At 60.4% G+C, this 56,091-nt stretch carries 61 protein-coding genes (2 of these 61 cut by a window edge); 16 read left to right on the forward strand and 45 right to left on the reverse strand.

Annotation, left to right across the window (positions count from 1 at the left end):
- Positions 1 to 356, forward strand: the end of a protein-coding gene (locus A4A58_RS03645; protein WP_068729849.1) for a response regulator transcription factor. 358 nt of this gene lie to the left of the window's left edge; the window shows 356 of its 714 coding nt (coding positions 359-714); its start codon lies off the left edge, out of view; its stop codon occupies positions 354 to 356.
- 169 nt (positions 357 to 525) lie between these two features.
- Here the strand turns inward: A4A58_RS03645 and A4A58_RS03650 are convergent, their stop codons facing one another.
- The 36 genes from A4A58_RS03650 to motA form a co-directional block, all read right to left on the reverse strand.
- Entirely contained in the window at positions 526 to 978 is a 453-nt protein-coding gene (locus A4A58_RS03650) for a hypothetical protein (RefSeq protein ID WP_068729851.1), read from the reverse strand.
- Positions 975 to 1,484: a hypothetical protein gene (locus tag A4A58_RS03655; RefSeq protein ID WP_244499651.1), complete on the reverse strand. Its 510-nt coding sequence runs from the start codon at positions 1,482 to 1,484 to the stop codon at positions 975 to 977. The genes A4A58_RS03650 and A4A58_RS03655 overlap by 4 nt, the downstream gene beginning before the upstream one ends.
- A 15-nt stretch (positions 1,485 to 1,499) precedes the next feature.
- Positions 1,500 to 1,964, reverse strand: a complete 465-nt coding sequence (locus A4A58_RS03660; RefSeq protein WP_068729855.1) for a rod-binding protein — start codon at positions 1,962 to 1,964, stop codon at positions 1,500 to 1,502.
- A 36-nt stretch (positions 1,965 to 2,000) separates the two neighbouring features.
- Complete coding sequence (locus A4A58_RS03665; protein ID WP_068729857.1) at positions 2,001 to 2,396, reverse strand: hypothetical protein; 396 nt, start codon at positions 2,394 to 2,396, stop codon at positions 2,001 to 2,003.
- A 6-nt stretch (positions 2,397 to 2,402) separates the two neighbouring features.
- Entirely contained in the window at positions 2,403 to 3,149 is a 747-nt protein-coding gene (gene fliR, locus A4A58_RS03670) for a flagellar biosynthesis protein FliR (protein ID WP_068729859.1), read from the reverse strand.
- A complete protein-coding gene (gene flhA, locus A4A58_RS03675; RefSeq protein WP_068729860.1) occupies positions 3,146 to 5,233 on the reverse strand; it encodes a flagellar biosynthesis protein FlhA in 2,088 nt (695 codons plus the stop codon). The genes fliR and flhA overlap by 4 nt, the downstream gene beginning before the upstream one ends.
- Before the next feature lie 75 nt (positions 5,234 to 5,308).
- Positions 5,309 to 5,575: a flagellar biosynthesis protein FliQ gene (gene fliQ / locus A4A58_RS03680; RefSeq protein WP_068729862.1), complete on the reverse strand. Its 267-nt coding sequence runs from the start codon at positions 5,573 to 5,575 to the stop codon at positions 5,309 to 5,311.
- 3 nt (positions 5,576 to 5,578) lie between these two features.
- On the reverse strand, positions 5,579 to 5,986 hold the full coding sequence (gene flgD, locus A4A58_RS03685; RefSeq protein ID WP_068729864.1) for a flagellar hook assembly protein FlgD: 408 nt from the start codon (positions 5,984 to 5,986) through the stop codon (positions 5,579 to 5,581).
- 16 nt (positions 5,987 to 6,002) lie between these two features.
- Positions 6,003 to 6,410 carry a flagellar biosynthesis repressor FlbT gene (gene flbT, locus A4A58_RS03690; protein ID WP_068730432.1) on the reverse strand — a complete coding sequence of 136 codons (408 nt, stop codon included), beginning with the start codon at positions 6,408 to 6,410 and terminating at the stop codon, positions 6,003 to 6,005.
- A gap of 8 nt (positions 6,411 to 6,418) precedes the next feature.
- Positions 6,419 to 6,766: a flagellar biosynthesis regulator FlaF gene (gene flaF, locus A4A58_RS03695; RefSeq protein ID WP_068729866.1), complete on the reverse strand. Its 348-nt coding sequence runs from the start codon at positions 6,764 to 6,766 to the stop codon at positions 6,419 to 6,421.
- 40 nt (positions 6,767 to 6,806) lie between these two features.
- Entirely contained in the window at positions 6,807 to 7,850 is a 1,044-nt protein-coding gene (locus tag A4A58_RS03700; RefSeq protein WP_068729868.1) for a flagellar hook-associated family protein, read from the reverse strand.
- A gap of 5 nt (positions 7,851 to 7,855) precedes the next feature.
- Positions 7,856 to 9,325, reverse strand: coding sequence for a flagellar hook-associated protein FlgK (gene flgK / locus A4A58_RS03705; RefSeq protein ID WP_068729871.1), 1,470 nt, complete (start codon positions 9,323 to 9,325; stop codon positions 7,856 to 7,858).
- A 32-nt stretch (positions 9,326 to 9,357) separates the two neighbouring features.
- Positions 9,358 to 10,608: a flagellar hook protein FlgE gene (locus tag A4A58_RS03710; protein WP_068729872.1), complete on the reverse strand. Its 1,251-nt coding sequence runs from the start codon at positions 10,606 to 10,608 to the stop codon at positions 9,358 to 9,360.
- 74 nt (positions 10,609 to 10,682) lie between these two features.
- Entirely contained in the window at positions 10,683 to 11,168 is a 486-nt protein-coding gene (locus tag A4A58_RS03715; RefSeq protein WP_081421685.1) for a transglycosylase SLT domain-containing protein, read from the reverse strand.
- A gap of 43 nt (positions 11,169 to 11,211) precedes the next feature.
- Positions 11,212 to 12,441, reverse strand: a complete 1,230-nt coding sequence (locus tag A4A58_RS03720; RefSeq protein WP_068729874.1) for a flagellar hook-length control protein FliK — start codon at positions 12,439 to 12,441, stop codon at positions 11,212 to 11,214.
- Positions 12,438 to 13,625, reverse strand: a complete 1,188-nt coding sequence (locus A4A58_RS03725) for a chemotaxis protein (protein ID WP_068729875.1) — start codon at positions 13,623 to 13,625, stop codon at positions 12,438 to 12,440. The genes A4A58_RS03720 and A4A58_RS03725 overlap by 4 nt, the downstream gene beginning before the upstream one ends.
- On the reverse strand, positions 13,622 to 14,959 hold the full coding sequence (locus A4A58_RS03730) for a MotB family protein (RefSeq protein WP_068729876.1): 1,338 nt from the start codon (positions 14,957 to 14,959) through the stop codon (positions 13,622 to 13,624). The genes A4A58_RS03725 and A4A58_RS03730 overlap by 4 nt, the downstream gene beginning before the upstream one ends.
- A gap of 1 nt (position 14,960) precedes the next feature.
- Positions 14,961 to 15,656: a hypothetical protein gene (locus A4A58_RS03735; protein WP_068729877.1), complete on the reverse strand. Its 696-nt coding sequence runs from the start codon at positions 15,654 to 15,656 to the stop codon at positions 14,961 to 14,963.
- Positions 15,653 to 17,296, reverse strand: coding sequence for a flagellar basal-body MS-ring/collar protein FliF (fliF, locus tag A4A58_RS03740; protein ID WP_068729879.1), 1,644 nt, complete (start codon positions 17,294 to 17,296; stop codon positions 15,653 to 15,655). The genes A4A58_RS03735 and fliF overlap by 4 nt, the downstream gene beginning before the upstream one ends.
- A 129-nt stretch (positions 17,297 to 17,425) precedes the next feature.
- Positions 17,426 to 18,679, reverse strand: coding sequence for a flagellin (locus A4A58_RS03745; protein WP_081421686.1), 1,254 nt, complete (start codon positions 18,677 to 18,679; stop codon positions 17,426 to 17,428).
- Positions 18,680 to 18,901: 222 nt separating this feature from the next.
- The gene (gene fliP / locus A4A58_RS03750; RefSeq protein WP_068729883.1) at positions 18,902 to 19,636 is read right to left on the reverse strand and encodes a flagellar type III secretion system pore protein FliP; all 735 of its coding nucleotides are present in this window, start codon (positions 19,634 to 19,636) and stop codon (positions 18,902 to 18,904) included.
- Positions 19,633 to 20,118: a flagellar basal body-associated FliL family protein gene (locus A4A58_RS03755; protein ID WP_086936952.1), complete on the reverse strand. Its 486-nt coding sequence runs from the start codon at positions 20,116 to 20,118 to the stop codon at positions 19,633 to 19,635. Before A4A58_RS03755 ends, fliP begins: the two co-directional genes overlap by 4 nt.
- A gap of 12 nt (positions 20,119 to 20,130) precedes the next feature.
- A complete protein-coding gene (gene flgH, locus A4A58_RS03760; protein WP_068730435.1) occupies positions 20,131 to 20,826 on the reverse strand; it encodes a flagellar basal body L-ring protein FlgH in 696 nt (231 codons plus the stop codon).
- A gap of 5 nt (positions 20,827 to 20,831) precedes the next feature.
- Positions 20,832 to 21,488: a MotE family protein gene (locus A4A58_RS03765; RefSeq protein ID WP_068729885.1), complete on the reverse strand. Its 657-nt coding sequence runs from the start codon at positions 21,486 to 21,488 to the stop codon at positions 20,832 to 20,834.
- Between the two features lie 65 nt (positions 21,489 to 21,553).
- Complete coding sequence (gene flgI / locus A4A58_RS03770; RefSeq protein ID WP_068730436.1) at positions 21,554 to 22,651, reverse strand: flagellar basal body P-ring protein FlgI; 1,098 nt, start codon at positions 22,649 to 22,651, stop codon at positions 21,554 to 21,556.
- Positions 22,651 to 23,127 carry a flagellar basal body P-ring formation chaperone FlgA gene (gene flgA, locus A4A58_RS03775; protein ID WP_068729887.1) on the reverse strand — a complete coding sequence of 159 codons (477 nt, stop codon included), beginning with the start codon at positions 23,125 to 23,127 and terminating at the stop codon, positions 22,651 to 22,653. Before flgA ends, flgI begins: the two co-directional genes overlap by 1 nt.
- 25 nt (positions 23,128 to 23,152) lie before the next feature.
- Complete coding sequence (gene flgG, locus A4A58_RS03780; protein WP_068729889.1) at positions 23,153 to 23,941, reverse strand: flagellar basal-body rod protein FlgG; 789 nt, start codon at positions 23,939 to 23,941, stop codon at positions 23,153 to 23,155.
- A gap of 9 nt (positions 23,942 to 23,950) precedes the next feature.
- The gene (locus A4A58_RS03785) at positions 23,951 to 24,271 is read right to left on the reverse strand and encodes a flagellar hook-basal body complex protein FliE (protein WP_068729891.1); all 321 of its coding nucleotides are present in this window, start codon (positions 24,269 to 24,271) and stop codon (positions 23,951 to 23,953) included.
- A gap of 2 nt (positions 24,272 to 24,273) precedes the next feature.
- Positions 24,274 to 24,690, reverse strand: coding sequence for a flagellar basal body rod protein FlgC (gene flgC / locus A4A58_RS03790; protein ID WP_068730437.1), 417 nt, complete (start codon positions 24,688 to 24,690; stop codon positions 24,274 to 24,276).
- A gap of 11 nt (positions 24,691 to 24,701) precedes the next feature.
- Positions 24,702 to 25,079: a flagellar basal body rod protein FlgB gene (gene flgB, locus A4A58_RS03795; RefSeq protein WP_068729893.1), complete on the reverse strand. Its 378-nt coding sequence runs from the start codon at positions 25,077 to 25,079 to the stop codon at positions 24,702 to 24,704.
- A gap of 92 nt (positions 25,080 to 25,171) precedes the next feature.
- A complete protein-coding gene (gene flhB, locus A4A58_RS03800) occupies positions 25,172 to 26,248 on the reverse strand; it encodes a flagellar biosynthesis protein FlhB (protein ID WP_068729895.1) in 1,077 nt (358 codons plus the stop codon).
- 12 nt (positions 26,249 to 26,260) lie between these two features.
- On the reverse strand, positions 26,261 to 27,298 hold the full coding sequence (locus A4A58_RS03805) for a flagellar motor switch protein FliG (protein ID WP_068729897.1): 1,038 nt from the start codon (positions 27,296 to 27,298) through the stop codon (positions 26,261 to 26,263).
- Positions 27,299 to 27,310: 12 nt separating this feature from the next.
- The gene (fliN, locus tag A4A58_RS03810; protein ID WP_068729899.1) at positions 27,311 to 27,703 is read right to left on the reverse strand and encodes a flagellar motor switch protein FliN; all 393 of its coding nucleotides are present in this window, start codon (positions 27,701 to 27,703) and stop codon (positions 27,311 to 27,313) included.
- A gap of 33 nt (positions 27,704 to 27,736) precedes the next feature.
- Positions 27,737 to 28,021 carry a hypothetical protein gene (locus A4A58_RS03815; protein ID WP_068729900.1) on the reverse strand — a complete coding sequence of 95 codons (285 nt, stop codon included), beginning with the start codon at positions 28,019 to 28,021 and terminating at the stop codon, positions 27,737 to 27,739.
- On the reverse strand, positions 28,002 to 28,937 hold the full coding sequence (locus tag A4A58_RS03820) for a FliM/FliN family flagellar motor switch protein (RefSeq protein ID WP_068729903.1): 936 nt from the start codon (positions 28,935 to 28,937) through the stop codon (positions 28,002 to 28,004). Before A4A58_RS03820 ends, A4A58_RS03815 begins: the two co-directional genes overlap by 20 nt.
- Positions 28,937 to 29,842: a flagellar motor stator protein MotA gene (gene motA / locus A4A58_RS03825; protein WP_283804887.1), complete on the reverse strand. Its 906-nt coding sequence runs from the start codon at positions 29,840 to 29,842 to the stop codon at positions 28,937 to 28,939. Before motA ends, A4A58_RS03820 begins: the two co-directional genes overlap by 1 nt.
- A 154-nt stretch (positions 29,843 to 29,996) precedes the next feature.
- Between motA and A4A58_RS03830 the strand changes: the two genes are divergently transcribed.
- From A4A58_RS03830 to fliI, 3 genes are read left to right on the forward strand one after another with little or no spacing between them, the layout of a single operon-like run.
- A complete protein-coding gene (locus A4A58_RS03830) occupies positions 29,997 to 30,779 on the forward strand; it encodes a DUF1217 domain-containing protein (protein ID WP_068729905.1) in 783 nt (260 codons plus the stop codon).
- A gap of 1 nt (position 30,780) precedes the next feature.
- On the forward strand, positions 30,781 to 31,551 hold the full coding sequence (gene flgF, locus A4A58_RS03835; protein ID WP_068729907.1) for a flagellar basal-body rod protein FlgF: 771 nt from the start codon (positions 30,781 to 30,783) through the stop codon (positions 31,549 to 31,551).
- Positions 31,552 to 31,579: 28 nt separating this feature from the next.
- Positions 31,580 to 32,911, forward strand: a complete 1,332-nt coding sequence (gene fliI / locus A4A58_RS03840; protein ID WP_068729909.1) for a flagellar protein export ATPase FliI — start codon at positions 31,580 to 31,582, stop codon at positions 32,909 to 32,911.
- A 15-nt stretch (positions 32,912 to 32,926) separates the two neighbouring features.
- On the opposite strand, the gene hutH is transcribed toward fliI, so the two are convergent.
- The gene (gene hutH / locus A4A58_RS03845; RefSeq protein WP_068729910.1) at positions 32,927 to 34,453 is read right to left on the reverse strand and encodes a histidine ammonia-lyase; all 1,527 of its coding nucleotides are present in this window, start codon (positions 34,451 to 34,453) and stop codon (positions 32,927 to 32,929) included.
- A gap of 161 nt (positions 34,454 to 34,614) precedes the next feature.
- On the reverse strand, positions 34,615 to 34,944 hold the full coding sequence (locus tag A4A58_RS03850; protein ID WP_244499652.1) for a GCG_CRPN prefix-to-repeats domain-containing protein: 330 nt from the start codon (positions 34,942 to 34,944) through the stop codon (positions 34,615 to 34,617).
- A 427-nt stretch (positions 34,945 to 35,371) separates the two neighbouring features.
- Between A4A58_RS03850 and A4A58_RS03855 the strand changes: the two genes are divergently transcribed.
- Positions 35,372 to 36,052 (forward strand): spermidine synthase, encoded by a 681-nt coding sequence (locus A4A58_RS03855; protein ID WP_068729912.1) that lies wholly within the window; start codon positions 35,372 to 35,374, stop codon positions 36,050 to 36,052.
- 24 nt (positions 36,053 to 36,076) lie between these two features.
- Here A4A58_RS03855 and A4A58_RS03860 read toward each other — a convergent pair whose 3' ends face one another.
- Both A4A58_RS03860 and A4A58_RS03865 read right to left on the reverse strand, forming a co-directional pair.
- Positions 36,077 to 36,334 carry a DUF3551 domain-containing protein gene (locus A4A58_RS03860; RefSeq protein ID WP_068729914.1) on the reverse strand — a complete coding sequence of 86 codons (258 nt, stop codon included), beginning with the start codon at positions 36,332 to 36,334 and terminating at the stop codon, positions 36,077 to 36,079.
- A 158-nt stretch (positions 36,335 to 36,492) separates the two neighbouring features.
- The gene (locus A4A58_RS03865; protein ID WP_068729916.1) at positions 36,493 to 37,482 is read right to left on the reverse strand and encodes a Bug family tripartite tricarboxylate transporter substrate binding protein; all 990 of its coding nucleotides are present in this window, start codon (positions 37,480 to 37,482) and stop codon (positions 36,493 to 36,495) included.
- Between the two features lie 154 nt (positions 37,483 to 37,636).
- Between A4A58_RS03865 and A4A58_RS03870 the strand changes: the two genes are divergently transcribed.
- Positions 37,637 to 38,050 carry a VOC family protein gene (locus tag A4A58_RS03870; RefSeq protein ID WP_068729918.1) on the forward strand — a complete coding sequence of 138 codons (414 nt, stop codon included), beginning with the start codon at positions 37,637 to 37,639 and terminating at the stop codon, positions 38,048 to 38,050.
- Positions 38,051 to 38,173: 123 nt separating this feature from the next.
- The gene (locus A4A58_RS03875; RefSeq protein ID WP_068729920.1) at positions 38,174 to 39,766 is read left to right on the forward strand and encodes an AMP-binding protein; all 1,593 of its coding nucleotides are present in this window, start codon (positions 38,174 to 38,176) and stop codon (positions 39,764 to 39,766) included.
- A 12-nt stretch (positions 39,767 to 39,778) separates the two neighbouring features.
- On the opposite strand, the gene A4A58_RS03880 is transcribed toward A4A58_RS03875, so the two are convergent.
- Complete coding sequence (locus tag A4A58_RS03880; protein WP_068729922.1) at positions 39,779 to 40,873, reverse strand: HD-GYP domain-containing protein; 1,095 nt, start codon at positions 40,871 to 40,873, stop codon at positions 39,779 to 39,781.
- A gap of 214 nt (positions 40,874 to 41,087) precedes the next feature.
- Here A4A58_RS03880 and A4A58_RS03885 point away from each other — a divergent pair, with 214 nt between their 5' ends.
- Both A4A58_RS03885 and A4A58_RS03890 read left to right on the forward strand, forming a co-directional pair.
- Positions 41,088 to 41,429 carry a hypothetical protein gene (locus A4A58_RS03885; protein WP_068729924.1) on the forward strand — a complete coding sequence of 114 codons (342 nt, stop codon included), beginning with the start codon at positions 41,088 to 41,090 and terminating at the stop codon, positions 41,427 to 41,429.
- A gap of 75 nt (positions 41,430 to 41,504) precedes the next feature.
- Entirely contained in the window at positions 41,505 to 42,176 is a 672-nt protein-coding gene (locus A4A58_RS03890) for a dienelactone hydrolase family protein (RefSeq protein ID WP_068730440.1), read from the forward strand.
- Between the two features lie 162 nt (positions 42,177 to 42,338).
- Here A4A58_RS03890 and A4A58_RS03895 read toward each other — a convergent pair whose 3' ends face one another.
- From A4A58_RS03895 to A4A58_RS03910, 4 genes are all read right to left on the reverse strand, one after another.
- The gene (locus A4A58_RS03895) at positions 42,339 to 43,340 is read right to left on the reverse strand and encodes a Bug family tripartite tricarboxylate transporter substrate binding protein (protein ID WP_081421734.1); all 1,002 of its coding nucleotides are present in this window, start codon (positions 43,338 to 43,340) and stop codon (positions 42,339 to 42,341) included.
- 228 nt (positions 43,341 to 43,568) lie between these two features.
- Positions 43,569 to 44,195 (reverse strand): polysaccharide biosynthesis/export family protein, encoded by a 627-nt coding sequence (locus tag A4A58_RS03900; protein ID WP_068729928.1) that lies wholly within the window; start codon positions 44,193 to 44,195, stop codon positions 43,569 to 43,571.
- Between the two features lie 183 nt (positions 44,196 to 44,378).
- Positions 44,379 to 45,035, reverse strand: a complete 657-nt coding sequence (gene msrA / locus A4A58_RS03905; RefSeq protein WP_068729930.1) for a peptide-methionine (S)-S-oxide reductase MsrA — start codon at positions 45,033 to 45,035, stop codon at positions 44,379 to 44,381.
- A gap of 184 nt (positions 45,036 to 45,219) precedes the next feature.
- Positions 45,220 to 45,534, reverse strand: a complete 315-nt coding sequence (locus A4A58_RS03910; protein WP_068729932.1) for a hypothetical protein — start codon at positions 45,532 to 45,534, stop codon at positions 45,220 to 45,222.
- Between the two features lie 355 nt (positions 45,535 to 45,889).
- Here A4A58_RS03910 and rpsT point away from each other — a divergent pair, with 355 nt between their 5' ends.
- The 7 genes from rpsT to gyrB all read left to right on the forward strand — a co-directional run.
- Positions 45,890 to 46,156, forward strand: coding sequence for a 30S ribosomal protein S20 (rpsT, locus tag A4A58_RS03915; RefSeq protein WP_068729934.1), 267 nt, complete (start codon positions 45,890 to 45,892; stop codon positions 46,154 to 46,156).
- Positions 46,157 to 47,382: 1,226 nt separating this feature from the next.
- On the forward strand, positions 47,383 to 48,816 hold the full coding sequence (dnaA, locus tag A4A58_RS03920) for a chromosomal replication initiator protein DnaA (protein ID WP_068729936.1): 1,434 nt from the start codon (positions 47,383 to 47,385) through the stop codon (positions 48,814 to 48,816).
- A 244-nt stretch (positions 48,817 to 49,060) separates the two neighbouring features.
- A complete protein-coding gene (gene dnaN, locus A4A58_RS03925) occupies positions 49,061 to 50,179 on the forward strand; it encodes a DNA polymerase III subunit beta (RefSeq protein WP_068729938.1) in 1,119 nt (372 codons plus the stop codon).
- A 210-nt stretch (positions 50,180 to 50,389) separates the two neighbouring features.
- Positions 50,390 to 51,538: a DNA replication/repair protein RecF gene (gene recF, locus A4A58_RS03930; RefSeq protein WP_068729940.1), complete on the forward strand. Its 1,149-nt coding sequence runs from the start codon at positions 50,390 to 50,392 to the stop codon at positions 51,536 to 51,538.
- A gap of 160 nt (positions 51,539 to 51,698) precedes the next feature.
- Positions 51,699 to 53,819 (forward strand): hypothetical protein, encoded by a 2,121-nt coding sequence (locus tag A4A58_RS03935; protein ID WP_068729942.1) that lies wholly within the window; start codon positions 51,699 to 51,701, stop codon positions 53,817 to 53,819.
- A 101-nt stretch (positions 53,820 to 53,920) separates the two neighbouring features.
- Positions 53,921 to 55,072, forward strand: a complete 1,152-nt coding sequence (locus A4A58_RS03940) for an FUSC family protein (RefSeq protein ID WP_068729944.1) — start codon at positions 53,921 to 53,923, stop codon at positions 55,070 to 55,072.
- A gap of 227 nt (positions 55,073 to 55,299) precedes the next feature.
- Positions 55,300 to 56,091, forward strand: the 5' portion of a protein-coding gene (gene gyrB, locus A4A58_RS03945) for a DNA topoisomerase (ATP-hydrolyzing) subunit B (protein WP_068729946.1). It continues 1,650 nt past the right edge of the window; the window shows 792 of its 2,442 coding nt (coding positions 1-792); the start codon lies at positions 55,300 to 55,302; its stop codon lies off the right edge, out of view.

A 56,091-nucleotide genomic window follows, 5' to 3' on the forward strand; every position in this document is an offset into this window, starting at 1 on the left:
TCGATCAGCATGAACCGGCACAAACGAGCGTGATTCGTGTCTTTCTCGATGGCCGCGACCCGGAGGTCGCCGGTCGCACTTTGATTCTGCCACGACGCGAACTACGCATTCTCGAACACCTGGTCGGGCATCAGGGCAAATGGCTGACGAAGACCCAGCTCTTCAACGCCATCTACGGTCTTTTCGATGCCAGCTTCGATGAGAATGTGATCGAAAGCCATGTGAGCAAGCTGCGCAAGAAGCTACGCGATCATCTCGGCTTCGACCCGATCGAATCGAAGCGTTATATGGGTTACCGACTGGACGATCTGAAGTCTCGTCCCACTAACGAAGCGCCTGTTTCAAAGGCGAACTAAGGCTCACGCCTTACGCGCAAGAGGACGCCGACTACGGCGTTGGCGTCCACCGCCTCCTCGAACTGCTGTGCAAGGCACAGAGATTCTCGCGTAACACGAAGTACCACACATCCACCACGCTAGATCATCGAGTATCACCGTACCACAGCGATGACCACTCACTGTAGCCTCAGCGGCGAATCTGATCCTTCGACACATAATTGAAATCCTGCACCAGGACTTCCTGCAGCGCCTCCGTCTGCAGACGCTTGTTGACCTGCGCGCGCACGGCCTGTGCGAATTGTGTGAGGTCGTAACGACCGAGATTCTTGAAATCGAGCTTCTGGTCGCCATAGATCATACGGAACGCTTCATCGACGACGAACGGCTCCGGCGGCACCGGAAGCTGACGTAAGACTTTGGCGTTAGCAGTGAAGACGAGCTGGGTGATGATATAACCCTGAACGCTGCCGTCGGCGATCATCGGCACATTGATCACCTTGACCTTTTCATAAACCAGACCTTCAGGTTGGTCCTGCTTCGCGGGCAATGCGGCCGCAGTCTCCTTCCAGTAGGAGATCCCGAAACTGGTACCCACAGTGACGAGGCAGGCCCAAATGCCTGTGATCAGCAGCCTCATCATTTGCGCTTGCCTGCGATCGCCAGTGAATAGGTGCCATCCGATTCAACCTCCTGGATCGAACGCGCGATGATCGCCGAGACCTCACGCACCGCATCGAGATGGATCTGTAACGCCGCTTGATTGCGGATCAGGCTGGCGCGCAACAGTGTGAGTTGCGGCGCGACGCGCGGATCGCTCTTGATGTCCTGAGTCAGCCGCATTGCCCGAGTCAGTTCGAGCAGGCCACGGTTCTTGCGCTGGCTGAAGCCGTCGAAATCCACTACGGCGCGAACCTCAAGCTTCTCCGTCTCCTCGTCGATGGTCGCCTTCAACCGATCGATCGCGGTCAACGCACTGCTTTGGGTGCCGAGCCATTGGCCAGGCGTATCGCCCGCCTCGCCAAAAACCGGGGCTTCCTGCGCAGCCGATTCAGGAAGGTCGGTCCCAGGCAAGGCCAGAGCCTGCGCCTCGACGAGGATGACTGAGGTCTGCTGTTCGATCTGTTCCATGTCGATCTCTACTGTCATGGCCGGAATCGGCCGTTAGCCTTCGGAAGTTGGAGCCGATGTCGGGCGCGATTTGGCCAGTTGCTTGGCGATGCCGACGCCATTGCCCTTGGCCATTTCATTGCCGATCTGCTCGGCGAGCATCGAACGCCAGATATTGCCGGCGGTACCCTTGCCGAACACGTCCTCGGCGTCCTTCGGCAGCATCGTTTCCACGAACATCTGCAGCACAAAGGCTTCGAATTTGCGGTAGACCGGATTGCTTCCCTCAGCCTTCCGGATGATCGGCGTTGACGCTATCTCTCCGCCGCTGACGGGGGCAGACTTCGCGCTCTGGGCCGTCTGACCCGCGGCGAATTCGTCCGCGATCGCGGATGCGAAATTCGCCTCGCCTGCCGGCGCCATACGCTCGAGCCTGGTTGCCGCCACGCGCTGGGCAGCCGGATCGGCCGCTTTCATGACATCCGCAATTAGATCGTTCGATACCGGGGCGACTGTCATGTCACGCCCTGCGTAGTTGTGAGAGCTTTCATCGGCCTATCCTCCCTCGATCGAGCGCCGCACGGCCTTGTCGACTTCATCTTCCAGAACCCGCTTTTCATCAGCCCGAACCGTGCGCCCGACCGCCGACTTCACCATCTTGAGCGCATGTTTCAGCTTGCGGCCTTCATCGCGTGCATGCGCCGCCAGTCTTTCCCTGGTCTTGGCCACGACGCCTTGCTCGATGCTGGCGGCGCGCAAACTCTGGCTCGCCGTCTGCACGGCGAGGTCCGGAAGCTTGCTCTCATCATTGAACCCTTCAAGAATGAGGCGCTGCTTCTCCTCAAGCTGGTTTTCCCGTGCCTGGCATTCCATCAGCTGCCACTCGGCAATCCGGTGCAGCCTGGCCTGCACGGCGGCGATACGGCGGATTTTGCGGTCGCGCTTCTGCATGGCTCGTCACCCGGACAGCCAGGACGCGAAGGCGATGCTGAATTGCAGCACCATTTCGCGGCCCGTGAGATAGAGCAGCAACAGACCGCCAGTGAGTACAAAGGGAATCGAGATAAAGTAGACGGGAATGCTTGGCGTCAGTTTATTGGCGAGACCGACCGCGAAATTGACGATGACAGCATAGATAACGAAAGGACTGGCGACCCGGAGCGCCAGCGTAAAGGCCATGGAGAGATGATCTACGAGTTGCGTTAACCCGCCCTCGGCACTGATTCCGGTCGCCGGCAGCCAGATCTGATAGGACCCGACCAGGCCGCGCAACAATTCCCAATGCTGGTCGGTTACAAAGAAGACCACCGTCGCAGTCAGCGTGATCAGCGGCACCAGCGCCGGCACATGCTCGCCATCGTCGGCGACACCGGGGAGGGTCAGCCCGATCCCCGACGCGACGAATGTGGCCATCGTTTCCAGCGCAGCGAAGAACATGCGTGCAGTGAGTCCAATGACCAGGCCCACCATCAGCTCGGACATGATCAGGCGGAGGAGATCCGGCGCCGTCGCCGCTTCTACAGCCGGGCGGACCGTGGACTCCAGCAGGGGGGTGAGCATCAAGGTGACGCTGATAGCGAGGAACAACCGGATCTGCGTCGGGATATTGACGCGGGAATAGCCCGGCGCCACCATCATGCAAGTCCCGATGCGGCAAAAGATCAGGAACGTAGCCAGGATGGAGACGGAGCTGCTTGCGATCAAGACACAGCTCCGAGCGACATTACCTCGGCTCCACGTGCGATCTCGACATGCGACAGCACCGGCAGCGTGGGGAACATGCGCTCGGTGATCATGCGAACATAAGGACGGACGTCAGGCGGCGCGACCAGCACCGCAGTGTCGCCATTGGCAGCCGCCTTGCGGACCGCAACCGACACGTCATCCGCAAATTGTTCGACCAACCGGGGATCGGCGTCGAATTCCACGATCTCACCCTTGCCGTCGCGCTTGATGCTCTGATGGAAGGCGAGGTCCCAGCGATTACCGAGGCGGAGCACCTTGAGCACGCCGTTGTCGGCGAAATCGCCGCAGATCTGCTGCGCAATGCGCATCCGCACATGCTCGGCCACATGCTCGGAACGACGCACATGCGGCGCGATCTCAGCGATGGCTTCCAGAATGAGATGCAGATTGCGGATCGAGATACGCTCGGCGAGCAGTAGCTTGAACACCGCCTGCAGCCCGGAATAGGAAATCTGCGATGGCACCATATCCTCGATCAGCCGCTTGTATTCGGGATCGAGCCGATCGATCAGTGCGCGGGTGTCCTTATAGGTAAGGAGCTGGGCCAGATTGTTGCGGACGACCTCGCTGAGATGTGTGAGCAGCACCGAGATATTGTCAGCAATCTTGAAGCCATCCTGTTTAACTTCGTCGATGAAAGTCTCCGGAACCCACATCGCCTTCATGCCGAAAGCGGGTTCGATTGTCTCGTCGCCCGGCACATCCGGCTTCCGGTCACCATCAAACAGCACCAGGGCTTCCCCGATGCGCAATTCGTGATGGGCCACAACCGTGCCGTAAATCTTGATGCGATATGATTTCGGGCCGATCGACAGATCGTCGGTCAGCTTGATCTCAGGAATGACGAAGCCGTATTGGGCGGCAAAACGCCGTCGAACCTTGGCAACACGATGCGCCAGTTCGCCATGGGCATTGAGCATCTGGATCGCAAGCTGACTGCCGACGCAGAGCTCGACATCGGAGGTCTTGAGCAATTCCTTGACGGAATCCCTGTTCTCGATCTGCGCCTTTTCCTGAACCTGCGCGATACGTGCCTGTTCCAGCTTGGCGCGGGCCGCCTGCTGACGTGGCAGCGAGAAGCTCATAAAGGTCATCGCGCTACCCAGCAGCGCGAATGGCAGGAACGGCAGGCCGGGGAGCAAGCCAAGCGCGAACATCATCATTGCAGCGACCGACTGGGCACGCGGATATTTTCCGAGCTGCTTCAGCACCATCTGCTCGGCAGAGCCGCGGGTACCGCCCTTGGAGACGAGCAGGCCAGCCGAGAGCGACACGATCAGCGCCGGGATCTGCGACACCAGACCGTCACCGACCGAGAGCTTGGTGAAGACGTCAGCGGCGCGTGACAGCTCCATACCATGATGGGTAACGCCGATGATGATGCCGCCAAAGATGTTGATGGCGGTGATAATCAGGCCGGCAATGGCGTCGCCGCGCACGAATTTCGAGGCGCCGTCCATGGCACCGAAGAACGAACTCTCCTCCTCCAGCTCGTGGCGCCGACGCTGCGCTTCCTTGTCATCGATCAGACCAGCTGACAGGTCGGCGTCGATCGCCATCTGCTTGCCCGGAATGGCGTCAAGCGAAAAACGAGCGCCAACTTCGGCGATACGCGTCGCACCCTTGGTGATCACCACGAAATTCACGGTAACGAGAATTGCAAAGATGATCAGGCCGATGACGAAATCACCGCCCATCACGAATTTGGCGAAGCCGGCGACGACATAGCCGGCGGCGTGTTCTCCCTCACCGCCATGCGACAGGATCACGCGTGTGGTCGCCACGTTGAGCGCCAAACGCAGGATGGTGGCGATCAGCAGCACGGTGGGAAATGCCGAGAAATCCAGCGGCCGCTGAATCCACAGCGACACCATCAGGATCAGCGCGGACAACGCGATCGAGAAGGCCAGGCCGAGGTCGATGAGGATCGTCGGAACCGGCAGCACCAGCATCACCAGAATGGTGACGATGCCGAATGCAAAGGCGACGTCCGTGCCGGCCCGCCGCTCGGCCGGCAGGGCTGAAATCATTACGTCGGCCATGGCAATTCTCGCACGAATATCATGGCCGCACTGTGCAGCGCCGACCTTGCGTGAAGATGGTGGAGACGACGGCGGCTAGAAGCCGCGTTCAATCCGGCCGTAGAGCACTTCGGTGAAGGCAAAGATGTGGGCTCCCATGAAGGAGCCGGTGACGGCGACCACTATCAACATCACCACGATCTTGGGGATGAAGGTCAACGTCATTTCCTGCACCTGGGTCAGCGCTTGCAGGAGGGCAATGACAATGCCCACGAACATCGCGGCGCCGACCGCCGGGCCGGCGGCAACGATGATGGTCCAGATCGCCTGCTGGGCGATATCAAGGGCGTCGCGCTCGTTCATGGTTCAGCTGATCGTGATGCCAGGTCCAAGGGAAACCTTAACCCCGCTCTCGAGCGTCGCGACCGCGCCGCCCTGGATGATATAGACTTCCTTGATCTTGCCGGTCGTGCTCGTGCCGGATTCGTCCGTGAAAGACGCAGTGCGGCCGATCAGCCCTTCAGCCTGAGACATCGCGCTGGTCGACAGCAGCGTATCGAGCTTTGCATTGGTCTGAACCGCCTGCTCGACGGACGACAACTGTGCAAGCTGGCTCATATATTCGGTTGAATCGGTCGGATTGGTGGGATCCTGGTTGCGCATCTGTGCGATCAGAAGCTGCAGGAAGCCGTTGTAGTCGATCATGTTGGTCGACGATGTCGTCGACGTCGTGTTGGTCGCGGATTTCGCGGCATCTACGCCATTGACGATCATCTTGCTCTCCTTGGGTTCAGGCCACGACCGGAAGCAGCATGTCGGCGCTGCTCAGAATCGCCTGCTCGATCTCAAACAGGCCACGGATTTTCCGTAGCGCCTCGTAATAGCGTTTCGCTTCGACAAGCTCCTCAATCGCATCGAGGCCTTGCAGCAGCTCCTTATTGTCGGCTGCAGCGTAGATCGCACAGCGCTGATGCCCGAAGACCGCACGCGCCTGTTCGATATCGCCCGGACTCATCAACATCAGCTGCACGACGAAATAGAGCTGCCGGAGCGGCGTTGTCGCGTCGGCGACCTGCATAACCTGACTTTCCAGCATGAAAGTCACGTCATTGATCAGTTCCAGCGTCACCTTGCGGTCGACCCGCAAAACTGCGCCGTTAATGTAGATTTTCTCGCCCGATCGCAGCGATATGCACATTGGCTTCTTCATGCCAGCGAATCCCGGATGACGATATTGATCGCAACGAGATCGCTCACGTCCGACAACTGCCCTTCCCGGAGGCGCTCGGCTTCCTTGATGACCCAGAGACCAATCGAAATCAGCTGCGCTCGCAACTGCTCCGGCAGACCGTTTCGTGGATTCGACAGATCTTGTATGAAGAAGGTCCAGAGATTACGAATATAGAGTAAGGCATCTGTTTCTTCGGATGAAGCAAGCGCTCCGCTCTGGATTTTCTGAAGTAGTTTAATTCCGTGATTGAGCGCTTGTTGTTCCCTGGATCGCGCCTCGCGGCCGCTATCCTCGATTTCCGCGTCGTAACCTGCCAGTGTCATTTCAATCGATAACCTGTTGCTTCATAGATCAGCCCACCTATCAGAGATAATTGAGGATGCTGAGGTTCTGAATTTGCGCGGTCAGCGCATGCGACATCTCCAACTGATTTTTCAGAGAGTTGACCCGGACGGATGCCTCTTCCGGATCGACCACTTCCATCGCGTTGATCTGCCTGTTGACGATGTCGGTCTGCACCTTGAGACGACTGGTAGCATTTGTTGTCTGTTCTTGCGCGGTTCCGAGGCGTGCACCGACACTCGCAAGGTCGGACACCGAACCGCCGACCAGCAGCAGCGCCTTGTCCGTAACGGCCTGGAACGCGCTCTGATTCAGAGCTTCCAGACCAAGCCCGCTGAGCATCGTGTAGGCCATCGCCAGATTGCGGAATGCCTTATCATTGGCGCTGGCGGAGGAATCGACGGTTTGTGTCGTAGAGATGCGACTGCGCATGACCTGATCGGATGCCGAAGACCAGTTCGTTCCCCAAGCCGGATCGTCGAATTCGGTCGCAAACGCATTGTCGAGGAAGTTATTCATGGCGGCGGGGGTTATATTTACGGCAGCCACGTCACCGGGCGGAAAGCCAAAAGCGGCATTAAAAGCCGCATCGATCGCCGTCTTGCTGGCCGAACCGGTCTGATAAGGCGTCATCGGCTGTTGCGCCGTGTTGATGCCGGCGAACAGATACTGTCCGTCCATCGAAACATTGAGCGTCGTGAGAAGCGACTGGAGGTTCGACGCTGCCGGCTGGGCGATGATGACGCCGCCATTTGCCGAATTGCGTGCCGCCAGCAGATCCTTCTGGAAGGACTGTGCCGTCTCGATCAATTGCGAAACACGCTCCTGCGTGACGTCCAGGCGGGCACTCACGAGTGCATTGGTATCGACGATTTTCTCCATATCGAGAAGCTCCGCACGCAGGGTCACGTCGCGACCTGTGAGTGCACCAAGACTCCCCCCGACGTCAGCGAGCCTTCCTGTCGTCGCCTCCTTGGTGGCCTTTGAGATCGCCACCTGGCTTTTCGACGCGGAGATGCGCAGGGTGGTCGAGATCGAGTTCGATGAAATGAAATTTGTAGCCATATCGATTATCCCACCGCCATCAGAAGTTCTTTCAGCATGTCGTCAATCGTTGAGATCAGCTTCGACGATGCCGAGAAAGTGCGTTCGACCTGCAACATGAAGGTCATCTCATCATCCATGTTGACGCCATTGACGTTCGACAACGCATCGGCGCTGCGCTCCAGGAGCGTCTGGCTATAGGTGGCGTCGTCGCCGACGCTCTTGCGTTGCGATTCCAGCCAGCTCACCGAGGAGCCGGCAAAATCGACGAGGCTGCCGCTAGGCTTGCCGAGCGCGGCCGGATCATAGGTTCGGGATGCCGCCATGCCATCGACTAAGCCTTGAATGCGGGCGAAGAAACCCGCCTCACCGCCGGCATTGTAGACGTAATTAACGCCATTGATCCCACCATCGCGGATCAGGCTCGGATTGCCGCCAAGGGCCTGATCGACCAGGGCCGTCACCTTGATCGTGCCGGCGAGTCCGGTATTGATCACGCCCGTGGCCGGCATTCCGGGTCCACCGGCATAGGTGAAGAGGCCGGCTTGGTCTGGTCCAGCGGCAGCACTCTGATCCTTCTCGGCAAAAATCTCGATCACGGCGCGCGCAACTTCGTCGAGCTGATTCTGATAGGTCACCATCTTGTCGTCGCGAAGCGTCGCCAGGCCAGCGAGCTTGCCGGAGCCGATCGGCATGATCGCATTAGCGCCGGTAACGGGAACGCCATCGATGACCACAGCGTTACCCGTTGTGGCGGCCGTGTAGGAATTTGTCGGAGCGAAGGTTACGGAGCGAGCGGTACGCTCGAACAACGTGACCCCGGAATCCGTATAGACAACCATGTCATTGTTCGCGCGGGTGGCAAACGTGATTCCAACCTCTTGGGACAGCTTCGACAGGATACTGTCGCGCGTATCAAGGTAGTCGGTGACGTCGGAGCCGGAGATCGTTCCCTTGATGATCGCCGTATTGACCGTCTCGAATTGCGCCAGAAGCTGATTGATATTCCCGACCGACGTCGCCATTTCGGCGTCGGCATCCGCGCGAACAGTCTGCACGGTGTTGGTCGAATCGTTCAGCGATGCGGCAACATTTTTGGCCGCCGTGACGGCGGAATTCGCGAACGTTACGTTATCCGGCGCCGATGCATATTGCTGCAGGGCGCTTTTCAGCTTGGCCAGTTGCGCCGCGGCAGACTGATCGAGCTCGGGGTCGTCGATGGTGACAGCCGCAACCTTCTGCAGACCGTTATAAAGGGCATCCTGCTGTGCGGTGTTCGATACCGCCTTGACGACATTGTTGAACAAGCCGGCGCTGGCGGCCCGCTGAATACCACTGACATAGACACCGCTGCCCGGCTGGGAAACGATCAGAGCATTCTTGCGGGAGTAGCCGTCCTGATGCAGGCCGGCGACGTTGCGCGAGATGACGGAAGACTGGACACCCGACGCCATAAGCGACGAGCGGGCCGAATTGAGTGCGACCGTAAGTGACATTAGAGACTCCCGTCAGTGATCCGCGCTGTGCGCTAGCGCTTCAGGTTGACGAGTACGTCGAGCAAGTCCGCACCGGTCTGAAACACCTTGGAATTCGCGGTGTAGCCACGCTGCGACTCGATCATCGCTGTGAGCTCGTTGGCCAGATCGACGTTAGATGCTTCGAGCGCTTCCGGCTTGATGGTACCGAGACCGCTATTGCCCGCGAAATCGACCTGGATGTTGCCGGAGTTGGTGCTGATCGAATAGACATTCCCGACTTCGGGCGAGAGATTGTCGGGACTCGGTACCGTCGCCAGCGGGATCTTGTAGCTCGCGATTCGCGTGCCGTCGTCGAAGATCGAATACATGGTGCCGTCTGAGCTCACCTCCACACGGTCGAGCGCGCTCGGCGCGTTGCCGTTGGTCGTGGCCTTGAACTGGAACTCGTCCGCGACCTGCGTCATACTCGACATATCGAAAGTGACGGGCGAGCCGCCCGGGATTGTGAAGGCCATCGAGGTCGGGCTCGCGGCAGCGAGGCGGCCCTTGCCGGTGGCGCTGACGTCGAAGGTAAATGTCTGGGTGGTGCCCAGCTGCGACCCGGCCGCATAGGGGAAGCCGCCGCCTGCTGCCGCGCCTGCGCTGTTGTAGATCTGCACATCCCATGTATTGGCGGCTGTCTTGAACATGTACATGTCAAGTTTCACCGCATTTCCAATATTATCGTAGGTGATGACCGACGTTTTCGACGTAAAATTCGGCGGTCCGGCGCTGATCGCAGCATTGGAATCCAGGTTGGCGCTACTGATGCCTGCCTGGGTCGTCGGATTTCCCAACAAGGACTGCTGCGCGATGTTTACGACCTCGAGATTGCCGAGGCCGTTGGCAACGACGTTCGGCTGGGCGCCATTCTTGATGTTGTAGCCCATCAGATAGTAGCCACCGGTATTGTAGAGATTCCCCTGGCCATCCGGAACGAAAGAGCCAGCGCGCGTCAGGTAAGGCGTGCCTCCTGCGTCGCTGACAACGAAGAATCCGTTGCCCTGGATCGCCAAATCGGTCGCGGACGTCGTATAATTCATCGTACCGGGATCAGAGATCGCGTAACGAACCTGCGTCTCGACACTACCGGAATTGTAGTTTCCGGTTCCGCTGCGAAGGATAAGGGAGGAGAATTCCGTCGAGGCGCGCTTGTAGCCCGTGGTATTCACGTTCGCGATATTGTCAGCGACCGTCGCCAGTTTGTTCGACTGCGCGTTCATGCCGGAGCCGCCTGTGCGCATCACCCCATACAGACTCATCGATTATCCTCCGTTTCACGTGTGAAGTATTAGAATTGAAGTTGCTTGTGCGAGGCTGGTGGTTATCCACAGGGTCATCGTGACGCAGTGCGTTCCGCGCAGAAGTCGCGCGCCTTGCTCGTCCATGACCCGAATCCGCTCGCGACAAGACTGCCGATAACACTGCAGATGTAGCGTTTTTGGCCGACGATATTGGTCGGCCCGGCATTGTAGCGCGCGACAGCCATCGTCCAGTTTCCCTCGCGCTCACGCAGATCTTTCAGAAATCGCGCGGCATAATCGACATTGCGCGCGGGATCGAACATCGCTTCCACGCTGGGAAACTTCTCGCCGTGATAGCGATGATTGATCTGCATGCAGCCGAGATCGACCAGCTTGGCGCCCTTGTTTTTTTCTTCTGCGAAGCGCGTAACGGCATTGCGCAGATCGGTGGCCAGCACCGTCTTGCCGTCGACGTTGAGCGCATAGGGATTCAGCACACCCTTGCGCCCGGTCTCGCTGAGACCGACCGCAAAGAGAACGCCGAGTGGCACATTGTGGCGGCGTGCCGCGCGCGCCATCTCCCGTTCGCACGGCCCCTCGGCTCGAGCGTCCGTTACAGCGCTAGATATAAACAGTGCTGCTGCGAACCCGACTGCTATTCTGATCCTGCTGCCGTTCTGACGGCCTTGGCGATTGCTCATGATCCTGCCTGTTATGCCGTGCGCCGCTCTGTGCATCGCCGGACGACCGGCCCGAAGAACCACCGTCCGCCTGCGATCCGCCTGACGAGGGCAGCGAAGAACGTTGGTCCGACGGGGCTTGTTGTTGCTGTTGCTGCTGACCGTTGTTCAGATTTGCGTCAGGGGTGCGGGTATGATCGATCGCCGCGATATCGAAGGTATAGCCAGCCGACTGCATGGCGTCGGTAAGCGCACCGCGCTCCTGCCGCAGCATCTGCGTGGTTTCGTAGCGATCCGCAGTGAGATGAATCTCCACGGAATCGCCGGCAAGCCGCATCTTCACCGTGACAGAGCCGAGATTGGGCGGATCGAGTTCGAGCGTCATCATGCGCACCGGCCGGCTATCCGCAGCTTTGTTCGTTTCGAGCCCCGGCGCGTCAGCCGCGCGAGCCCCTTCAGGTGATGCGACGGTCACCAGATCAGTAGCCATCCGATCGACGATCTTCTGCAGCGTCGTCACCTGTTGCACGGGTTCGAAATGCGTCTCTTGCTCACGGACGACCGCCTTCGCAACCGGAAGCGGCTTGGTATCCGTCGTCTCGACCGCCAACGTAAATCGTTGCGTGGCAGCCGCATCGGCGTCAGGCACGTCGGCTGTTGCGGCTTGAATGAGCTTGGCGGGATCGCGCGGAGCATCATCTGTCTTCACGTCCGGTACCGAGATGCGAGCCACCGCCTTGTCATCGCTTGGCAAAGGTGAGTGTGCGTGATCGAGTTTGGCCATTACCGCGCTGAGCGCGGGATCCGGTCCGCGCCAGGGTGCAGATTTTGTCGCGCTCTCGTCGCCCTTCGTGGCCTTTGAATCGTCATCATCGGCTTGATCGTCGCTGACGTTTGGCTTTTGCGCGACTTCACCCGTCAATTCCGCAAGAACGGATGCCGCGTCGAGCATCGGCTTTGCGTCGACGATTTTCGCGTCATCGACTGTCTTGGCAACATGCGGCGTGACTGTTTTGGTCTCCTTTGAGACCAGGCGGAGCTGCTCGCGAAAATGATCGGCCTTCTCCTTGCCGTCCTTGGCATGGGCACCGCCGTTCAATCCGCCTTTCGTCCCAGTCTTTCCGGCCGCTGTCTGGCGAAGCGCTGCCATCAGGAGATCGGCATTGTTCATCGGGTTTTCTCCTTTAATTGCTCCTGCGACGCATCGAGCAGCTTTTGCGCGCGGTCGACGGCGGCGAGAGAGCGGCTGAAATCAATGCGCGGCCGCATGGCCGTCTTCGCTTCGCTGCTTCCGTCGCTCTTGGCTTTTGCCTCCGGCAGCGCCTTTCGAACATTCAGTCCAATGGCAAGCGCCGCGGTTTGCAGTTCGACATCACGTTCGGACAGTTTTGCCTTGTCGATCTGCTCAAGCTCGGCGATTGCCGTACTGTGTGCAGATGTGGCAACGCGTGCCGCGGCACGATACAGGCGCGCGCGTACACGCTCGGCGCTGTCGTCATCGGACAATGCAAATACACGGTCGGCGGCTAGCACCGTCATTTCAGTCTTGCCGCGAACCAATGCCGTTCTTGCAATCAGAAGATAGAGTGCCCGCTGGCTTGCCCGATCGAGATGATCGAGCACGGCGACAAGACGCGGGAAACGATCGGGGCGTTGAACGAAGCTGAAGCGTGCAACAGAGAGCGCAAAGCGCTGACGGAAATTGCCCGCATAGATAGAATGCCGATATCGGCGAAAGTAACGCACCGCGAGGGCTTCGAATTTGTCGAAGTCGTCGTCCTGTCCAACGATGAAAATCTCCCGACGCAGTGCCGCTTCCTCGACCAGCGTGCCCGGCATCATCAACCGCACCTCGTCGAGCAATGCGATCGCCACCTTCAGGTCGTCCTGCGCAACCAGTGCCGATTGCACCAGCGCAATCTCCGCACCGAGTGCTGCAGGTAGACTACGTGGCTTGATATTGGCGAGCTTCGATTTCGCTTCGTCCGTGCGCCCTTCGACATAGGCGATGGCGCCATCGACAATGGCCTCGTCAATGTTCAGCACGTTGCGGGAGCGCAGGCTCGCGACCACTTGCGGAGACCCGCCACTCAAGAGGAAGGTGACAGCTGCGCGCGAATTGCGCGGCTCCTTCCAGACGGCGGCATCGGCCTTCAGGAAGCTCTCACCCAGGCGCTTCAGCAGGGCAGGTTGGGAATTGTGAGCGTCGAGATCGCCGCGCGCAATCTGATCTTGCAACATCTGCAATGAACGAACCATCTGATACGGCTCGCGCATCTGGTCATCGGCCGGTTGCGCATGTGCGCTGCCAAGACAGGCTAGAAGCGTTGCTGCAATGATCCTGGCGCTGGTCATAGCACGGGAGCACGGATCAGAAGCTCGATCCGTCGGTTCTGCGCGGCAAGCGGGTCGTTCTGAATTTTCGGCCGGCGGTCCGCATAGCCCTCGATGCGCTCGACCCGCCCGGCGTCGAGGCCGCCGCGCACCAGCATGTGATACGCCATATGCGCACGTGCGGTCGAAAGCCGCCAATTGTCGTATTCCGATGTGCGATAGACGCGGCTATCGGTGTGACCACGCACGATGACCTGGCCGCGGTTCTGCGCGATCATCGGCGTGATCTTATCGAGCGCACGGACGAGACCGGGCGTGGGCTCGGCGGAGCCGTTGGCAAACATTCCGTAATTCACGTCATCCGTCAGATTGATCAGGAGGCCTTCGGGGGTTTCCCTCACTTCGGCCACCGGACGCGCCGGCCCAATGGCGGCCAGCGCCGCCGAGATTGCGGCCTGGAGTTTGGCGGCATCCATCGGTTGGGCTTTTTCTGCCTGGGCGGGCGCCTTGTCAGGCTGCGTTTGGGATTTGTCAGCCGGCGCCGTTGCCTTGTCTGCCTGCGCCGGTTGCGGACGACCCGCTGCCGGATTGGACTTGTCGCCATCGTCAGCAAACAACCCGGCGGGCTTCGGTGCCTCCTGCTTGTCGGATTTCGCGGGAGTTGAATTCGATCCGGACATTTCCTGCCCCGGGGTGCCGGTGGCGTCAGGCTTGGCATCGAGCGGGCGCGGCTCCTGGCCCTCACTAGCTGCAGCAGCAATATCCTCGCCGAACGGAAGGCTGCCCGCGTCCTTGCGTCCCGACAGCTTCTTCTCGAGCGACGAGATCGACGCCATCGGCCAGTTGATCGGATCGAAGGGGTCTCGATAGGCCTCTCCGCCTTTCAGCCCTTCTTTGCGATTTGGATCGAGCGCCGCGCTGGTCTGCCCCGGACGCGGTGGACCGCCGGCAATCTCCGACAGCACCGCATAAGGATCGCGAAACAACGTCGCCTCGCCATAGCGTGGCTGCGGAGGCTGCGGACGCGCGAGCGAATCCGTCGGCTGACCTGGCTCCGGATGCGGCCACTTGCTCTCGCCTTCCACGGCCTTTCCGGGGTCCACCCGTCGGGCATCGTTGATGCCTTTCCGATCCGGCGTCGAGTCCGTCAGCTTGATCGGATTGAAATAGGTGGCAACGCTCTCACGCGTTTCCTGATTGGTGGCATTGATCAGCCACATCACCAGGAAGAATGCCATCATCGCCGTCATGAAGTCGGCGTAAGCGATTTTCCAGACACTGTTCTTCGTCTCGCCGCTCTCAAGCGAACTGCGGCGGCGGATGATCACTATTTCTGGCGGAAGCGGATCGGCCATCTCAGCTTTGGACCGCCATTTTCAAGCGCTCGGTCCATATCTTGAGCTGGGTCTCAAGCACGATCTGGTCGACGACAATCGACGCTTCTGTTTCGGGGCCGGCACGCAACTCCGATGCAATGGCGCGGACGCCGAGCTTGCTGCGGATCAATTCGAGCAAGTCCGATGGACCGGTGATGCGCAGGACCGGACGGCGGCTATCGGTTGTGATTGACGACAAATGCTCGATGAACGCAGTGACGGCCTGCTTCTGTACGGCGTTACTGATGAGCGGCTCGAGAAGTCGAGCGGCTACGCCAGCGATTCTTCCCTGCAACTGGTCGCCCATTTCGGCGATATCGCCGGCGAGCTTGGCCGCCGTCTCGTTGAGCAATTGCTGCCGTTCTTCGGCGACCTGCACCGCAAGTGCCTGCTTCTCCTGCTCCAGGCGCTGTTCGAACTCGGCGAGTGCACTCGCATAGCCTTCGGCGCGACCGCGCTCATAGCCATCATCCTCCTGCACGAGAGGCGGCTTTGGCTGCATCTGCGGCTGCGGTTGAAACGACGGTTGCTGCTTTGCCTTTTGCAGAAGCGGCTGATGTTGCGGCTGCACGCTGGAGTGATGCAGATGGTCGAACGGAACGACGCGGCTGCGTGTTTTTGGCGGCTCCGGTCGATCGAAATCGGCGATCAGACGTGCGACTTGCTCTGCGCTCATACCGCTTCCTCTTGTCTGATCCATTGTTTCAGAATCGCTGCCGCCTGCTTCTCATCAAGCTGGATGATCTGTTCCAGCCGCTTCTGTGGCGTATTCTGCATACTGCTCGAGACATCCTGGATAAGATTGGGCGGAGCCTCGCCTCCTGACAGAGCCGCGGCCGCCATCGTGCTGCCGCCACTGAGCAGCGCATTCGTCTCCGCTTGGAACTGCGTTGTCTCGTCCGTCTTCGCGCTGGCCAGGATCGTATTGATCGCGGGGCGCAGACCGAACCAGATCAGCATGCCGGCCACGGCTAGAATGGTGATGGCACTCACGAGACTGCCCGCTTGGCGCATCATCACCTCTGTGAAGGTGATCGACGGCACCGGCGCGAGATCGCGCGCACCTTCCATGAATTCGACCGCCGAAACCTGAATCTGGTCGCCGCGGGGGCGATCGATGCCAGCTGCGGTCGCAGCAATCTGCGAGATCTCCGCGACCTTGGCTTCGATCGCAGCATCGCTCACCTTGTCGCCAAGGCTCGCAATGAGACGCGGCCGATTGACCAGAACGGCAAGGAACATCTTGTTCACCACGAAACCATCGCTCGTGGTCGTCACCGTCTTCGACGACACTTCGTAGTTGGTGATGTCTTCACGGCGCTGCTTCTCATCATTCTGATTCTTGGCACCGGTCGCATTGACCTGCTGATCTGGCAGGTTCTGCTGAACGGTTGTCGGCTGTTGTCGATCGAGGCTCTGCGACGTTTCCTTCTCTCGAACGGCGCGCACTGAGCGCTGCACCCGCGAATCCGGATCGTAGACCGTCTCGTTGGTCTGTTTCTTGTCGGTCGACAGTTGGGTCGCAACGCTGACCTCGAAGTTATCGAGCCCCAGATAGGGTGTCAGTGCCCGGCTCACATTCTCCTGGATCGAGCGGCTGACGACCTTCTGCAAATTAGCCATCGTGGTCGGCGTTGCCCCGACGCTGCCGCTGCCATCATCATCCGAAAGCAGCGAACCGTCACTATCGAGCACGGTGACCTTGTCCGCGGTCATTCCCGGCACGGCCGCAGCTACGAGATGGCGCACAGAACGTGCCGTGCGTGCATCCGCCAGACCATCCGTTCGCAATACGACCGAAGCCGACGGCGGCGACTGCTCACGCCGGAACGAGCCACGCGCAGGCATCACGATATGGACGCGCGCCGCCTTGACCCCTTTGAGAACCTGGATCGTCCGCGCAATCTCGCCCTCCAGCGCACGCACGCGCGTGATTTCCTGCATGAATGACGTCAGGCCGAGCGAGCCAATCTTGTCGAACAGCTCGTAGCCGCCACCGGTGGTGCTGGGCAGGCCCTTGTCGGCCAGCAGCGTACGCGCCTGCGCCGTCTGGCCGGGACGGACATAGACCGTATCGCCTGCCGTATTCAGATCGAAAGCGATATTCGCGTCGCGCAGCACCGAGCTGACACGCGTCACGTCCTCGCGACTGAGCCCCGAATAGAGAACATTGTATTCCGGCCGGCTTATGTAGTATGCGCCGCCGCCAACGCCGCCGAACACAGCGAGGCCAACCACCGCGAGCAGAATGAGACGCTTCGTACCCAGCTCAAGCAGATTGTTCCAGAGCTTCTGCGCGTGCTCGCGATTGACCATAAATACCCCTGCCCACTTCCGAATCGATCATCGATTGTGAAGCTTGTCCGAGGGTTACGGAGAGCTGGAAAGCGAAATGGCCGCGACCTTGATGGGTCGCGGCCATTCCTGTTCACGATGTGAGAGCGATTAGCCGCGGAACAGCGACAGGATGCTCTGGCTGCCGGCGTTGGCGATCGACAGCGCCTGGATGCCCAGCTGCTGCTGCGTCTGCAAGGCCTGGAGGCGGGTCGATTCGGCGTTCATGTCTGCGTCGACGAGCTGGCCGATACCGCGATCGAGCGAGTCAGTCAGGGTCTTGACGAAGTTCTGCTGCAGGCCAATGCGGTTCTTGATGGCGCCGAGGTTGGTAGCGGAGTCAGTGATCTTGGCCAGTGCCTTGTCGGTACCCGAGATGTAGGTCTCGAGCTTGGCGAGGTCCGCCGCGTTGTCGGTGAGCTTCGAGATGTCCATCGACGAAACACTGAAGGTTTCCCAGGCAGTGCCGGTATAGGCGTCCATGGTGCCGTCGAGAACGCCCTTCTTGGAGTCGAGGGGCGCGGCAAGCGCGGTCAGTGTGACAGCGGGGCCGAAGCCGGCAACGCTGGCATCGACCGCAACGTTGGCGTCGTTGCGGCTCTTGAATGCGAGCTGCGTGCCATTGCCCGCGATACCAACCGTCAGACCTTCGATGCCGAGCGAGTTGATCGCCGCGGCAACGTCATTGATCGACGAACCCTTGGCGATCGAGACGTTGATCGCCGCAGCGGCACCGACGGTCACCGTGATGTTGCCGCCGACGTCGGTGGCAGCAGCATAGGCCGTGCTGGTACCCGTCGGGAACGTCTGGGCAATATAGGCCGTGTCAACATTCGCGTCGTAGAGCTTGATCGCATTGAGGTCGACCGAGAGCGTGTCAATCTGGACGGCGCCGCCGGCGCGGGAGAACGACGACACGACGCTCTTGGTCGCGTTGTAGCTGGCGCTGCTCGAATCACCCGAGATCCAGTTCTCACCGTTGAAAACCGCGCTGTCGGCGGTGTTCTTCAGCTGCTTCTGCAGTTCGGTGATTTCGCTCTGGATCTTCGCGCGGTCAACGCCCGGCGTACGGGCAGCAACCAGCTTGGCCTTGATCGACGACACGACGTCAACCGTGGCGCTCAGGCCGGTATACATCGTGTCGATGGTCGCAGCGCCGAGACCGAGAGCGTCCTGCACGGCGCCCAGAGCCTGAACGTCCGAACGCATCGTGGTGGCGATCGACCAGTAAGCGGCATTGTCCGAAGCGGTCGACACGCGATAGCCGGTCGAGATACGGTTCATCGTGGTGGAGAGGTTGGCATCGACCGAGCGCAGGGTCTGCAGCGCGGTCATGGCCTGGGAGTTGGTCATCAAGCTAGACATCGTATGTCCCTTTAATTTGATTGATTTGCTGGGGACATACCGGACTTTCACCGGTACGAGAGGGCGGCATCATGCCTTTGGAATGTCGATATCTGATCGACCCAACCTGTCGTGAATTGCAAGCTATCCGCCAAACCTTACCCAAAGCTGAAGGGAGCGGCGGCTCGTATAGTTAACAGCGATCATTTGATTCGTCACTTACCTTGTGATGAATCAAATGATCTAGAGAAATGACTTCACAAGACCAACTGCGAGCAAATTCCAGCCGTCGATCAGTACGAAGAATAGTACCTTGAACGGTAGCGCGAATACCGTGGGCGGCATCATCATCATGCCCATCGACATCGTTAGCGTTGCAACGATCATGTCGATCACCAAGAACGGCATGACGACAAGAAAGCCGATTTCGAATGCGCGGCGAAGTTCCGACACCATGAAAGCCGGAATGATGATTCGCAGGTCGATCCGCTGACCTTCGAGTTTGATCTTCATGCTCTCGGCAGCGAGGTTCTCGAAGGTCTGCAGATCCTTTTCACGTACGTGCTGCAACATGAAATCCCGGAATGGGTCTGTGACCCGCGAATAGGCTTCCTGCTCGGTGATCTCATTCTTCATCAGGGGCTGAAGGCCATTCTGCCACGCGCGATCGAAAGTCGGCGCCATCACATAGAATGTGAGGAACAGCGCAAGGCTGATCATCACGATGTTCGCCGGCGTAGTCTGCAGGCCGAGCCCCGTGCGCAGGAATGAGAGCGCAACGACAAACCGCGTGAAGCTCGTCACCATGATGAGCAAGCCTGGCGCCAATGAGAGCACCGTCAGCAGCGCGACCATCTGGATGATTCGTCCGCTGGCGCTGCCTTCGCCCTGCGGAAGCAGGGTCGACAGATCCGGAACCTGCGCCACTGCAGCCGTCGGCAGAAGCACCAGGAGCAGGATCGGAATGATACGCTTCATTGCACCACCAGCGTCTCGATAATCAGCTCACGAACCTTGCCGCTCGAGCGCGTAAGCGCGCGCTCATTCAGGTCTTCCCGCAGATATTGCAGGCCGCGGGCGCCCTCGATCTGGGCCGGTGTGAGCGTGCGCAGATAGGCCGCAACATCCTCGCCGATGCGGGCGACCACGATACTCGCCTCCTCCTCGGTCAATTTATCGGTCACGATCGATGCCTCCATGCGAATCCAGGCATTTGGCGGCGCCGCCAGATTGGTCACGACCGGTGTGATCTTGCGCAGACGATCATTGGCATTGAAGGCCGACGAGATCGGCTTTTCTGGGACTTCCTTCTGGCTTTCACTGATGCGCTGGAACGTCGACATCAAATGCAGGCTTGCCAGCGCTCCAGCCCCGACCGAGAGCGCGGTGACGAGCAGCAGGGCGCCAAACCACTGCATGAAGCCAGGACGCTGACCTTCATTCGCGGTGTCATCGGCCATAAGCGATCCTCATCAGAACGGCGCGACCTGGTCGTAGACCTGTTGACCCCAGTTCGGCTGCTGCACTTCCATCGACCGGCCGCGCCCGCCATACGAAATGCGGGCTTCGGCGATCTTCTCGTAGGCGATGGTGTTGTTGCGGCTGATATCGATCGGGCGCACGATACCGCCGACATTGACGATGCGCATTTCGTAATTGACGCGCATCTCCTGCGAACCGCTGACCAGGAGATTGCCGTTCGGGAGTACGTCGACAACGACGGCAGCCACCGAGAAACGCACTTCTTCATTGCGGTCGATCTTACCAGCGCCCTTGTTCGATGATTGGGATTTGACGTTGGTGTCGAAGTTTCCGGCAGAAAGCCATTTGGCGATATTGGCCGAGTAATCGGACTCAACCTTGATCTGCGAGTCGCGCGACCGATCCGTCTTGTTGTCGAGGATCGCCTTATCGTTCATCAGGATGTTCACGGTCAGAATATCTCCGACCCGCGTCGCCCGCGAATCGCGATAGAGATCCTTACGGTCATTCCAGATCGAGTGAGGGCCTGCGCTGCGATAGGCGCGTCTCTCGATCGGAATTGCGCGCGCATCAACCTGCATACCGTTGCCGATCGGCGACATGTAGGGCGCCTGACCAACCTCGGCGAGATTGCTGGCGCAACCCGTCAGGCACGACAGTGCGACCGGAATCAGAGTCACTCTCAACCACATCATTTCTTGGCTTTCCCGTCGTCTGTGCGACGCATCCCGGCAAGCGTGTCGGCGAGGTGTGCGCCACGTGCCGGTTCCATTTCATTGAGAATCGCGCTGGCGACGCGAACGCGCAGCTTGGCGAGAACAGCAGCTGCCGTGTCATCAGCCATGCTGGCAATCTGCTGCGCCGCAGCTTCGGGGTTCATGCGCGAATAGATTTCAACGACGCTGTCTTCCGCCTTTTTGAGAAATTCTTCGCGCAGCTTCAGCCATTCCTCATATTCGGCTCGCTTGGCCTCAAGTTCGGCAATGCGTAGCTTCAGCTTGGATTCTGTCGCTTCGAGCTCTTTCTGCTGCCACGCCACACGGGCATCGAGCGCCTGGTCTGCGATGTTGCTGCAAAAGCGCGCGACGTCGGATTCCTGGGAGTTCGCGGCTGCGCTATCCTTTTTGTCGATTGCGCCCGTGATCAGCGCCGAATCGGTGGACGGACGCACCACCGGGTCCTGCTTGTTTGCAGCCGGGCGGGGGCGCGCGACTTGCGGCGTCTTTGCAAATTCGCCGAGGTTCAACGGTTTTGAGAGCTTCTGCTCGGGTTCGGCCAATGCCTGTGTGGACAGCACCATACCGACCAACATGAGGAACTTGATCGATCGATTTGCGACGCGCGCCATTCGTGTTCTCGTGGTTCAGCTGAGCGAGCGTTGCACGCTTTGGCTTGCGTGACGCTGACCCGGGCTTACTGGATGACGAGTTCCGCTTGCAGCGCGCCGGCCGCCTTGATCGCCTGCAAGATAGCGATGATTCCCTGCGGCTTCAGGCCGATCTGATTGAGACCACGCACCAGGCGCTGTAAGTCCGCACCACGCAGAATTGCGATCTTGGCGCCTGGCTCATTCGCTTCGATGAAGGTTTGCGGCACCACCTTCGTCTCGCCGCGCGCGAATGGGTTCGGTTGCGACACGATCGGCGCTTCGGTGATTCGCACCGACAGATTTCCATGGGTGACCGCTACCGTCGAAATCTGTACGTTACGACCGATGACCACCGTTCCAGTACGCTCGTCGACGACGACCCGTGCCGGTGTATCCGGCTCGACCAGCAATTCCTCGATCTCGGCGATGAACCGCACCGGCGACGTGCCGCGCGGGCGCGACAGCACGATGGTACGATAATCGCGCTCGAAGGCCACGACCTTCTGATAGCGGCCATTTCCGTGCGCGTTGATCGCATCCATAATCCGCGTCGCGGTGACGAAATCCGGATTTTTCAATTCGAGAATGAGCGATTCCATCTCGCTGAACCGCCCCTTCACTTCACGCTCGATCAGCGCGCCGTTGGGAATTCGGCCAGCGGTGGCCACGCCCTGACTCAGTGTTTGTGCAGCGCCTTCAACGTTGTAGCCGCCCACGGCGATCGCACCTTGCGCGACGGCGTAGGTTTCACCATCGGCGCCGCGCAATTGCGTCATCACCAGCGTTCCGCCAAGCAGGGATGACGCGTCGCCCAGCGACGAAATCGCGACGTCGATTCGCGAACCACCCGCGACAAACGGCGGCAGATCGGCCGTCACAACGACGGCGGCAACGTTACGCGTGCGCAACGAGGTGCCACGGATATTGATGCCCATATTGTCGAGCATCGATTGCAACGATTGTTCGGTGAACGGCGCGTTGCGCAACGTGTCACCGGTGCCCTTGAGGCCGATCACAAGGCCATAGCCGAGGATTTGGTTCTCCCGCACGCCCTTGAGGTTGGCGATGTCCTTCACACGCACAGCGGCATCTGCCGCCGAGATCGAAAGCGAAAGCAGGAGACCGCAAAGGAGACGCAGCATCATCCGTTCTGAATCCGTACTGATCCGTCCTGCTGGACGATGCCCCGGATCGTGACGCCGGTATCGAGGTTGCGAAGCTGCACCATCATGCCGGCACTGCCCGACTGCAGGGATGTTGCATAGGTGACGATAATGAGCCCATCATCCTCGACGAGCACCTTCACCACAGCGCCGCGGGTGACGGCCTTCAGATCTTCGAGACCGTTAATCGGAATCAGGTGTCCCGCCAACAGAGTACGGCGCGCAATGCGGCCAACGAGGGACGCACGGTCGTTGATGAACGCACTTGCGCCCTGAATATTGGGCGCAAAATTGCGATCCATGATCATCTCATCCCTGATGACGTCACCGGGATAGATGGCTGTAGCCGGCACCGGATAGCGGACAGACTCGTCAGCGGCCTGAGCGACGCTTGAAATGCCGGTCGCGAGCACAACGCTCGCGAGCCAGCGGGTGACGATAGTGACTGCGCGCATCAGGCCGAGATCCCGTTCTGTGGATTTACCGCATGCCCTTCGAGATGGTCGATGCCATCTCGTCAGCCGCCTGGATGACTTTGGAGTTCATCTCATAGGATCGCTGCGCCGATATCAGCTCGGTAATCTCCTTCACCGGATCAACGTTCGAGCTCTCGAGATAGTTTTGATGTAGCTTACCGTAGCCAATATCGCCCGCGAAACCGACAACCGGCACGCCGGATGACACCGTCTCGCGATAGAGATTTCCGCCCAGTGGATCCAGACCGGCTTCATTGGAGAAGTTCGCGAGCGAGAGCTGGCCCAACTGAACGGGTGCAACGTTGCCGTCGACCTTGGCAAAGACCTGGCCGGACTCGTTGACAATCACGTCGACGGCGTTCTGCGGGACGATGATCGCCGGTGTTACCAGATAGCCGTCCGCCGTCACGAGCTGACGGTTTTCATTCAGGTTGAACGCACCGGCGCGCGTGTAGAGCGTCTCGCCGTTGGGACCCGCGATCTGGAACCAGCCACGGCCATTGATCGCGAGATCATAGGTGTTGCCGGTCTGCGCCATTGCTCCCTGCAAATGCAGTTTGCGCACGGCAGCCGAACGCACACCGAGACCGAGCTTCGCACCTTCGGGCACCGCGCCCTCACCGCTTCGATTGGGCACGCCCTGTGCGCGGTCGATCTGATAGAATAGATCGGTGAATTCCGCGCGGGAGCGCTTGTATGAGGTCGTATTGATATTCGCGATATTATTCGCGATCACTTCGACATTAAGCTGCTGCGCGCCCATACCGGTGGCAGCAATGGCCAGAGCTCTCATGATTAAACCTCAAATCGCCATTCGGCTGACTTCTTGATACGCCTGAACGACCTTGTCGCGGACGGCGACAGCCATCTGCAATGACCGTTCGGCAGACATGACCGCTTCGACCACCTTCTGTGCCGAGAGCTTACCGTGGATGGACTGGATTGACGCGGCTTCGCCGGCCTTGATCGAACCGATGGCATCGGCTGCGACCTGTTCGAGGACGTTGTTGAAACCGACGGTGGCCGCGCCGGGCTGCACTGCGGGTGTCGCGGAATTGATGACTTCGCTGGTTTTGGCGAGCTCGCCAGCACTGCTGATGACTGAGGATACCGCTTCAAGCATAATTAGCTCCTCAAGAGATCGATGGTCATCGACACCATGGATCTCACCTGTTTGATGACCTGTAGGTTGGCCTCGAAGGACCGGTTGGTTTCCCGCATGTCGCCCATTTCGATCAATGAGTTCACATTGGGCAGCTTTACGTAGCCCGTCGGATCGGCGGCCGGATGGCCTGGCTCATAATCCACGCGGAACGGCGCCTGATCGGTTCCGATATCCTTGACCTTGACCATGCGCACGCCGGCTGCACGGTCCATCTCCGCGGTGAAGGTCGTCGTCTTGCGACGATAGGGGTCGGAGCCGGGCGTACGTCCGGTCGAATTGGCATTGGCAAGGTTCTCCGACACGACACGCAGGCGAGTCGACTGCGCCTCGAGGCCGGAACTTGCGATCTGAACAGATGCCTGCAACGGATCAATCATCGTCATTCCCCTCAGGTCTTCATGCTTGTCATGAACATGCGATGGAACGATTTGACGATCGCCGTATTCAGTGAATAGTCGCGATTGATATCGCCGGCCTTCAGCATTTCCTGCTCGAGGCTGACAGAGTTGCCGGAATGCACGGTTTCCCAGCTCTTCTCCTTGCGCATGCCCTGGGCCTCAACTGAAGAACCGGTCGTGATGTGCGCTGGTGACGTCACGGTCACAGGCACGACCTTCGATTCGAGAATCTTGTTGAACGGCTCGATGTCCTGCGCGCGATAGCCCGGCGTGTTCGCATTGGCGACATTCGCCGAGATTGCGGACTGCCGCAGCGACAGCCATCGCTCATGCGATGAGGCGACGTCGAAAAGATAGACGGGTCCCACTTATCCCCCAAGATCCATGATTCCTTCATCATGGTTTACGAGTGGAAACTTGTCCGAGGCTGGAGGTGCGCATCACGCCATGCGTAGCGCACTTATACATTCGTCTTCTGCTTGCGCGAATGCAGGAAGTAGATGATTTCCGCGACGGGACGGAAGAACTCCGCTGGAATCATTTTATCAATATAGGCAACGTCGTACATCGAGCGCGCCAGCATCTTGTCTTCCACGACGGGCACGCCGTTCTTCTCGGCGATTTCCCTTATTTTCAGCGCAATGAGATCCTGGCCCTTCGCAAGCACCGTCGGTGCAGCGTCTTCGCCCTGCTTGTACTTCAGCGCAATCGCGTAATGCGTCGGATTCGCGATAACCAGTGTAGCGCGGGGCACGGCCGCCAGCATCGACTTGCGAGCCCGGTCGCGCGCCAGCGAACGCAGCCGCGATTTGACGATCGGATCGCCTTCGGCCTGCTTGAATTCATCCTTGATCTCCTGCTTCGTCATGCGCAGTTCACGGCGCCAATGGAAGCGTGCCCAGACGAGATCGAGCGATACCAGGACAATGGTCGCAATGCTGATGGCGGAGACAAGTCGCATTGCCGTAGTCAGCACCAATTCCGGGACAGCCGCCGGATCGCTAAACAATGCATTCACGGCCACGGCCTCCTCAGCCCGCAGGACGATCATCACGACCAGACTGATAGCGACAAACTTGAAGACCGACTTTCCGAATTCCACACGTCCCTGCGCACCGAAGATTCTGCCCCAGCCTTTCGCTATTGAGATGCGCGAGGCTTCCGGCTGGATGCGATCAAACACAATTCGCGGCGCGTTCTGCAGGAAAGATGATGCCAGCCCGGCCAGCATCAGGACGATAACAATCGGAATAACCAGTCCCGCCGCACTCATACCGACCGCGGTGAGCAACTCAATAGCATCCGTTCCATTGCGGATGCGGATACCCGACGGATCGTCGATCAATCGGGTTAAAGTGAATGTCAACTTTCTGACGTTGTCGGTGGTCAGAAAGCTTTGAATAATCAATAGCGCGAGCATAGAGGCGAAGATCGGCGCTTCGCGCGAGACCGGGATCTGCCCCTTCTCGACGGAATCACGAACCTTCTTCTCTGTCGCCTCTTCGGTTTTACTGTCCTTATCGGGTTCGTCAGACACAATGCTCTATCTTCAGGTGAATACCGGCTGATCTTCTTGATCGGGATTGAGTTCGATTTCGCCGCGTCCGGCCATATCGAGCGCGAGGTCGGTAATGGCGCGCCGCGCATCCAGGATCTCGCGCTGATTCGCGGGGATACCGTTTGCCAGCTCGTGATCCACCAGACGACGGGTGCGCGAGGCGAGCGACGACAGAATGAGCTCGCGGAATGTCGTATCCGATCCCTTGAGCGCCATCACCACACGGTCTGTTGGGACCTGATCGAAGATCAGCATACGCGCCTTGGCCGTGAGGTTGACGATATCGTCGAAGGTAAACAGCATGCCCTTCAGAATCTCGGCCGACTTCGGCCGCGATTCGGTGAGGTTCTTCAGCGATTCCTCCATCTGCGTCCGCTCCATCTTGTTGATAATGTCAGCCATGCGCGGATAGGTGTCGGACGCCAGGTTGCGGGCGAAGTTGATCATGAAGTCTTCATGCATCGTCTTTTCGATAATGCTCATGGCATCCTCAACAACAGGTTTGAGGCTGAGCATGCGCCGCATCAGGTCGTGACGGATATCCGGCGGCAGATGGCTCATCACGCGGGCAGCACAAGCCGGTTTCACGCGTGAGAGGATCAACGCCGCCGTTTGCGGGTGCTCCTTGAGAAGATAGTTGGCGAGCAGGCTTTCGGACACGAGTGAGATGCGTTCCCACACCGACTTCGTCTTGTTGCCCAAAACTTCGGAGATAATGTCGGTAATCTGTTCCGGCGGCAGCACGCCGTTCAGCAGCTTCTCCAGCTCACCGACGGTGCCGAAGATATTCGGACCTTCCGAGAAATTCTGCGCGAATTCCTCGATGATCGCCTCGAGCTCAGGCCCCGAGATGGGCTTGAGCTCGGCCGCCGCGCGCGTGACCAGTTTGATCTCTTCGGGATCGAACTCCCGAAGCAGGCCGCCTGAGAGCTCACGCCCCATGGCCAGCAGAAGAGCTGCCGCTTTCTCGGTGCCACCCAGCGGTTTGATGCTGGTGCCGGCGCGCTTAGCAGGTGCATTGAATGCCATGGGAAAATCTCTTTAAGCGTCCGGATCCCCGGCCGCTCCTCCGACGATTTCCGTCAGCGATACACCGAAACGCGAATTTTCATCTTCCACGACGACGACCGCACCGCGCGCGACGATGCGTCCGTTGACGACGACCTCGACAGGCTCACCCACGCGGTGATCGAGCGGGATCACTGCGCCACGGCCGAGCTTCATGAGATCCGCGACCGGCATAGTCGCCGAGCCGAGCAGCACCTGCACAGTGACCGGGATGCGCAGGATCGGCTCAAGATTGGTCAGCCGGCTGGTTTCCTCGGCAGCGCGAGCCGCGAGATCTGCCAGCTTGCCAAACGACGCGCCGTCAGCCTTGAGCGGATCGGTGGCGGGTGCTGCGCTTACTGGATCGATATCGTATGGTTGCTTCATATCCCCTGCCTTCTTGAAAACTCAGATCTTGGCCTAAGCCGGATTTTGCGCCGCAGTACGAGTATCGATTTCCGCGATAGTCTTGCGCGCCTCGTCGATCTTGTCACCGAGCGTCTGGACCATCTGTCGGCCATCCGCGCTGAATTCGCGCACCATCAGCACCATGTCGTCCACCGTCTCATTGGTCTTGCCGACCACGGCGGTGAACTCGCCCTGATGCGCACGCAACTTGACGAGTTCACGATGCATCTTGGTGACGCGGATGCTCGTGAAGAGCAGGGCAGCAAAAAGGATGATGTCAACGAGCGAGGATACCATCGATAAATTCCCGTTTTTGGTCGGCCGATTCCTTGACCTGCAGTGAATAGACGCCATTCATCTGGCCGAGCTGGCACCAGAACAGGCGTTGATCATTGCATTCAAGACGAACCATGGTGTCCGGTGTGGCGTTGAGCTTGAGCACCTGGCCGACGTGAAATTTCGCGACCTCGCCGAGAGTAAACTGTCGCTCTTCGAGAACCGCCTTCAGAACGACTTCGGTCCGCTTGATCTCGCTGTGCAACTGACGGCTCCAGTTCGGATCGGTGGATGCCGACTCGCCGGATACGATCTGCGACAGCGCCTGCCGGATCGGATTGAGCGCTGCGTGGGGAATGACGATAAACATCTCGCCGCCGCGATCGAGACCCTGCAACAGAATTTTGGCGCATACGGCCATATTGTTGAGGCGACCGATCGCAAGATAGTCCATGCGCGTCTCGACGCGCTCCAGGTTAAACGTCACGTCGGAAGCGCGATCGAATGACGCCTGCAATGCTTTGCCGAAGCGCTCGAACAGCGACTGCGCGACATGCAGCTCCACGTTCGAGAAGACACGCGGCATATCGAGCGGCGGCTCGGCGCCATCGGCGCCAAACAGGAGTTCGATCATCGTGTAGACGAAATCGCGATCGAAACCGATCAGGATGCGCGCATCCCATGCTTGCGCGTAAAAGACCGCGGCAATGGCTTCGCCCTCATAGCGATCCAGAATATCGGAGAGGCGATCGCTGCCCACGCTGCTCAGCGAGAAATACGACTGCGAGGGCGACATGGATCGCAGGCTTTCGGCGCAAAGATTCGTCATCTGGTCGAAAATCACATGTAGCATCGGCATGCGTTCGACGGAAATTCCGGCAGCCCCTAAAAGTTGATCCGATCCTTGATCTACGCGGCCTGACTTCACTTCTGACATCAGGCCCGTGCTCCCACTTTCGCCGAGGGTTCAGCAGGCGCTGCTTTTGCAGGCCCGCCGGAGATGGTTTCACTTTCGACAACATCGATCGACGGGCGTTCACCGGGGCCGATCATCTTGCGGCCGTGTTCGATCGCGATCTGCGGCAGGGCCCCGTTCATGAAGGCCAGCAGTGACTGCTTGACGATCACATACATCCGCGCGCGCTGCTCGCGCACCAGCTTGATCTTGTGGGCCAACGGCGCGACGAGACCGTAGGACAAGAAGATGCCGGCGAAGGTGCCGACCAGAGCCGCGCCGATGAAGCCGCCGAGCAATTTCGGGGATTGGTCGAGAGCGCCCATCGCCTTGATGACGCCGAGCACCGCGGCGACGATACCGAGCGCCGGCAGGCCTTCGGCGACCATCATCAACGAGCCATATGGCTTCATCTTGCTGCGAATGATGGTTTCGATTTCCTCGTCCATCAGCGCTTCGATCTCATGCGGCCGCGCGCTGCCCATGATGATCAAACGAAAGTAATCGCAGATGAAGTGCAGAAGAGGCTCGTTGGCGAGCACGGTCGGGAAGGCAGTGAAGATTTCAGATGACGTCGGGTCATCGATATGAGCTTCCACCTCGTTGCGGCCCTTGTTTCGTACCTCGCGCATCAGCGAATGCAGAAGCCCGAGCAGATCAAGGTAGTGACGCTCCTTTGGCACCGCGACAGTCAATGCCTGCACGGTGGCGCGACCGGTGTCGACCACGGTCTTCCAGGGATTCGCGATGACATAGGTGCCCAGCGACATCCCCATGATGATGACGAACTCCCAGGGCTGCCAAATCACGCTGAGATGCCCGCCCATCGCGGTGAAGCCGCCGATCAGACTGGCGAGTGTGATGATGACACCAAAGAGAATGCTCAAGCGCACCGCTCCAAATTGAGGATACGATTCACTTAGGCAACGATGCTTGCACGAGGCTGACATCGACCTGCGGCGGCCAGCCCCGCGCAAGCTTGTGCGGGGAGGTTGAGGCCAGTCTCGCCGCATGCGCCCGCAGACTGGGAACCCACTGCCGATGGTCTCGACAATCGCAAGCTACCAGTTGATCTCCAAGAATATCGTCAAATCGCTGCAACAGACGATGGAGAAGCCGGACGTGTCAAAGGACACGGAGTACTACCTGTCGCACATTCGCGATGTGAAGACGATCGACGAGTTCATCGGCGACTATCGGCTGTTCAGCTATGCCATGAAGGCCTATGGGCTGAGCGACATGACCTATGCCAAGGCCTTCATGCGCAAGGTTCTAACGGAAGGCGTTGCCAGCTCGACCACGTTCGCCAACAAGCTTTCCGACGCCCGCTACCGCGAATTCGCCACCGCATTCGACTTTGCCAAGCTGGGCGACCAGGCGACGAGCGCGGCCGCCGCGCAGGTCGGCACCGTCGAGAAATATGTTCGACAGCAGCTTGAGGAAGACGCCGGATCGCAGAATGAAGGCGTTCGTCTGGCACTCTACTTCGAGCGCAAGGCGCCCAAGATCACCAGCATCTATCAGATTCTCGCTGATCCGGCGTTGATCAAGGTCGCCCAGATCGCGCTTGGCATCTCATCGATGACCTCGATGGCGGATGTCGACAAACAGGCAAATATGCTCGGCGCGAAAATCGACATCGCGGATTTCCAGACCCCCGAAAAGCTGCAGACGTTCCTGCAGCGCTTTTCGGTGATGTGGGAGATGGAAAACGGAACGTCCGCCGCCCAATCGGCTTCAAGCACCCTCATCACGCAGCCGCTCGAAATGGGCCTCAGCACGGATGTGCTGACCACCCTGCAGAACCTGAAAATCGGACGATAAAATGCAATCAGCCCTCTATGTCAGCCTCTCGGCCCAGGTCTCGCTCGAAAAGCGGCTCGAAACCATCGCGAACAACATGGCCAATATGAAAACGGCTGCGTTTCGTGCCGACGCCGTGAAATTCGAGACTGCGATGTCGCGGGCAGCAACACAGGCGGTCGCCTTCTCCTCCCCCGGCGAGAATTTCATCTCGCGCAAGGAAGGCGCTATCACCCAGACCGGCAATACCCTGGACGTGGCGGTCACCGGGAATAGCATGGCTGCCTATCCCGGCGGCCCCGATCCCGGCAACACGACGTGGATGGCGTTTGCCGGCCCGAACGGCCCTGTCTATACGCGCGACGGCCGCATGCAGATCGACATCAACGGGCAGCTTCAAACACTTACCGGCTATCCAATCCTCGATTCAGGCGGCACGCCGATCATCGTCGATCCAGATGCCGGCCCACTGACGATCGTGCGCGATGGCACCATTTCGCAGGGCCGCATCCAGGTCGGTCAGCTCGGCCTGTTCGATATCGCACCGGACGCAAAGCTGGAACGATTCGGAACGTCGGGCGTGATTCCCAGCAAGCCGGCGACCACCGCGCTCGATTTCGTCACGGTCGGCTTTCAGCAGGGCTATGTGGAAGGATCGAATGTCGATCCCTTGACTGAACTCACGCAGATGATGACCGCCCAACGCACCTTTCAGAGTGTCAGCTCGTTGATCGACAATTCGGAAAGCACCATGCAGGGCGCCATTCGCACCTTAGGCGATCCAAAGGCTTGATGCCTGACATGATCGGCGGGAGAGCTTGATGAACGCGCTTGAGAAACTCGAATCGACCATCGCAACCCTGCGCCGGGACGTACCCACGGTTCGTGTCGGCGGCATGGTGTCCGAGGTGACGCCGACGCATTTTCGCGTCTCCGGCCTGTCGCGCTATGTCAGGCTCGGTGAATTGATCGGACTGGAAATCGACAAGCGGGTTCATCTCGGTGAGGTCGTGCGGATCGATAATGACGGCGTAACGGCCAAACCATTCGATTCCCACTTTGCTGCCGGCCTCGGCGTTCCCGCTTTCCGAATGCCTCCCAAGACGCTGTCTCCACATCCGGCCTGGAAAGGTCGCGTCATCAATGCGCTTGGTGAGCCACTGGATGGCGCCGGCGACATGCCCGTCGGCGAGCGCGAGATGCAAACGGATGCCAATCCCCCGCCAGCGATGACCCGCTCGCGCGTGAGCAAGCCGCTCCGCACCGGCGTCCGCGTCGTGGATCTCTTCACACCGCTTTGCATCGGCCAACGCATCGGCATTTTCGCCGGTTCCGGCGTCGGCAAGACTACGCTTCTCTCGATGCTCGCGCGCAGCTCCGGCTTCGACACCGTCGTCACTGCACTTGTCGGCGAGCGTGGACGAGAAGTACGTGAATTTCTCGAAGAATCGCTGGTCCATCACAAGACCCGCGCGATCACGGTCGTCTCGACGAGCGACGAAAGCCCGATGATGCGTCGACTGGCGCCGAAGACGGCGATGACCATCGCCGAATATTTCCGCGATCGCGGCGAATCGGTGCTGTTGATCGTCGATTCGGTAACGCGCTTCGCCCACGCATCCCGTGAAGTCGCGCTCGCTACTGGCGAGCCGGCGATCGCACGCGGCTATGCGCCGAGTGTCTTCAGCGAACTTCCGCGACTGCTGGAGCGTTCAGGACCGGGCCTCGAAGGCCAGGGCTCCATTACCGGCGTCTTTGCCGTTCTCGTAGACGGCGACGATCACAACGAGCCCGTGGCGGATACGGTGCGTGGTACACTGGACGGGCACATCATGCTCGACCGCGACGTCGCCGATCAGGGCCGCTATCCGGCCGTCAATGTGCTGTCATCGGTGTCGCGCCTCGGCCAGCATGTGTGGTCGCCGGAAGAAGCCAATCTGGTGCGCAAGCTGCGCGCCATGATCGCCCGCTTTGAGGACACCCGCGACCTTCGCCTGATGGGTGGCTATCAGCCCGGCCGCGACAGTGAACTCGATCAGGCCGTCCAGCTCGTGCCCAAAATCTACGATGTACTGCAACAGCACCCGACCGACCCGTCCTGCGCCGAGCCATTCCAGGAATTGCTGAGCGTGATCAAGACCGCAATTGGCTAACTGCTCTCTCGCGCTTTAAACACCCGGGATAGTGTCGAGATTCGCTGCCGCGACGATCGCGCCGGATCGCACGAGGCGAAGCGATTTCTGAATGTCGTCGTGAAAATATCGATCCTCGTCGAGATGGGCGACGTCTGCCCGGATACGTGCGCGAACGCTTTCCAGACGATCGCTGGACTTGAGCGGCGCATGGAAATCACAGCCTTGCGCGCCCGCCAGCAGCTCGATGGCAATGACGGCCATTGCATTCTCGATCATCGGCAGCAGCCGGCGCGCCGCATGGGCAGCCATCGAGACATGATCTTCCTGATTGGCCGATGTCGGAATCGAATCGACGCTGGCCGGATAAGCCCGCTGCTTGTTCTCAGATACCAGCGCCGCGGCCGTCACTTGCGCGATCATGAAGCCGGAATTAAGCCCCGGCTTCGGTGTCAGGAACGCGGGCACACCGGATAGCACCGGATCCACCAGCATGGCGATCCGGCGCTCAGAGATCGATCCAATCTCACAGATCGCAAGCGCCATCATATCCGCCGCAAAGGCAACCGGCGCCGCATGAAAATTGCCACCGGAGATCGCAATATCGTCGTCGGCAAAGACCAGAGGGTTGTCGGAGACGCCATTCGCTTCAGTGAGAAGCGTGGTGGCCACCTGTCGCAAAACGTCCAGCGCGGCGCCCATCACCTGCGGCTGACAGCGGAGGCAATAAGGATCCTGAACACGGACGTCGCCGGTGCGGTGCGACTCGCGAATCGCGCTGCCGGCGAGAAGTTCCTTCAATGCCTGGGCTGAAACGATCTGCCCTTCATGCTTGCGCAGTTGATGGATGCGTGGATCGAACGGCGTATCCGAGCCACGCGCGGCGTCGGTGGACAAGGCACCACTGACGAGTGCGGTCTTGAACAGAATTTCAGCCTCGAACAATCCCGCAAGTGCATAGGCCGTCGAGAACTGCGTGCCATTCAGCAGCGCCAGTCCTTCCTTGGCCTGCAGCTCGATCGGCTGCAGACCCGCACTGGCGAGCGCCTCCGTCGCCGGCAATCGGCCGGACGTCGTCAGCGCCTCGCCGACGCCGATCATGACCGACGCCATATGCGCGAGCGGGGCCAGATCGCCCGAGGCACCGACTGATCCCTGCGCGGGCACGATGGGCGTGATGTCACGCGCAATCATGACGCTGAGCAACTGGACCGTCTCCATGCGGACGCCGGAGAAACCCTGCGCCAGGCTCGCAAGCTTGAGGCACATCATCAGCCGCACCACCGGCGCTGGCGCCGGGTCGCCGACGCCCACGCAATGTGACAGCACGATGTTTTTCTGGAGGGCCGTGATGCTTTCGGCTTCTATGCCGACATGAGCAAGCTTTCCGAAGCCTGTATTGATGCCATAGACGGGTTCGCCCTTGGCGACAATCCGGGCAACTGCCTCAACACTGGCATTGATGCGTGGAGTACAGCTCTCATCGAGAACTGGTACTGCCCCCCGATAGATCGACCGCCAGTCTGCCAGCGTCACCGCACCCGGTGTGAACCGCATCGTCATAAAAGTAACTCCAAGCCATCCCGTAGATGGCCCAAGGCAACACATTCAACGCTGCGCTTCAATGTTTGCGCGCCACAAAAAGGCCAGCCTTGCGGCTGGCCTTTCAGCTGATCGACAGTCAGACCGTGGGCTGCGACGTGCGACGCAGCGTCACGTTTGCCTTATGGCTTCCAGCCGCCACCCGGTAGATTGCCGTGATAGGGCGTGTTGCGGCAGTGTCCCCACGGACCGCGCCAATAACCGGGAGGGCAGCCGTTCCCCGTCACGGGAGCTTCCTGATAGTAGCCACCCGGGAGCGGGCCGTAATAAGGTGTATAGCGGCAGCCACCATAGGGACCGCGCCAGCCGCTCGGACCGCAGCCACCCGCAACCGGGATCACGTGCGCTTCGACAGCGATGCTCTGGCCCATCATCGGCGCAGCACTTGCCTGCGTCGAGACGATGAACAGGGCGACGAGACATGCCGCCATCATGTGCAGAATTTTGGTCATTCTATTCCTCTCGATGAGTTGAAGATCACTCGGCCCCGACGAAAGCGTCTTCGCCTTGCCGCGCGATGCGCAACCCGAAGATGCATTGGTCTTCATTCTGCTTAGAGGCACCAGATACCGTTGGCAATTCCGTTCTATCAATGCACCGGCACAACCCGTTCGGTTAGTTATCCGCCCGTTAAGAACGGCGAACGGAGCTGCCGCGCGAAGTACTCCATCAGTGTAGTTCCCTTTAAACGAAGATGCAGCGACGTGTTGGAGCTATTCCAGAGACCGGAACCCTGCCTCTGATCGCGCGCTGCAATCGAAGTGCTGCGACACGAGCGACTCCAATTGCTGTAAGGCCTTTGCATGATAGCCGAGTTGCGTGGGGCTCGGTTCTCGCGCTACCACGGGCCGCCGCGCAATCGCTTGATGAAAGACACCCGTGCTACCCTGGAAACTGATCGATACGACCGAAGTACCCGGCGGCGGCGTGCCGCTGCGCCTGATGCAGCGCGGGCAAGAGTTCACCATCAAGCTCGGCCAGAACGAGTTGATGAGCAGCCGGCTGTTCGGCTCCGAGGAAGCGCTGGCGACACTCACCTGCTTTCGCCTCAAGGACATGAAGGCGCCGCGGCTTTTGATCGGCGGCTATGGCATGGGCTTTACATTGCGCGCTGCGCTAAAGGTGCTCGGCCCGAAGGCGAAGATCACCGTGGTCGAACTGGTGCCCGCGATCGTCGCCTGGGCGCGTGGCCCAATGGCCGAGCTGTCTGGCGACAGCCTGAGTGATGAGCGCGTGGAGATTGTCGAGGGCGATGTCGTTAAAGCCATCGCTGGTGCACGCGGCAAATATGATGCGATCCTGCTCGACGTCGATAACGGGCCCGAAGGCCTGACGCGAAAATCGAATGATGCGCTCTATGACCTGAAAGGGTTGCGCGCGGCCCAGGCCGCGCTCAGTCCGGGCGGCGTGCTGGCCGTCTGGTCGTCATTTCCATATGACAAATTCACGGCACTCCTCGGCAAGGCAGGCTTCAACGCCGAGGAAATCAAGATCCGCGCCACCGGCACACGCGGTGGCGCCCGTCATGTCATCTGGCTGGCGACGAAGCCAAAAATATAGCTGTCGCCGCCGTGAAGATGGGTTTTAATAGGCAACCGAACGCCGACTGCGGCGCGGCTCGCCGTAAGGCTGCGGGCTGAACGCCAGCCGCGGATTGACGATACAATCGACGCCGCGGCCGGATGCGGTCGCCTGGCACGCTTCGTAACTCGGATAGGAGCAATCGGTCCCGAAGGCCTGCGACTGGATACAATAGGGATAGGTCGGGGCGGCAGCTGCAGGGCTGGAAGCCATGGCCGAAACGCCACCAACAGCCAACACGGCCAGCATCAGATTGCGCATCACGTCTTCTCCTCCGCGGCAGCGGTCCTGTGACATCTCCAGAAAGCAACAGAGCCTGCGGATGAACGTTCCCGCAAGCTCCGATACATCCCGGTCTTGTGATTACGCGCTTACGCTGGCGTCATCACAAGGGTTAGACACCATAGTGCCGCATGGGTTCATTCGACCTTAAGGCCCGCGGCTTTGACCACTTTCTCCCACTTCTCGGTCTCCGCGACGATCATCTTACCGAACGCTTCTGGCGGTCCGATCAGCGGTTCGCCGCCGAGATCGATCAGCTTGGCCTTGACGGCCGGATCCGCCAGCACCGCATTAACGTCCGCGTTGAGCTTGGCGATAATCTCCGGCGGCGTCTTCTTCGGCGCACCCATGCCGAACAAAGCGCTGGCCTCATAACCCGGCACGGTTTCCGCGACGGTCGGCACATCGGGTAACAGCGACGACTTGTCGGTGGTCGTCACCGCCAGCGCACGAAGGCTGCCCGAGCGGATATGCTGGATGATTGACGGCATGTTGTCGAAGATCACCTGGACCTGACCGCCGAGCATGTCGGTGATCGCTGGCGCAGCACCGCGATAGGGCACATGCTGCATCTTGGCGCCCGACAGCATCATGAACATCTCACCGGATAGATGCACCGAGGTGCCGTTACCCGACGACGCCATGTTCACCTTGCCCGGATTGGCCTTCACATAGGCGATGAATTCCCCGACGGTCTTCGCCGTGATGTCCTTGTTGACGGTCATCACATTGGCGGTGCGATGGAAGGCGGCGACAGGCGCGATATCACGCACGAAATTGAAGCTCAGCTTCCCATAGAGCGTCGCGTTGATGTAGTTCGCCGGATTGACCAGCAGGATGGTGTAGCCGTCGGGTTCTGCATTCACGACAGATTCGGTGCCGATATTGTTGCCGGCGCCCGGCTTGTTCTCGACGACGAATTGCTGACCGGTTCGCTCAGATAACTTCTGCCCGATCAGGCGGGCCAGAATATCGGTTGCACCACCAGCAGGATAGCCGACGACAAAGCGAACCGGCCGCGTCGGATAGTCCACGGCCAGCGCCGAGCTGACAGGAACGAGAGCGGTTGCAGCAAAAGCAGAAAAGCCAAGCGCAATCAGACCGATCGCGGCACGACGTGACGTCATATTTTATTCCCTCCGGCTGCCGCAACTTTGCGCGCGGTCAGCGTGTGTTGAATTGACAACGGCCGTATCTACCAAACAATTCAACTATCGACCAGTGCGACACTACTGCGGCACCAGCCCAAAGAAACGTCAAGGCAAAGCCAAGGACCATTTCATGTCCCTCACCGTCACGGCCCTCGATCATCTCGTCCTCAACGTCGCTGACGTCCAGCGCTCAGCCACCTGGTATCAACGCGTCCTGGGCATGGAGGTGAAGGTGTTCGATCCCGGTCCGGGAAAGTTACCGCGCACATCGGTGAGTTTTGGCGTGCAAAAGATCAATCTGCGGCCGATCAGCGCCGATAAGGTCGAGTGGTTCACGGCGGATCATGAGATGGTCGGCAGTGACGACCTCTGTTTTCTCACTGCCTCACCGCCCGACGCCGTAATCACGCATCTCGGTGCTTGCGGCGTTGCGATCGAGGAAGGCCCGGTGGCCAAACAGGGCGCGCGGGGCACCTTGCGCTCAGTCTATTGCCGGGATCCCGATGGCAGCCTGATTGAAATTTCGTCTTACGAAATAGGCTGATCCTGCATGCCGGGGCGGTTTGCGCCGCCCCGCCGCCGATGGCACAACATCTTCCGTAAAAACAAGAATAAGAAAGCCGCCCCCGCGTAAGCGGTCGCTCCGGTGGCTTTCGACGGAGGATGCATGCCCTACCCCGCGACGAATCCCGCCATGATTCCCGGTTCGATCGGCCCGTTCGACGGCATGGACGTCCCGTGGCTGCTGCGCATGCACGCCGAGACGCGTCGCGATCACCCTTTCATCATCTGGTCGCCATTCGATGCGCCGGCGCGGCCATGGACCTATGGCGAGTTTCACGAGCGCGTCGGGGCACTTTCAGCAGGCCTCGCCAGGCGCGGCATCGTCCAGGGCGACTATGTGCTGATCCATCTCGACAATTGCGTCGAGATGCTGCTGGCTTGGTTCGCCTGCGCCGAGCTCGGCGCCATCGCAGTGACCACGAATACCCGCTCCTCAGCCGCCGAAATCGAGTATTTCGCCGATCATTGCGGCGCGGTCGCCGCTATCACGCAGCCATCCTATGCCGAACTCGTCGCCACCAATTGCCGCAAGCTGCGCTGGATCGCCGTGACCTCGCACAATGCTGGCGCGCTGGCCGATGGTTACACGGTCGGCAAGGCCGAGCGTTTTGATGCGTTGTTCGCTGACAGCGCCGATCGTCCGCGCCGCCCGGTCGACCTGTGGGCGCATTGTAGCGTCCAATATACGTCAGGCACCACATCGCGGCCCAAAGCCGTGCTGTGGACCCACGCCAATGCGCTGTGGGGCGGCAAGGTGAACGCCGCGCATCAGGACCTACATGCGTTTGATACGCATATGACTTATCTGCCGCTATTTCATACCAACGCGCTGGCCTATTCGATGCTGGCGACGTTGTGGGTCGGTGCCTCCCTAGTGCTTCAGCCGCGTTTTTCCGCGCGCCGGTTCTGGAACGTGGCGCTCGAACATCGCGCGACCTGGCTGTCGACGATCCCGTTCTGCATGAAGGCGCTGCTCGAACACGACGTACCGAAGCATCATTTCCGGCTGTGGGGTGCGTCGTTCTGCGATCCGCCGGCCTTTGCCAAATTCGGCGTCAAGATCATCGGCTGGTGGGGTATGACCGAGACCATTACTCACGGCATCATCGGCGAGGTCGATCAGCCTAACACGCCGATGGCCATCGGCCGCGCAGCAACCGAATATGGCATCCGCGTCACCAATGACGACGGCACGCCGACCGCCGTGGGTGAGACTGGCAATCTCACGATCAAGGGCATTCCCGGCCTGTCGCTGTTCAAGGAGTATCTGCACAACGAGGCCGCCACGCGCGACAGCTTCGACGCGAACGGCTTCTTCATCACCGGCGACCGCGTCACGCTACTGGAGCGCGGCTATATCAAGTTCGGCGATCGCGCCAAGGACATGCTGAAAGTTGGCGGCGAGAACGTTGCCGCATCGGAGATCGAACAGGTTGTCATCACCGTGCCCGGCGTGCGCGAAGCCGCCGTCGTCGGCAAAAAACATCCGATGCTGGATGAAGTGCCGGTTGTTTTCATCATCCCGCATGCCGGCGTGGCGCAGGCGCCACCGGCGCTGCATGACAATGTCATGGCGGCTTGCAAGAGCGGGCTGGCGGATTTCAAGGTGCCGCGCGAAATCCACTTCGTGGACGAGATGCCGCGTTCGACGCTTGAAAAAGTGGCCAAGGCAGAATTGCGCAAGCTGCTGGCCTGAGGCGAACGGCGCTTACGCGCCGAGGGCCACCGGGCGGAACACCTGTAGCAGTTGCTGATCGATCTTGTCGCCCATCTGCTCCATGATCTCGAACGCCTTGGCATGCGTGAAGGCCATGCGATAGGCACGCCGCTCCACCAGAGCCGCGTGGATGTCGACGATGGTCATCAGGCGAACGATGTCGCTGATCTGGTCGCCGGCCAGCGCATCGGGGTAGCCACTGCCATCCAGGAATTCGTGGTGATGCAGCACCACGTCGAGCATCTCGCGCGGAAAGCTGCCCTGCGCCACCAGCGCTTCGAAGCCGAGACGCGGATGTTTGCGCATCTCGAGCGTCTCGTCCTCGGTGAGCTTGCCCGGCTTGTCCAGAATCGACACCGGGATAAACGCCTTGCCCACGTCGTGGACGAGGGCTGCGCGCGTGAGGCGGCGCTGATCTTCATCGCGCATGCCGAGATGCTGCGCAAAGGCCACCGCGAAACCAGTCACGAACAGGCAGTGACGATAGCTGTGATTGTGATGACGGCCGACGGCGGCCAGCCATTCGCGCAGCGATGTACGCTTGATGGCCTTCAGAATCTGGTTCTCTGCCTGCATCACGTCGTTGAAGGTGAGCGGCACGCCGGCGGGCAATTTCTCGAAGATCTTGACCATTACCGCATGCGCCGCCTCGACGCCGCGATTCAGCGCCTTGCCGCGAGTGGAGAAGTCCTCGTCATGCGGGTTCGGAAATGCGGCGCGGATGCGCTGCATGACACCACGCGCATCGAACGGGCGCGCGATCGTATCGGTGGCGCCGAGCGCCCAGGCCTGCATCGATCCGTGATGCAGCGAGTCGGCCAGCACGAACAGGCGCGGTATCGCTTCATAGGATTTGTGGCGCAGTTTGTTGCGCACGCGCTGCACGGCCTCTGCCGAACGCAGATTGATATCGACCACGATACCCGACAGCTCGCTGGGCGGCGTCTCCGGAATGGCTGACGTTGGGACAACATCGACTTCGCCGACCTTCTGCAGGATATCGACGAGTTCGCTGCTGTGATCGCTGCGGTCCGATGCCAGAAGCAGTCGGCGGCGCGCCGGCGATTGGTTGACTGAAGCGGTCATATGCCCTCGATCTATTGCGGCGAACGGGCCGCAAGCAGGACATACATACCTTGGAACAGGGTTCCTGAAGCTTAATGCGTATTGTTAATGCTTCCTGATCGGCCCACGGAAGGTTTCATTCCGGCGGATAGCACTATCGGCTGGTTAGGGACTTCGTGAAAACTTTAAGCAATGCTGCCTTGCGCCGGAATCCGATCCGGAAAACAATCGCGCCATGAAGACCATCAGGTTCATCCTCGGCGTCGCGACCGGCCTCGTCGTCACGGTTCCAGCCCACGGGCAGCCCGCGGGGACGACGCCCGATCTGCCATTCACGGCAACCCTTTCGAACGCCACCCCGCTGGCTTTTGGGATGGCCGCAAGTGACGCCGCCCGTACCTTGGGCACCCCGCTAACCTATGTCAGCGGCCGACCGGGCGATGAGATCTATCTGGCAATCCGCACCTTCGGCGGCAGCGGCTTCTTCGACCGCCGCGACCGCCTCTATCTCCAGTTTCGCAAGGGACGCCTGACCGGCTGGAAGGGCGACTGGGGCCGGAACTGGATGTGGCAATAGCCGCTTTGTGAGTGGACCTGTACGGCCGTCCGCGCCAAACAGACCCCACCCCTCAACAACGATATGGAATACCTCGTGGGACAAGACATCACGCTAACCGCATCTGACGGCTTCAAACTCGGCGCCTACCGCACCCAGCCTGAGGGCAAGCCCAAGGGCGCCGTGGTCGTGATCCAAGAGATCTTCGGCGTAAACGACCACATCCGCACGGTCTGCGACCGCTTCGCCGTGCAGGGCTATGTGGCAGTGGCGCCGTCGATTTTCGATCGCACCGAACCCAACTTCCAGTCCGGCTATTCACCCGAGGAAATCGCCATCGCGCGCAAGTTCGTACTCAATCCTGATTGGCCCGCGATGCTGCGCGACACTCAGGCCGCGATCGATTCCGTTGGGGATGTCGGCAATGTCGGCATCATCGGCTTCTGCCTTGGCGGCAGCGTCGCCTTCGCTGCCGCGACGAAACTGACCGGCCTCAGCGCCGCCATTGGCTATTACGGCGGCGCCGTGGTGCGCTTTGCCGACGACAAGCCGACCGTACCGACGCAGCTGCATTTCGGTGAAAAGGATCACGGCATTCCACTGTCGGATGTCGAGACCATCCGCGCCAAGCGGCCGGATGTGGAGATCTTCGTCTATGACGGTGCCGAACACGGTTTCAATTGCGACCAGCGTGCCAGCTACAACAAGGCCAGCGCGGATGTTGCGAGAGAACGGAGCCTCGCGTTCCTCGCGAAGCATCTGAAGTAAGCCGCCGCCCTCTCCACGTCATTGCCGGGCTTGACCCGGCAATCCACCTTTGCGGCACCAACAAGCGCTTGGGCACAGCTGGATACCCGGGTCAAGCCCGGGTATGACGACTGAGAGGGAGCAGCCTCGATCTTTCCCTGCCAGTCGGGAGAGATTGGAACATCACTCGCCTTTGACGCCTGCAGTCTTCGCCACCGTTGCCCAGCGATCAAAATCGCGACGCAGGCTCTTCTCGAAAGACTCCGGGCTGTCACCGACCGGAACGAGATTGACCGCCTGCAGGCCGGCGGTCCCCTCTGGCGACTTGATGATGCGACCAAGCTCGGCCGACAGCTTGTTCACAATGTCCTTCGGCGTCGCCGCCGGTACGAAGACGCCGACCCAGCCTTCGGCCTCGAAGCCAGGATAGCCGAGTTCAGCCATGGTCTGCACGTTCGGCAGCTTGGGCTTGCGTTTCTCGCCGCCCACCGCGAGCGGACGGATCTTGCCGGCTTCGAGCTGTGGTCCGGCGGTGGTGAAGTCGAGGAATGCCGCAGTGACCTGATTACCGAGCAGATCGTTCAGCAAAGGCGCAGCACCGCGATACGGCACATGGGTCATGTCAATGCCGGTATTCTTCTTCAGAAGCTCGCCATAGAGATGCGACGTGGTGGCGTTGCCGAAGGTGCCGTACGGATATTTTCCGGGGCTGGCTTTGGCGAGATCGATCAGTTCCTTCACCGACTTCATCGGCTGCGCTTCGGGCACGACGAGCACGATCGGCGAGATCGCGACCTGCGTCACCGGCGCGAGATCCTTGAACGCGTCGTAAGGCAGTTTCGACATCAGGCTCGGCGCCTGGATGATCTGCGTGATCGCAACCAGCACGGTGTAGCCATCGCCCGGAGCCTTGGCGGCGAAGTCATTGCCGATCACACCGCCGGCGCCCGGCTTGTTCTCGACGGTGACGGTCTGCTTCCAGGACTCTTGCAGCTTCTGCGCCAGCAGGCGCGCGGTGACATCGGTGGCACCGCCGGGAGCATAGGGCACGACGAAGGTGATGCGTCGATCGGGATAGGATTGCGCAGTCTGCGCAAATGCTTGCGAAGACAGCGCCGCTCCCAGCGCCACGATGGCTGCCAAAGTGACGCCGCGCATCGCACTGATCGACGGACTCGTCTTCATCTCTTCTCCCCTGATATCCATATGTGCCGACATGGCGGCGCATTTCAGCGAGTTGGCCTCACTTGATCATTGCTTACAGTGCTAAAGACGATTCTGATACAGTGCAACGCGCGTCCTGACGCCGATGCGCCTATACATCGCAGCCTTTAATTATCGGGAGTACGCCGACCTATTCCGCGAAGCGGAGAAAATCACGCTTGGGGTGACGACGGCACTTGATGCGCGCGATCAGAACCAGCGCTCGCTAACGAGCACCGTATCGCCGGGATTGATCGGCGTACCCAACGGCACCACGGCGCGGTACGAGCCCTCGATGGTGGTGTGGGTCAGCGTGACTTCGTCGCGCTTGGCGCGCGGCGAGAAACCGCCGGCAATGGCAATCGCGCTCTCGACGCTCATATTGGGCACGTAAGGATACTGGCCGGGAGCGGCGACTTCACCAAGAATGAAGAACGGACGGTAGGCTTCGATTTCGACAGCCACCGATGGCTCACGAATGAATCCGTTACGCAGGCGACCGGTGATGCTCGCGGCCAAAGCAGCAGGCGTCATGCCGCGCGCTGGCACGCGGCCGATCAGCGGCATGGTGATCGCGCCACCGGCATCGATGGCGTAGGAATTGGTGAGACCTTCCTGGCCGTAAACCACCACGCGCAGCTTGTCGCCGGCATCGAGCTTGTACTGCGCATCATAGGCCGAGACCGGGGAAGCATAAGCAACCGGCACTGCTGCCGGCCCGTAACCCGGGCGACCGTAAGCGAGCGTGTCGAGATCGGCAGCCGGCGCAACCACTGCAACAGGACCCGGTCTCCGCATGCAGCCGGACAAAGCCAGCGCGGCAACCGCGACAATCATGGGCAGACGAAACGCGCGGGCAGACGACACTGGACATATCCCTCATAGAGGCAGCCTCGGTTTTGGCCTCTTATGGTTAAAATTCCGTTGTCATGGCCTTCCATCAGGCAGCAAAAAACCCGCCTTCGGGAGCTCCGAAAGCGGGCTTTTGACGTTGTTTATCTACACTTAGCCGTGGTCAGCTCAGGCCGTGACGCCGACCCCGATCGGGCACGACACACCGGTGCCGCCGAGACCGCAATAGCCGCCGGAATTCTTCGCCAGATACTGCTGGTGATAGTCCTCGGCGAAGTAGAACTTCCCGGCCGGCGCAATCTCGGTGGTGATGGTGCCGAGGCCCTTCGCCGACAGTGCCTTCTGATACGCCGCCTTCGACGCTGCGACGGCATCGCGCTGTGCATCGCTGAAGGTGTAGATCGCGGAACGATACTGCGAGCCGATATCATTGCCCTGGCGCATGCCCTGGGTCGGGTCGTGGCTTTCCCAGAACGTCTTCAGGAGCTGCTCATAAGAAATCTTCTTCGGATCGAACACCACCAGCACCGCTTCGGTGTGACCGGTGCGACCCGAGCAGGTCTCTTCATAGGTCGGGTTTGGCGTGAAGCCACCGGCATAACCAACCGCCGTCGTATAGATGCCGTCGCCGAGCTCCCAGAACTTGCGCTCAGCACCCCAGAAGCAACCGAGCCCGAACACCGCCCGCTCAACTCCTTCTGGATAGGGCGGCTGGATGTTGCTGCCATTGACGAAGTGATGCTTGGCAGTGGGGATCGGCGTATCGCGACCGGGCAGTGCTTCGGCGGCGGTCGGCAATGCAGCGGTCTTGCGCATGAAAAGCATGGATCATCTCCCGGCGCGCTCGCGAACGAAGTGGACTCCGGTTCGCTGGACGAACGCGCAGATCTGGGGGCCAACAGCACCCGCGAGGCAGAACCGGATTCACTCCTGCCGCGCGGCGTATCTCAGGTGGCAATATAGGTATCTACGAGGGAAACGGCAGGTGTGTTACGTCGTCGAACGCCGTTCAATTCCGCGAATAGCCGATCAACGGCTTGCTTGGCCGAAACAACAGCATCAGCACGATGCCGAGCACGCCCATGACGGCCCAGGCCGGCTGGTTGAGCAGCAATTTGAGAAGCCCGCTGAGGAACGGCGCATTGGCATCGACCATCGCCTGGAAGGAACGCTGGCTGGCCTGGTTGATGTCGTTCCAGAACTCCCCGAGCCGGGTCAGCCGCAGCGCCTGATCGGCAATCGAGCGCGCCCCATCATAGACTAGGAACACGAACCCACCGGCCAGCAATAACAGCCCTATCAGGCGGAAAAACCCGCGGATCATCCGAATCCCCTCATCGCTCTCACCCCCGGCAATACCGGGCAAACCCGAGAAATTCAACCTCATCAGCAACTTAACCGCCACTCTGCGGCTGTTTTTCGTCTAAAGGCGCAGCCGGAAGGCGTTGACGGTGGAAATCGGGCACTCTATAAGGAGCGCCAATGGCGGTGGGCGCAATCCCGCCGCCGCTGTTCTTTGAGCGGCGCGCCCCGTGAGTTTCGAAACGCGTGAGCTTTGCCGCTCCGGGGATAGCATTTTCAGGAACACCCCGGAAACAGATCAGCGTTGGCCGCAGTCGAGCGGCAGACGTCAATCAGCCCGGCGCCCGAGACGGGACGCTGCTGAAGGATAGTGAGATATGGCCAATACGACCTCCGCCAAGAAGGCGACGCGCAAGATTGCCCGCCGCACCATCGTCAACAAGTCCCGCCGCACCCAGATGCGCGGTGCAGTCCGCACCGTCGAGGCGGCGATCAAGAGCGGCGACCGCGAAGCGGCGCTGAAGGCGATGAAGCTCGCCGAGCCTGAGCTGATGAAGGCTGCCCAGCGCAACCTCGTTCACAAGAATCTCGCGAGCCGCAAGGTCTCGCGTCTCGTTCATCAGATCGCGAAGCTCGCGCAGTAATCTGACGACAACATTCTTTCCAAAAAGCCCGGCTTCACGCCGGGCTTTTTTATGCCGCAATGCGTGCGCGCTATCGCGTCACAAATTCTGATGAACCGCAAAGGCCACCGCGCGCTTGCACGATGCGCGTCCCGTCATGTCTCTTCAACGACACGGCAGGAACACACAACGCATCACACCGAGTCCCAATCCGCCTTATCGCTTGCGTCAGCGTGATTCCGAAAAAGCAAGCGGCCCTCGCCACGATACTGAGTCCGATGTCTAGGGTTACCCTGACTCAACGCACAGAAAAAAACGCGCGGCTCTAATCACTTATCGGCATAGCGAAGCGGACCAGTTTGAAAACGCGGAATCGGCGCCTTCATTCGTAAATGAATTATGAATTTCTTTTTTCGCTCGCTCGAATTTGCAACGGCACTGTCACATTACGATTCAGCGCGTTGATTCAAAACCTTGACGTATCGCCAAAAAAATCACGATACGATCCGGGCTGCTCAAGTGAGGCTTTTACGGGGCATCTGAAAAATGATTCCGTTGCGAGAAACCGGGCGTGCTGTATTTCTTAATCACTCGCGGCGCCCCGCGGTTCTTCAGATCAGAGCGATTTAAGAACCAGGGCGGACCTTGGGATCAGCGACGGTCTTCAGGTTAGCGACACCTTCCAAGCTTTGATCGGATCGCAGCCCATAGCAATATGGGAAGGGTTGTTCTGTGTCGAAATTTCTCGGGTATCCATTCGGATGCTTTGAAAAGAAATGCGCACCGGCCAATCGCAACCAGCAAAGCTGACGGTGCGGAAGTAAGCGGGCAGACGAGCGGGCAAGACGACGATACGGGAATGCGACTGAACGAGTTTCGATGTTCAGCGTTGCGGACTAACTTTGAACCACATGTGAACTGACATCTTGCCGCGAGCGACCGCGGCGAGCGGGGGGAGGCTTTATGCGCAAATCAACCACGACAGCATTCCAGCGACCGCGATCTGCGTCTCGTTCAGATATGGCGACCCACACCTCCGCCCACGTTCCCGACAGACCCTCCAGTACGCGCTGACCTCGCGACGAGGTCCTCTTCGACATCACTGATCTGACCTCGGCCGGATGGCCGTTGGGCGGAGCTGTGCCCGAAGACGACGCGTCACACGAGGTCGCACCGCGTCTCCATACGCGGACATTCATCGGCAGCGTTGTGCCGGACACTCACTCTATCTGAAAAGTTCTCTGACAATGGCTAATATGGAACAGGATCACTGGTCTCGCGTGAAAGGTCGGCTGCGGTCGACGGTTGGCGAAGACGTTTACTCCAGCTGGTTCGCTCGGATGGATCTCGAAAGCGTGCAGGACGACAGCGTCCATCTTTCGGTACCCACCCGATTCCTGAAGAGCTGGATCCAGGCCCACTATGCCGAGCGCGTGCTGAACGCCTGGCAGGCCGAGATGCCGCAGGTTCATCGCGTCGATCTCACCGTGCGTTCGGCGATGCGCAACGTGGCGCCCGCCAACAAGGAAGCCGCCGCGCCAGCCGAAGCGCGCCGCACCGAGACGTCCAACAACCGTCATGCGCCCGAACTCCGCGCCACGGCCACCGCGCCAGTGTCCGCAAGTCATGAAGCACTCGGCGGCTCGCCGCTCGATCCGCGCCTGACTTTTGCGAGCTTCGTGCTCGGCCGCGCCAACACGCTGGCCCATGCTGCCGCGCGCCAGGTCGCCGAAGGCCGTCGCGGCGATCCGGTGATGTTCAACCCGCTTTATATCCATGCCGGCGTTGGCCTCGGCAAAACCCATCTGTTGCAGGCGGTGACCTGGGCCGGCAATTCCGGTCCCGACCGCAAGGTGCTGTATCTCACCGCCGAGAAATTCATGTACGGCTTCGTCGCTGCGCTGAAGACGCAGACGGCGCTCGCCTTCAAGGAAGCCCTGCGCGGCATCGACGTGCTGGTGATCGACGACATGCAGTTCCTGCAGGGCAAGACCACGCAGGCCGAGTTCTGTCACACGCTGAACGCGCTGATCGATGCCGGCCGCCAGGTCGTGATCGCCGCCGATCGCCCGCCGTCGGATCTGGAAAGCCTCGACGAACGCGTGCGTTCGCGCCTCGCCGGAGGCTTGGTGGTGGAAATGAGCTCACTCGGCGAAGAGTTGCGCCTGGGCATCCTGAAATCGCGCGTTGCCGCCGCGCGTGCACATCACGCCTCGTTCGAGGTGCCGGAGCCGGTGCTGGACTATCTGGCCCGCACCATCACCCATAACGGCCGCGACCTCGAAGGCGCAATTAACCGCCTGCTGGCGCATTCGAAGCTGAACGCCACGCCGGTCACGCTGGAAATGGCCGAGCGCGAAGTGCGCGACCTGATTCGCCCGCAGGAGCCGAAGCGCATCAAGATCGAGGACATCCAGCGTGTCGTCGCGCGTCAGTACAATGTCAGCCGGTCCGACCTCCTGTCGTCGCGCCGCACCGCCAATGTCGTTCGCCCCCGTCAGGTTGCGATGTATCTGGCCAAGACCCTGACGCTGCGCTCGCTGCCGGAAATCGGCCGCCGCTTCGGTGGCCGCGATCACACCACGGTTCTGCATGCCGTACGCAAGATCGAGGCGCTGGTCGGCAAGGACGTGGCTCTGCAGGACGAGGTCGAAACGCTGAAGCGCCAACTGCAGGAGTAAAGCGTCCCCGCCCCCGGCGCGCCGAAGCGTGCACCGGGGGCAGGACGAGGGTGTTAACCGTCAAAACATTGGGGGCCGGAAGCGCATCTCTCTTGCGCTTCCCGGCCATCCACGCCACCTTGCGGTCCCCCGTGGGATTGAGCAAAATCCACTTGATCGAGCTTGCGGGTGTCATCGCCGCGGCGCCCATTCGGGCTGCCAGGCATTTCCACACGACACCGGATTGAATCGGGCGGGTTTTGTTATGAAGGTCACCGTCGAACGCGCGCAACTCCTGAAGTCGCTGAGCCACGTCCATCGCGTGGTGGAGCGCCGCAACACGATTCCGATCCTGGGCAATGTGCTGATCCGCGCCGAAAATGCCCGGCTGTCGCTAAAGGCCACCGACCTCGACCTTGAAGTCACGGAAACCCTGGCCGCCGAAGTCGGCACTGCCGGTTCCACCACCGTGCCTGCCCATATGTTCTACGACATCGTCCGTAAACTGCCGGATGGCTCGCAGATCGTGTTGGAAGCCGATGGCGACCGCTCGGTGATGGCGATCCGCGCTGGACGTTCGCGCTTCACGCTGCAGACGCTGCCGGAGAATGATTTCCCGGATCTCGCCGCCGGCGAAATGACGCACTCGTTTGCGCTGCCCGCCTCCGACGTCAAGCGCCTGATCGACCGCACGCAGTTTGCGATCTCCACCGAAGAGACCCGCTATTATCTCAACGGCATCTATCTCCACGCCGCCGGCACCGCGACCGCGGCGACCCTGCGTGCCGTCGCCACCGACGGTCATCGTCTGGCGCAGATCGACCTCAAGCTGCCCAAGGGCGCCGACGGCATGCCGGGCGTCATCGTGCCACGCAAGACGGTCGGTGAAGTGCAGCGCCTGATCGAGGATCTGGAAGCCGAGATCACCATCGAACTGTCGCAGGGCAAGATCCGCTTCACGCTTGGCAATGTGGTTCTGACCTCGAAGCTGATCGACGGCACCTTCCCCGACTATGGCCGCGTGATCCCGCAGAACAACGACAAGGAACTGGTGATCGACAAGAAGGATTTCGAGAACGCAGTCGACCGCGTCTCGACAATCTCCAGCGAGCGCGGCCGCGCCGTGAAACTCGCGCTGTCGGCGGGCAAGCTGGTGCTGTCCGTGACCAATCCGGACTCGGGCAGCGCGACGGAAGAGCTCGAGGTCGAATACGCCTCCGACGCACTCGATATCGGCTTCAACTCGCGCTACCTGCTCGACATCGCCGCCCAGATCGAAGGCGACGTCGCCGTGCTGCGCCTCGCCGATCCCGGCTCGCCGACGCTGGTGCAGGACAAGGACGCCAAGGGCGCCCTCTATGTGCTGATGCCGATGCGGGTGTGAGTTCCTTCAGGTGTCGTTCCCGCGAAGGCGGGGACCCATAGCCTCCGAAGAACTAGTTGCAGCTAGGTAGCTACGACTCTGCCGTTTTAATTGTGCCGGCCGTGGTTATGGATTCCCGCCCCGCATGCGCCTTCGGCGCACTAGGCGGGGATGACAACGGAGATAGGCGCGGCGCGTTGCGACGACTTTAGCTGAGTCCCATATTCACGAATGACCGCCTCCCGCATCCATCGCCTGTCGCTCACCAATTTCCGCAGCTATCGCGCGGCATCGCTGGAGGCGTCGGCGGACATGGTCGCCCTCGTCGGCCCAAACGGCGCCGGCAAGACCAATTGCATCGAGGCGATCTCGTTTCTGTCGCCCGGCCGCGGCTTGCGGCGCGCCACGCTCGAAGACGTTGCGAATAACGAAGGCGACGGCTCCTGGGCCGTGTCGGCGACTGTCGAGGGTGAGGTTGGTCTCGCCACACTCGGCACCGGCATCGATGCCCCCGCGGCAGAAGGTGCGTCCACCAGCCGTCGCTGTCGTATCGACCGGGAGCCTGTCGGTTCTGCCGCAGCATTCGGCGATCACCTGCGCATGGTGTGGCTGACGCCAGCCATGGACCAGCTGTTCATGGGCGCCGCCTCCGAACGCCGGCGCTTCTTCGACCGCCTCGTGCTGGCCATCGACAAGGATCACTCCGGTCGCGTCTCTGCACTCGAGCGTAGCCTGCGTTCGCGCAACCGCTTGCTCGAAGACCGGAACAGCGACGCCCACTGGCTCGACGCCATCGAGCGGGAGACAGCCGAACTCGCGGTTGCCGTCGCCGCGACACGCGGCCAGACTGCAATGCGGCTCGCAGAGATGTTGCGCGTCCGCGGCGAAGCCTCGGCCTTTCCATCCGCACTCATCATGCTCGACGGCTGGATGGAGAATGCGCTGGTCAATGAACCGGCCACAGCGGTCGAAGATCGCTATCGCCAGATCTTGCGCGATGGTCGCCCGCGTGATGCCGCCGCCGGCCGCACGCTCGACGGCCCGCATCTCACCGACCTGCAGGTGATCTATGCGCCGAAAAACATGCCGGCGCGCGATGCCTCCACCGGCGAACAGAAGGCCCTGTTGATCGGGCTCATCCTCGCCCACGCCACGCTGGTCGCGGAGATGACCGGCATCACGCCACTCCTGTTACTTGACGAAGTCGTCGCCCATCTCGACCCTGATCGGCGCAAGTCGCTGTTCGGCGAGCTCTCGAAATTGGGCGCCCAGGTCTGGATGACCGGCGCCGATCCCGCTGCTTTCGCGGAAATCGGCACCTCCGGCGAGATCTTCGATATCGCCAATGGGTGCGCCACGCGGCGCCAACCGGCCGGTTGAACCAAAGCAACACCTCCTACAACTCACTTTAAGTGCCCCGCGCAAATGATGTCGCTGCCCTTGTGGGCAGCGCTTTTGCATGCACGCAAGCAAACGCCGGAGGCTTTCAGTGATGTTTTCAAGCAAACGCGGGATACAGCTCCCGACCAGACACTGCCTGTTGGCCCTGCTCGTCAGCACCGCCATCGCCGGCGGCTCGCTGGCCTGCCGCGCCGAAGACGGCCTGGTGGATGTGAGAACGCTGCCATACATCGAAGGCGCAATGGCTCGGCCGGAAGCCACCAAATATCCTAACCTCAGCGCCAGCTATTTTGGCGCGGGCACTGTTGCAGACACCATTGCCAGCACCGGCAGATTACTCGCCGCCGACGGCTGGATCGCCTACACGCCGCCATTCGAGGCCTCGAATCGCAGTCGCTGGTACAAGAAGGGTGCGCAGGGCGTGTCGGCATCCTTCATGTCCGACGGCAGCCGAACGGATCGGTCGGGCGTCAGCTACAGCTCGCAGCGCCTTGAGGTAAACCTGCCTTTCCCTGATCAGGCGACCGACATCGTCTATGACGAGCGGCGACCGTATCTTGGATGCACGACGGCTGAAACTGTCGATGCAACGCTCGCTTTCTTTCAGAAAGAACTCACTGCATTGGGCTGGTCGCCGCTGTCCGCGGGCGCAGCCGAGGCGCGTTGGCCGGACGCGAAGGTCGACGAGACGAGCGCGAATGGCGTGCGTGTCTATTTTACCCGCGACGGTAACACGCGACAGTTGCCGGTGATGCTGAGCTTACAGCGGAGCGCCGATAACAAGACCAGTGTCGAAATTCGCGTGGCGCCCTTCGCGCTTCCGCAAGATCTCGCTGCGGGTCCTGAATCCGCAGGCTTGCCGCGGCCGGAACGCATCAAATCTGCCGGAACCACCGGCAGCGCAGATTCCGTCAAGCGCGAAGCACATGCGCTGATTCCGGCCGAGCTCGGCCCCGTGCTCGCCTTCTATCGCCGCGAACTCGGCAAGAGGGGCTGGGTCGAGCAGAGCAAGGACACCGTCGTCACCACCGATCGCGCCTCGCTTGCATTCACCTCCCCAGAGGAAACTGCGACGCTGCAGATCGGTCGCAAATACGATCTGACCACCGTGCAGATCGACGTACAAGTTCTTCCATCTGTGATCGCAGCGCGCGCGAAGGCCAAAAAGGAAGCAGACGACCGCTTTATCAAGGATGCACTCGCGTTCGGGCAAGCGGCTATTGCCGAAGCGGATGCGAAGCGCCCCGCGGCGCAAACCGCACGTGGGCCAGAAGCGCCATTGCGCGCGATGGACGGTTCGAACACACCGATTCCCATCCCCTACACCGCCAGCAACATCGACTTCGATGGCGCCGATGGCAGACTCGCATTCACGAGTTCCTCGAGCGTCAGCGCGCTGGCGGATTTTTACCGCAGCGGAATGAAGACGCTCGGCTGGAAGAGCACGCCGTCGGTCATCAACAATCCCAATATGGTGGTGTTGAATTTCAGCAAGGCCAAGCAAAGCATCTCGCTGACGGCGATGCAGATGGGCCCGAAGGTCAATGTTACCGCCACGGGCTCGGGCCTGAAGGGCGCGCCTGTCGCAGCCGTTGCCAGCAACACGACCACGACGGACAACGCCAAGAGCGTCGAACAGGTTCTCGAATCCGACGGCGATACTGACTATCCCACGCCGAAGCAGCGTACATTGCGATCGCTCGGCACGTCAGGGCTGCCCGGCGGCGCGCCGTTCAGGCACGAATTGAGCGCCTCTATTCCTTCCGGATTGGACTCGGTTCTGGCGTTCTACCGACGCGAACTCACGCAGCGACAGTGGCAGGAAGACACGAAGAACGCGGTCATCAAACCCGACAGCGCCATGCTGGCCTTCAAGGCGCCCGATGGTCCCGCCATGCTGAAGCTGGAACGCCGCAACGACGAGACCACGGTCAGTCTGGTGGTGCGCCATCCCGCAGAAGCGACGAAAGCGGGCATCCTGCCCGCGCCAGGCAAGGTTCGGCTGCTGTTCGGCAATATGGGTGACGCGGAAGTGTCGGTCAGCGTCAATAACAAGACGATCAAGGTCGCGCCCGGCGTGGGCGGACCGCAAAATCCGAACGGGCCGACGATGGAACTGCCGCCCGGCGCCTACAAGGTCACGATCAAGGCCGCGGGCAAGCCCGCACATGACAGCACGATCAAGGTGGCGGCCAATGACAGCTGGGGCCTGATGGTTGGCCCCGACGGTCGGGATATGCTGCCGCTGCAGCTCTACTGAGGACAAAGCGTGCGGGCGCACCAGCGAGCGTATCCATCGTCGCATTGAGCCATGAGAAATCGGCTGTTGTAGGCGGCGCGTGACGGCATAAATATCTGTCGATGCTGGTATTTTTTGCCATTCACCTGTCGCGGATCGCACGCGCATTCGGAAACGAAATGCGTTCGCTGCCGATCCCCGGGCCGCGCATGATCGACGAGGCCGAATGCATCTGTTCGGTGCTGCTGGCCATCATCTTGTCGCACGCCATCGGCGCCGAGAATGTCGGCTGGGCCGCGTTCTCGGGCTACATGGTGATGCGCTCGCATGTCGCCGAAAGTTTCACGCGCGGTGTCCTTCGCGTCATCGGCACGCTCGCGGGTGCAGGGCTCGCGCTTGCGGCTGCGCCATTGCTGCTCAAGCAACCACTGTTGCTGAGTCTCGGTCTGCTGATCGGCGGCGGCGTCACGCTGTATTTCGCCATCGTCGGCCGCCGTGCCTATGCCTGGCTGTTCACCGGCCTTACCTTCCTGATGGTACTGATCGAAGGCATGGAACATGTGCGCGAGCCGATCCTGCGCTTTGCCTCGACGCGCGTGCTCGAAGTGCTGGCCGGTACCACCGCCTGCGTCATCGTCAGTGCGATCTCGACCTGGACAGTGCGGCGCGCGCTACCGAATCCGGACAACAATCTGCGCGCCAAGCCAGTCGACCTGCCGACGCGGCAATGGCACGCCACGGTGGCGCGTCACGCCTTGGTCGGCGGCATTGCATTGGCGTTGATCCCCTGGGCCTGGCAGTGGCTCGGCATCCCCTCGCTCAGCCAATCCAGCATAACGATCTTCGCGGTCATGCTGGTGCCAGCCGCATCGCTGGCGGAAGGCATGCTCAGCCCGGTTTCTTCGCGCATGATGAACCGACTGGTTGGCTGTCTCGCGGGCGGCCTCCTGGCCAGCGCAATCCTGCTGGTCAGCCGCCATTCGCCCGTCGTGATGACCGTCGGACTCGCGCTCGGCGTCATGATCGGCCGTCACATCGAAAATGGCCCGCCCTCTATGAGCTATGCGGGCCTGCAGTTCACGCTCGCTTTCCTCGTGGTGTTGGTGCCCGACAACTACGCCAATGCCGTCCTGGAGCCCGGCTATGACCGCCTGTTCGGCATTCTGTTCGGGATGGTGTTACTGGAGCCGGTGGTGCTCATCGCGCATCTGATCGCCCGGCGCAGCCTCAAGACGAATGCCGACAAACCGGTTGCGGGACTGGCTGACAAATAGCCTTCGGAATGCACGCAAGCCGGGCATTTTCGACGCCCGGAACAGGCGCGAAATCGGGCTGCTAAAACGGCCTCAAATCGTCTTGAAATGGTGCCAAAAAATCCTATTTATTCAATAACTTGCTGCGCGTTACTTTGCGCTAGGCGCAATGCGCCTTTCATGGCACAAATAGAGCGATTCAAGCGCCGTTTTCCGCGCTGATTCGGCACACCTTCGAAGGCCCCTACATGACTGAACCAGCCCGGCAACCCATCGCCGACACTGAGCATGCCATTCCCATCGAATACGGTGCGGAATCGATCCGGGTCCTGAAGGGACTCGACGCCGTCCGTAAGCGGCCGGGCATGTATATCGGCGATACCGACGACGGTTCGGGCCTGCATCACATGGTCTACGAAGTCGTCGATAACGCGATCGACGAAGCGTTGGCGGGTCACGCCAGCGCCGTCGAAGTTATTCTGAATGCCGATGGTTCGGTGACGGTGCGCGACGACGGTCGCGGCATTCCCGTCGACATCCACAAGGGCGAAGGCATCTCGGCAGCCGAGGTCATCATGACCCAGCTCCACGCCGGCGGAAAATTCGACCAGAATTCCTACAAGGTGTCCGGCGGTCTGCATGGCGTCGGCGTGTCCGTCGTCAACGCGCTGTCGAGCAAGCTGATCCTGCGCGTCTGGCGCAACGACAAAGAACACCGCATCGAATTCGCCCATGGTGACGCTGTGGCGCCGCTCTCGGTGGTCGGCGATGCCAATGGCAGGCGCGGCACCGAAGTGACGTTCTATGCCTCGGCGGAAACCTTCACGACACTCGAATATGATTTTGCGACACTCGAACATCGTCTGCGCGAACTCGCCTTCCTGAATTCCGGCGTCAACATCAGATTGTCGGATCTGCGTCACCCGGTCGAGAAGACCGAGAACATGATGTATGAGGGCGGCGTCGAGGAATTCGTCAAATATCTCGACCGCAACAAGAAGGCGATGGTGCCGACGCCGATCGTAATGCGCGCCGAACAG

This window comes from Tardiphaga robiniae (genome assembly GCF_001618955.1).
In the GTDB taxonomy this organism is placed as follows: Bacteria; Pseudomonadota; Alphaproteobacteria; order Rhizobiales; family Xanthobacteraceae; genus Tardiphaga; species Tardiphaga robiniae_A.

Bases quoted from the DNA above. Each gene is read 5' to 3' on its own strand.
- flhA (WP_068729860.1), bottom strand. From the start codon at position 5,233: ATGGCCGACGTAATGATTTCAGCCCTGCCGGCCGAGCGGCGGGCCGGC.
- fliI (WP_068729909.1), top strand. From the start codon at position 31,580: ATGAACGCGCTTGAGAAACTCGAATCGACCATCGCAACCCTGCGCCGG.
- msrA (WP_068729930.1), bottom strand. From the start codon at position 45,035: ATGCTTTTCATGCGCAAGACCGCTGCATTGCCGACCGCCGCCGAAGCA.
- flgA (WP_068729887.1), bottom strand. From the start codon at position 23,127: ATGCGCGCAGTCACTATCGTCACCCGCTGGCTCGCGAGCGTTGTGCTC.
- flgC (WP_068730437.1), bottom strand. From the start codon at position 24,690: ATGATTGATCCGTTGCAGGCATCTGTTCAGATCGCAAGTTCCGGCCTC.
- A4A58_RS03910 (WP_068729932.1), bottom strand. From the start codon at position 45,534: ATGATCCGCGGGTTTTTCCGCCTGATAGGGCTGTTATTGCTGGCCGGT.
- A4A58_RS03715 (WP_081421685.1), bottom strand. From the start codon at position 11,168: ATGGCGCGCGCGGCACGCCGCCACAATGTGCCACTCGGCGTTCTCTTT.
- flgD (WP_068729864.1), bottom strand. From the start codon at position 5,986: ATGATCGTCAATGGCGTAGATGCCGCGAAATCCGCGACCAACACGACG.
- flgI (WP_068730436.1), bottom strand. From the start codon at position 22,651: ATGCTGCGTCTCCTTTGCGGTCTCCTGCTTTCGCTTTCGATCTCGGCG.
- A4A58_RS03895 (WP_081421734.1), bottom strand. From the start codon at position 43,340: ATGAAGACGAGTCCGTCGATCAGTGCGATGCGCGGCGTCACTTTGGCA.
- rpsT (WP_068729934.1), top strand. From the start codon at position 45,890: ATGGCCAATACGACCTCCGCCAAGAAGGCGACGCGCAAGATTGCCCGC.
- A4A58_RS03755 (WP_086936952.1), bottom strand. From the start codon at position 20,118: ATGGCCGATGACACCGCGAATGAAGGTCAGCGTCCTGGCTTCATGCAG.
- A4A58_RS03720 (WP_068729874.1), bottom strand. From the start codon at position 12,441: ATGAACAATGCCGATCTCCTGATGGCAGCGCTTCGCCAGACAGCGGCC.
- A4A58_RS03805 (WP_068729897.1), bottom strand. From the start codon at position 27,298: ATGGCATTCAATGCACCTGCTAAGCGCGCCGGCACCAGCATCAAACCG.
- flgF (WP_068729907.1), top strand. From the start codon at position 30,781: ATGCAATCAGCCCTCTATGTCAGCCTCTCGGCCCAGGTCTCGCTCGAA.
- flaF (WP_068729866.1), bottom strand. From the start codon at position 6,766: ATGACACTGGCAGGTTACGACGCGGAAATCGAGGATAGCGGCCGCGAG.
- hutH (WP_068729910.1), bottom strand. From the start codon at position 34,453: ATGACGATGCGGTTCACACCGGGTGCGGTGACGCTGGCAGACTGGCGG.
- A4A58_RS03865 (WP_068729916.1), bottom strand. From the start codon at position 37,482: ATGACGTCACGTCGTGCCGCGATCGGTCTGATTGCGCTTGGCTTTTCT.
- recF (WP_068729940.1), top strand. From the start codon at position 50,390: ATGACCGCCTCCCGCATCCATCGCCTGTCGCTCACCAATTTCCGCAGC.
- A4A58_RS03940 (WP_068729944.1), top strand. From the start codon at position 53,921: ATGCTGGTATTTTTTGCCATTCACCTGTCGCGGATCGCACGCGCATTC.
- A4A58_RS03650 (WP_068729851.1), bottom strand. From the start codon at position 978: ATGATGAGGCTGCTGATCACAGGCATTTGGGCCTGCCTCGTCACTGTG.
- A4A58_RS03885 (WP_068729924.1), top strand. From the start codon at position 41,088: ATGAAGACCATCAGGTTCATCCTCGGCGTCGCGACCGGCCTCGTCGTC.
- flgK (WP_068729871.1), bottom strand. From the start codon at position 9,325: ATGTCACTTACGGTCGCACTCAATTCGGCCCGCTCGTCGCTTATGGCG.
- fliF (WP_068729879.1), bottom strand. From the start codon at position 17,296: ATGGTCAATCGCGAGCACGCGCAGAAGCTCTGGAACAATCTGCTTGAG.
- A4A58_RS03765 (WP_068729885.1), bottom strand. From the start codon at position 21,488: ATGGCGCGCGTCGCAAATCGATCGATCAAGTTCCTCATGTTGGTCGGT.
- A4A58_RS03850 (WP_244499652.1), bottom strand. From the start codon at position 34,944: ATGACCAAAATTCTGCACATGATGGCGGCATGTCTCGTCGCCCTGTTC.
- A4A58_RS03710 (WP_068729872.1), bottom strand. From the start codon at position 10,608: ATGAGTCTGTATGGGGTGATGCGCACAGGCGGCTCCGGCATGAACGCG.
- flgG (WP_068729889.1), bottom strand. From the start codon at position 23,941: ATGAGAGCTCTGGCCATTGCTGCCACCGGTATGGGCGCGCAGCAGCTT.
- A4A58_RS03815 (WP_068729900.1), bottom strand. From the start codon at position 28,021: ATGGTATCCTCGCTCGTTGACATCATCCTTTTTGCTGCCCTGCTCTTC.
- A4A58_RS03875 (WP_068729920.1), top strand. From the start codon at position 38,174: ATGCCCTACCCCGCGACGAATCCCGCCATGATTCCCGGTTCGATCGGC.
- fliQ (WP_068729862.1), bottom strand. From the start codon at position 5,575: ATGAACGAGCGCGACGCCCTTGATATCGCCCAGCAGGCGATCTGGACC.
- A4A58_RS03820 (WP_068729903.1), bottom strand. From the start codon at position 28,937: ATGTCAGAAGTGAAGTCAGGCCGCGTAGATCAAGGATCGGATCAACTT.
- A4A58_RS03900 (WP_068729928.1), bottom strand. From the start codon at position 44,195: ATGATTGTCGCGGTTGCCGCGCTGGCTTTGTCCGGCTGCATGCGGAGA.
- dnaN (WP_068729938.1), top strand. From the start codon at position 49,061: ATGAAGGTCACCGTCGAACGCGCGCAACTCCTGAAGTCGCTGAGCCAC.
- A4A58_RS03785 (WP_068729891.1), bottom strand. From the start codon at position 24,271: ATGCTTGAAGCGGTATCCTCAGTCATCAGCAGTGCTGGCGAGCTCGCC.
- flbT (WP_068730432.1), bottom strand. From the start codon at position 6,410: ATGTGCATATCGCTGCGATCGGGCGAGAAAATCTACATTAACGGCGCA.
- A4A58_RS03870 (WP_068729918.1), top strand. From the start codon at position 37,637: ATGTCCCTCACCGTCACGGCCCTCGATCATCTCGTCCTCAACGTCGCT.
- A4A58_RS03665 (WP_068729857.1), bottom strand. From the start codon at position 2,396: ATGCAGAAGCGCGACCGCAAAATCCGCCGTATCGCCGCCGTGCAGGCC.
- A4A58_RS03880 (WP_068729922.1), bottom strand. From the start codon at position 40,873: ATGACCGCTTCAGTCAACCAATCGCCGGCGCGCCGCCGACTGCTTCTG.
- A4A58_RS03700 (WP_068729868.1), bottom strand. From the start codon at position 7,850: ATGGCTACAAATTTCATTTCATCGAACTCGATCTCGACCACCCTGCGC.
- fliN (WP_068729899.1), bottom strand. From the start codon at position 27,703: ATGAAGCAACCATACGATATCGATCCAGTAAGCGCAGCACCCGCCACC.
- dnaA (WP_068729936.1), top strand. From the start codon at position 47,383: ATGGCTAATATGGAACAGGATCACTGGTCTCGCGTGAAAGGTCGGCTG.
- A4A58_RS03655 (WP_244499651.1), bottom strand. From the start codon at position 1,484: ATGACAGTAGAGATCGACATGGAACAGATCGAACAGCAGACCTCAGTC.
- A4A58_RS03660 (WP_068729855.1), bottom strand. From the start codon at position 1,964: ATGACAGTCGCCCCGGTATCGAACGATCTAATTGCGGATGTCATGAAA.
- A4A58_RS03860 (WP_068729914.1), bottom strand. From the start codon at position 36,334: ATGCGCAATCTGATGCTGGCCGTGTTGGCTGTTGGTGGCGTTTCGGCC.
- A4A58_RS03730 (WP_068729876.1), bottom strand. From the start codon at position 14,959: ATGGCCGATCCGCTTCCGCCAGAAATAGTGATCATCCGCCGCCGCAGT.
- A4A58_RS03830 (WP_068729905.1), top strand. From the start codon at position 29,997: ATGGTCTCGACAATCGCAAGCTACCAGTTGATCTCCAAGAATATCGTC.
- A4A58_RS03735 (WP_068729877.1), bottom strand. From the start codon at position 15,656: ATGAGCGCAGAGCAAGTCGCACGTCTGATCGCCGATTTCGATCGACCG.
- A4A58_RS03725 (WP_068729875.1), bottom strand. From the start codon at position 13,625: ATGACCAGCGCCAGGATCATTGCAGCAACGCTTCTAGCCTGTCTTGGC.
- A4A58_RS03745 (WP_081421686.1), bottom strand. From the start codon at position 18,679: ATGTCTAGCTTGATGACCAACTCCCAGGCCATGACCGCGCTGCAGACC.
- fliP (WP_068729883.1), bottom strand. From the start codon at position 19,636: ATGAAGCGTATCATTCCGATCCTGCTCCTGGTGCTTCTGCCGACGGCT.